Source organism: Staphylococcus sp. acrmy (assembly GCF_022690565.1).
GTDB classification, from domain to species: Bacteria; Bacillota; Bacilli; order Staphylococcales; family Staphylococcaceae; genus Staphylococcus; species Staphylococcus caledonicus.
This window is the reverse complement of record NZ_JALCVE010000004.1, coordinates 173014-230684: the sequence shown is the minus strand read 5'-3', so window position 1 is coordinate 230684 and position 57671 is coordinate 173014. Positions and strand designations below refer to the sequence as shown.

Below are 57671 nucleotides of genomic sequence, written 5' to 3'. Positions count from 1 at the left end.
CAGGAAGTAAACTTGATACTATTGCCAAGCATATTACTGTAACAGTAGAAAATATATCAATATGAAAGTGTTCGGTTGTTAATGCACCTACTAATAAGCCAGCAGATACGTGTGTTTTTCCTGTCATTTATCTTCTCCTTTATGTAGAACATATTAACATAAATCGAACAAAAACACGAACATATCTTCGGTGTTAATAGTATGTCATAAATATTTAAAAAGTATCACACAAACTCTTGAAAACGATTACACAATGATATATGATGTAACTATAACTTACATAAAGGATGTGTTCTTTAATGGCAATGACAGTTAAAAAAGATAATAATGAAGTTAGAATTCAATGGAGAGTAGCAGATATTAAAATTCCTACTAACGAAATTAAAAATATTTCTCAAGATCAAGACCTTCATGCGGTTCCAGATTTAGAGTCTAAAAATATTTCTCGTATCGGTTCTACTTTTGGTAAAACAAATCGTGTGATTATTGATACAGATGACCATGAATACATTATTTATACTCATAACGATCAAAAAGTATATAACGAACTTACTAAATAATTTTTCTTAATCGATAACTTCGCAAAGTTGATCATTTAACTGCTAGCTAATCTCAAATTAGTTAGCAGTTATTTATTTTGTAATCAATAATAGTTTTTAATTTTATTTTTTGAAAAAGTGATTATGATAGTCATAAACGTTCAAGGAGGAATTAAGATGTTTGTAGTAACGAATAGAATTACCGTCAAAAAAGGATTTGCTGAAAAGATGGCGCCTCGTTTTACAAAAGGTGGAAAAATCGAATCACTAAAAGGATTCCATAAAATTGAAGTGTGGCAAGTAGCTAATGATGATGAAAGTGAAGATATGTATGTGAATACTTGGTGGGAAACTGAAGAAGATTTTAAAGCCTGGACGCAAAGTGATGCATTTAAAGAAGCTCATAAAAACAGAGGATCATCTGATTTTAAAGAATCTCCTGTCATTAAAAGTGAAATTGTTAAAGCCAATGTATTATCTACATTAGGATAATATGAGAACACACTTATGATTATAAAATTAAGAAAGCCTGATACATACTGTCGAATGCTCATGCACTCACATATATGAATCAGGCTTTTTAATATGCTAAGTTGTTTTTTATATTTTCCCTATAATAATAGATGTGCCATAAGTGAAATAATTGGCAATGTTATCACTGTTCTAATGAGGAAAATCATAAATAACTTGCCTATACTAACAGGGATTTTCGAACCTAAAATTACTCCCCCAACTTCTGATAAATAAATAAGTTGAGAAATACTTAAAGCCCCTATGATAAAACGTGTAATATCACTGTGTACATCAGCGATTAATATAGATGGTAAGAACATATCTGCAAAACCAATCAATAATGTTTCAGAAGCTCTAGCCGCTTCAGGAATTTGAAGTAACTCAAGAATAGGTATAAATGGTTTACCTACAATTTCAAAGAGTGGCGTATAGTTTGCAATCATAGTAGCTAATGTCCCAATACTCATAACTACTGGCAGAATAACAAACCACATATCAATTACTGTTTTAAAACCAGATTGCATAAATTCTTTAAAACCTGGTGCTTTATAACCTACTTCTGTAGCTTCTTCAAAGCCATATTTTAGAGCTGATGTTCCTTCTGGGAGTTTTTCAAGTCTTTTCTCTTCAGAAACTTCTTTTGTGTATTCATCAGGAATACTACTTAATGGCCAAATTCTAGGCATAATCATTGCTGCTACAAAACAAGAAATAATAACAGTTAAATAAAATTCGAAAAGTTTATTTTGCATTCCAACTGTTTCAGCAATAACGATTGCGAATGTAATAGATACTACACTAAAAGTTGTAGAAATAACGGTAGATTCACGTCTTGAATAAATCCCACGGTCATATTGACGACTTGTAATAAGTACGCCCACTGTACCATCACCTATAAATGAAGCCAAGTTATCTACTGTAGAACGACCTGGTAACGTAAATAATGGTCTCATAACTGGTCTGAAAAGTGGTCCAAGAAATTCTAATAAGCCGTATTCCATTAAGAAAGATAAAAATAATGCTGCAAATAGAAATACAGGTACTAACGTTGGTAATAAATCGTTAAATACCAACCCACCAGTGTCTTCTGAATAAATAACTTTTGTTCCTAATTTAAAATAAGTCATCCATGCAAAGACAACGGCCAATAATCTCAATGTTAACCAAATAGGACCTACATTGAAGGCGTTATCTAGTAAACCACCTGGCTTAATCTTATTCTTTAAAAATAAGGAGCACACCACGGTGAATATTGCCGATAATGTAATAATAAATAAGATAATAATAGGCATAGCATCGCCAAGCACACTTTTTAACCAACTTGCTAAAAAGGCTACTGGTAATGTAGTTTGTTTTTGACCATCTTGTGTAACAGGTACAGGTATTAAAAATAAAATAATACCTATTATAGACATGGTTATAAATTTGGCTCGCCCTGTTATAATCTGTTTTTTTGTATACCCCTCCACCATTTATACCTTCTTTCTCTTTTTATAAATGCTTATATATTCATTAGTTGTATGTAAATAAGTAAAATTCAATTACCCAAAATATATAAATATAACTTTAAATGTATTTTTATAAACAATATGTATATTACTATATCTCATTTTCAAAAGGTACGCAATATACAAAAAGCTAATTTCTCAATGATAAAATATGAGAAATTAGCTTTTAACTATCTATTATATTCTACGTAGTAAGAACAAGAAGTAAGGAACGCCGATGATAGCTATAATGACGCCTACAGGCACATCTAATGGTGGATGTATCCCTCTTGCAAGTCCATCACTTACTAGAATTAGTATCGATCCAATTAATCCGGACATAATTACCACATGAATATAACGTTGACCTACTATAGTACGCGCAATATGAGGTGCAATAAGTCCTAAAAAACTAATGCCACCCACTACTGAAATGGATGCACCAGCTAACATTACTGATAAGATTAATAGAATCATTTTAAGTCGTTGGACTTTAGCACCTAGCGCTATGGCTATACTATCGCCCAAATTCAAGATATCTAGTTGATAACTTAAAGCTATCACTAGTGGTAACGTAATAATGAACCACGGTAAGATTGAATAAAAATTCTCAATCGTATGACCGTATAAACTACCTGTTAACCACACTAATGCATTATTAGCATCCATCGGGTTACGTATTAATAAGAATTGAACAATTGCGCTACAAATTGCCCCTATTGCCAATCCTATTAATGCTAAGGTAGAGCCTTTGACATTAAATTTTGAAATTAGAAAAGATAAAATCAAACTAATAATAAGAGCCCCAATAAACGAAGCAATTGGTAATACAATTAAAGGTGCAGTAGGAAATACCATAATCACGATGACGGCCGCTAGACTAGCACCTTTTGTAATCCCTATAACGTCTGGTGAGGCTAAAGGATTTCTTACAACTCCCTGTATAACTGCTCCGGCAATAGCTAAACTACTTCCAACTATTAAGCCTAATAACGTTCTAGGAAGACGATATTCATTGATTATAAAATCATCTAATTTAATAACACTTTTAAGCGCATGTAGAGGGTTGAACATTGTAGATCCCACGCACAAACTTATAAAAATACTTATAATTAAGCATAAAATAACTATGGAGTAACGAATCGATAGTTTACGTTTAGTCATATTCGTTTCACTCCTTTAAGCGTAATCATTAGGAAATAAATTGCTCCTACAAATGATGTAACTATACCTACAGGTGATTCGTATGGGAATGTAATTAGCCGACTAAGTGTATCAGATAGTAATAATAAATCTGCACCAATTACAAAAGTTAATGGCACCATAATAAAGTAATCTTTGCTAACGTAACGTTTAACTATATGAGGAACAATTAAACCTACAAATCCAATTGGGCCTACTATCGATACGGAAGCACCAGCTAACACAATAACTAATAAACCGATTATAATACGTAGCAATTGCGTTTTTTGGCCTAACCCTTTTGCTATATCGTCACCTAATTCCATAATAGTTAACTGGCGACCCAATAATAATGTAATTATCACTGCAAGTATAAGCCATGGCATAATCGTTAACACTGCTTCCCATTTTAGACCATTTAACGATCCTACCAACCAAAACATCACAGTTGTATTGGAATCTTCATTTAAAAGGATAATACCTTGAGTTAAACTGCTGAAAAATAAATGAATTGCCATGCCGGCTAGGGCTAATTTAACAGGGGTAATTTTTTGAGTTGAACCTGACAATACATAAACCGTCAATCCACCAATAAATGCCCCGATAAATGCAAGATATGTCGCATAATTTCCAAGAGCTGGAATTAACACCGTTACTAACACAATTACAAAAGATGCTCCTGCATTAACGCCAAAAATTTGCGGTGATGCTAATGGGTTTCTTGTAATAGCTTGCATCAATAACCCAGCTAGCGCTAATGATCCACCTATAATTAGACCGCCAATCATTCTTGGCATTCTCACATTATGAATTAAAAATGTTTGTTTTGTTTCAGTAGAAGTAAAAAAATATTTAAAGATATCATGAGTATGAACTTCGGAAGAACCAATCGCTAAATTAAAATATGCAAAAATAAAAAGAAAGCACACACTCACGATAAACGTGAGTGTAGTGCGTCTCTTATTTGCTCTTTCAATTTCTGATTGACTATTATTTAACTTCATAGTCATTGAGCATCCACCTTACTTACTTGAATCTTTTTTAGAAAGTTCAACAATTTCTTTAGCCATTTCTTCTGATGAAATTAAGCCACGTGCACGTGCCCATGTATCACGGTCTACCACTTCTACTTTATTATCTTTAACAGCGTCTAACTTTTTCCATACTGGGTCTTTTTTCAATTCTTGATATGATGGTTCATCTGAACTAGCACCATTTGTCATAATAAACATGCGGCCTGGATCAACATCCGCTAATGTCTCAGCGTTTAATTGTAGGTAAGGCCCTTTCAAGTATTTACTTAAGCCTTTAGTAACGTCTTTAGTTAACGCTTCTTTAAAACCAAGTTCACTTAGTAATTGTCCAACATATGATTCTCTTGGGTGTGCGAGTAAACCAGATTTAGACGCAACAGCTGGTAACACTTTTTCATTTTTATCAAATTGAATTTGATCTTTGTATTCTGCGATTTTTTTATCATGTTGTTCTAAACGTTTTTTACCTTCATCTTCTTTATTTAAAGCTTTAGCTACTACTTTGAATGCTTCAATATTTTGTTTATAGTCCCCATCAAAGCTTTTCAACTCAATAGTAGGAGCAATCTTACTTAATTCTTTATAAATGTTTTTATGTCTATTACTATCAGCAATAATTAAATCAGGTTTCAATTTACTGATTTCTTCTAAATTAGGTTGTTTACGTGCCCCTACTGATGTATAGTCACCAATTTTATCTCTTAAAGGTTTAATAATACGTTCTTTTTTATTATCATCAGCAATACCTACTGGTTTAATATTTAAAGCTGCTAAGGCATCTACAAATGAAAATTCTAATGCCACTACACGTTTAGCATCTTTAGGTACTTTGGTAGTGCCTAATTCATGCTTTACTTCAATCGTGTCTTTTGAAGATGACTTACTATTAGAATCTTTTGAGCCATTATTGCTTACGTTACCACAAGCAGACACTAATACTAAAACAGCTAATAATGCTATAACTCCTAAAATCTTAAAGCCTTTCATGACTTCCACTCCTTAATATGTATAAGTTTACACTTCATAGTGTATTGATAACGATTATCAATGTCAATATAATTTGAATAATTTTTTAAATTTTTTATAAAAAAGTTCCTTAATTTAAATTCTAGTTGGGATAAAACACGTTTAGGATAATTAAAAAAACCATTAATCCGATTTTAAATCTAAATTAATGGCTTTTAGTATATTTACATATTTTCAATTGTGCAAAGCATTTTATTATGCTTTATGAGGTACAAGCGCAGAGGCGTCGATATGTTTAATCAAAGACTCAATCATCTTATCCTTTTTATATCGTTTAGATAAACGTTGTTGGTACATAACTTGGGATAATGCCTCATATTCCAAACTAAATTGCATAGTATCACCAACTTGATAGAAATCTTGGTTATCTAAATCCACCATGAGATGATCACTTGTTGCCCCTATTATCTTCACTTTGTCATTGATTGGAATAATCTTCTCAATATAGATGTCTATATAACCAATGTCTAAGATAGCTTGTAGATAACATTGATTTGTGCCTATTACTCTAGGTTTTATTTCAATAATTTCCGCTTCCAACGTTATGGCATCTTGGTAAAGTCGAGGCATAGGTTGAAGAGTGGTTGTATCAATACCTCTAAACAACGTTTCTCCTATTCTCAACTCATTAATACGTCCTAAGTCGTTATACATTAACTGAGGAAGCATACTAGAATTACCGCCAGAAATCATTTTCAATCTAAAGCCCAATTCATTTTCAATAGCGCCAACAAATTGATTCATAGCATAAATATCATCTTCGGTCGGTGCCATTGATTTAAAGCACATGAAATTAAACGCAACGCCCACTAATTGAATGTGTTTCATCGCTATAATTTCTCGTATATATTCAAGGACGTCATACGTTAAGATACCTTCACGTCCGTCCTTCCAATCAATCATTAACATGACTTGATGCTTGTCATTCAAACGCGAGGCCATCTCATTTAATTGTCTAATCGTTTCAATTTCAGTTTGCATACTTATTTTAACTGTTTGGATTAACTCTTCATATTGGCCCTTGGCTGTTGGTCTTAGTAATAAATAATTAATTTTTTCGCTTGTATTAGAATTTATGTTTTCCAATCTTGAATCAGCAAAATGATTAAACCCTAATTGGATTAATGTTTCAATAATTTGAGTATCTCCGGCTACACATTTAACGACGGGTGTTAATTGAATATCTTGTTCTTCTAATAAACTGCGTAGCATTTCAGCATTATATGCAATTTTCGATAAGTTTATATCAATATGTGCCATTTAATTCACCTCTGTATTTATCGGATTATCTAAATCTATGTTCACATACTTTTTAACTTTATTTTCTATACGCATACGTAATAACGCTTTGACCGTAATTTTAGGTCCAAATAATACTTTTTTAAGAACTGTTGCGTGAGGTTTATTATCATTAATGGCATGCGCTATCTCTGTTTGAACAATATCAAACAATTCTTCTTCCTCAATATTTTCATATTTGGAAAAGTGGAAGATTAATTCCGCCAGTTGATTTTGAACCACTGCATGTTGGAATTTAGTGATGACTTCTTCAATTGAATTAGCTATCAAACTATCATTCGTTATTTCAATATCTTTCAATGATTGCGATAGCGTATTTAAATCAATACGTGAACCTCCAAGATCTCTAACTACAAATTGCATTTGATAATGTGGACCTAAGTTTACAATGGTATTTTGCATATGAGCTTCTAATGCAATTCCATAATCTTGAATTAACGTTATTAAAGGTTTAACAAGTTGACGTGTATACGTCTGAATAAATAAGTGGATACTCTTCTTATCCACTACACCTTTAACCCATTCGATATAACTATCAACTGTCACGTTATCATCTATAGGATTGCGATTCACTAAAGCGCCTGTAACAATAGTCGCTCCATTATTAGCGATATAAGGTGCTTCTCGTATAATACACGCTAATTGACGAGCGTCATCATTCCCTGTATCCGCATAGATACCATATGGCTCAATTGCCACACTTAATTGCGGATACTGATTAAGCACATTTTGTAACGATAAACTTAATTTAGGGCCGTCTACAGTAGTAACACTAGAAACCGTTCTAACTGCGCTAGTTGCTTGTACATTAACAGGCAATTTAACGTGAAACGGGCGACCGATAAGAGACATAGTTCTAAATGATAGCGTAGCTTTTGATTTCACTTCAAAAGGCGTTGTTATAAGTGTTTGAGTCTCAATCCACTTTTCGAACTTATCATAAATTATATTTTCATATTGCCAAGGATGAACAAGTAACACTTGATAATCTTCTAATGATAAGTGCAACGACTGCGCAAATTTTCTTATTTTTGCACGATATTCTGGTATAACCTTATGTAAAATAAATTGTGTGTCGCCATCAATAGTAGTTACCCTAGCGTATTTTTTATGTAATAAAACAATTTTAAGGGGAATCATTTTCTCAAATTCAGGAGAATATGCTTTTACCTCCTCCATTGTTAACGGCAATTTAGTCTTAGTAAGTGGGTGTGTAGGATGGCCTTCAATAACTAAGCTTTCTGAATACAGTAAATCATCAGTTTCATCTGAATCACTAATATGCTGTAACCATGCAAAGAAATTTAAGGTCATTGGCATACGTGAAAATTGCATACTAGCTTGAATATTATGTTTACGACTACTAAACAACTTATATATTTCTACAAAACTATCACGACTATGTAGTAATTCATTATTTAACTGCGCACTAATCTCTATATCAAAATGTTGAAATAAAATATCGATTAAGTTTTCTAATGATGTCACTTCAGTTTTACGTTTACCGCAGCTATATATAACAGGCCCTTCAAATTCATATCTACTCATCATACTTGAACGTTTAAAGTGAGTGATAAGTAGACATCCATGCAATTGAATTTCAAGTGTATGATCTTGTGAAGTGATTATTGTATTCTCAGACCAAACTTTTTCCTTAGTTAAGGCGTTTAACACTCGATATTGCATATTTTTATCTGCTAATTGCCAATCATTTTGACTCATTTTTTACTCCTCCACTTTACTAGTTCGTTGCATTAAGTATACTGTTAAGGCTACTAATGTTGTAAATAATCCCATTACTAAAAATGTTTCTAACACACCTATAAGTTGCGCTAATGCTGTCATAAGTAGACTTCCTAATGGAATCATACCTCTATCCATCATAATGACACTTAATAATTTCCCTCTATTTTCAGGAGAAACATGTTCTTGGAAATAAATGCGATTAGATGTACGTGCCCATTGGCTAAATAATCCCACTAAGGACATACTCATAAACATTAAAACTACGTTATGCATAACTACGCCTAATAATGCTATGCCGAAAAGACATGAACTTAAATAATACATATGCACAGTACTTATTTTATTCAAAATCATAGGTAATAGGATCGTCGCAATGATACCACCTATTGCACAAAAGGTCATAGACATTCCAAAAATCTCAGATTGACCTGGAAAGACATGATGAACTAATACAGGTATAAGCGTCGTATATGAGAATCCTGTGGCCATGATGATTAAAGAAGTTATAAAAATTTTCGATGCTTGCGCATTATTTTTAAAGTAACTCCAAACAAATTTTAAAGACAGTTCTTTTTTATTAGTGATTCCTTCATTATCATTTTTAAAATGAAGCGGTAAACAAAACAGAACAGCTACAAAGTAACATACACTTTGTGCTAAAAATGTTGATGGTGCATGATACGCTGCTAAGATGACCCCTGCAATAGCTGGCCCTATTGATCTACATATATTGATAATAAATGAATGATAAGAAACAGCTTGGCTAGTACTCAACCGTTTAGATAAATCAGGTAATAGTGCCTGTCTAACTGGTGTTTCAACAGCGTTTAACATCCCTCTTAAAGTAGCATAAATTAATATCACTATTATAGAAACATGGGCGATAGTATAGGTGCAAATGCATAATAGAGCGGTAACCAAGAATGAAGAAGAAATTGTAATTCTAAGTAATTTACCTCTATCATATTTGTCAGCAATTGAACCAGCCCACACACTTAGTAGCAAAATCGGTACGAGTCGGCAAAAATTTACTAATCCTAAATAAACTGCGTTATGATAACTTGTAAGTACATACCAGTTCAAACCAATTTGTCCTATCCAATTTCCTAGAAATAGCAAAAAGGAACTGGAGAAGAAAATTTTTGCCACTGTAGCTCACCTACTCCTTTATTATTGATAATGAATATCATTATCGATATTATGGATTATACAAATCATTTAGATTTTTGTAAAATAATTTTGAGGTGTTTTATGGATAAATCAATCACTATAGATCATTTAAATATACAACTTAAACAAGAAGAATACGAGGCGTATTCTTTTTTACATCAAGAATATCCGCACTTAGTAATTGCTTTTGAAGAAAATTTACTACTTGGACGAGATAAAATTTCTCAAAGGTTAATCACTTCTTTATATCGTGAAAATTTAGTTGATGCGAAAGACAATAGTCAAATACTTACATCTTCTGAACTAGAAGATATCTTCGCAGACAAACATTCTCATGTGCTATGTATACATTTTCCAAAGGCAAATAGATATTTATATGCGCAAATCGAAGGATTTCATGCGTTTGGGCGTGTAGATGTCGTGGGTCCTTTCTTCTATACTACGTCTAAAGAAGATAAAGATTATACACGAATCATGCACCCTAATGAGGTATTAGCGTTAATATTGATAGAAGCTCCGAATTTAGATAATGAAGCTAGCCAACAATTTAAAGATGATTTAGAAAATAGTGTCGTTAATATGACGTTAGCGTTGACACATCAGGCTTATACCATGAGAAATACTACTCAAACCTTATGGGAGATTATAAGTAACAATAAAGATAGTTATTTACGATCAGAACAAGCAGTTATTGAAGGACATCCGCTTCACCCTGGCGCCAAACTACGTAAGGGTCTTAGCGCTCAAGATAATATTCATTATAGTTCCGAATACGGTGAAGAAATTAAATTGAAATGTGTTTTAACGCATCATAATGTAGCACGGACTCAGTCATTACATAATAATTACAACGAAGACTTAAACAAACAATTTCCAGAGTTATATAAGAAAATTCAAGATGAACTGGCTGAAGATATTAATTTAGATGATTATCATCTTATGATTATTCACCCTTGGCAATATGAGAATATCTTACTGACTCAATATAATCAGGAAATTCAATCACAATTAATCATTCCTTTAAAAGTTGAACTATCCTATTATGCGGGGCTGTCGTTTAGAACTTTAATGCCAAAATATCCGTCCTTATCTCCACATATAAAATTATCGACCAACGTTCATATTACTGGAGAAATTAGGACACTTTCTGAGCAAACGACCCATAATGGTCCTTTAGTCACTCGTATTTTAAATGACATCTTAACTAGCGATAATGATTTCCGACCATTTAAAATAGGTATTATGGAAGAATTGGCAGGTAGTCATTTTTATAATGCCCAAGATACTGAAGCTATTCAAACTGATCGTAGTGAACAAGTGGGTACCCTTTTCAGAGAAAATATTTATACGCTTATAGACCCACAAACAATACCTATGATTCCCTCAAGTTTAGTTGCGACATATAAATATAATAAGGAAGCGCCGATTATAAGTCTTATGCACCTGTATCGACAAAATACAAAAGAAGACCAATCATTTAATACAGCGGCAAGAGCCTGGATTACGTCTTATGCGACGCACTTATTAGGTATCGTTATTCCACTATACGTTAAATATGGTATAGCGTTAGAAGCACACTTACAGAATTCAATCGCTACGTTTAATAACGATGGTTCTTTAAATAAGATATATATCCGTGATTTTGAAGGTTTGCGAATTAAGGAACAACAACTCAATTCTTGTGGTTATAGTACTGAGGATTTTCATGAAAAATCTCGAATATTAACTGATTCTCAAACAACAGTCTTTAATAAGGTATTTTATTCTACTGTGCAAAATCATTTAGGTGAATTGATTCTAACAATAGCTAACTACGTTAATGACGATGATTTTGAAAACCTAGTTTGGCAAGAAATTAGTGATATTATTAAAGATATTCTTGCAAATCTAAATAATGTCGATTCAACGCGAGTATCACATATACAATCTATTCTATTTGCTCCAGAGATTGACTATAAATGTGTAACGACGATGCGCTTAGAAGATGAAGCGCATCACTATAGCTACATTAAAGTAGATAACCCGCTTCATAAATAGTACTCTATATAAAGCTTGAACTGGTGATTTCTCATCAGTTCAAGCTTTATTTTAAAAGAACAAAAAACCTTAGAATGTCTATACATCCTAAGGTTAAAACTACAACATACTTATTATTGTAAGCCTGATCTTTCAGTGTTGTTATTGTTGTTGTTATTATTTTTTTCGTTTTTTTGTTGCCATTCTTTTTTAGTCATTACGTCGTCAACTTGCATGTTAACTTCAACAACTTGTAAACCAGTAATATATTTAACTTGTTCTTTAACTAATTCAGTTACTTTACGGAAGATTTTAGGAGCTGATTCACCGTATTCTAAGATTACTTTTAAATCTACAGCAGCTTGTTTTTCTCCAACTTCAACAGAAACACCTTGTGTTACGTTGTTATTATTGCTTGAGAATGCATTAGTGAAACTATCAGCGAAGCCGCCTTTCATGTCTAAGATACCTTTAACTTCGCGAGCTGCGATACCAGCGATTTTTTCTACAACTTCATCAGAGAAAGTTAATTTGTTTTCAAATTGTTGTTCTTCTTTTTGTTCTCTGTATTGTTCATGTTGTTTTTGTTGTTCTTCTCTTTCTTTTTCGTTAACTCCAGTTTGGTTGTTATATGCGTGTTTAGCTTTATTGTTATCTACTGTCATGATAAAGTCTCCTTTATAAATAAATTATAATTTTGAAATTTAATTTTAAGTCTTAAATATCCTAACCTAACTCCATCTATTTAAGAAATTCATAAAGTCTTGTGTACGGTCTTTAATATACCCCACACCAATTCCAATTAAACACAATACAATAATTAAAATTGTTTTCCAGAATCCTAAAGTTAGGAATAAAATTGCTATAATTAAGAATGCGAAGAAACCAATGATACGCCATTTATAAGACTTGATGAAATCAATAATTTGTTGACTAGCATCTTGTCCATTTTGATTATTATTATCAGCCATGTTATCCCTCCCTTATAGGACGCGTTGTCCAGAAGTTTTTTGATCTCGCACATTAACTTCAAGTTTTCTTACTGGAATTTCAGTAAAGTGCTCTACATTATGTTTAAGATCTGCTCTAATGCTTTCAGTTAATGATTTAACTTGAATATCATTTGGTACTAAGAAATCAGCTTTAATATCGATATAAGACTTGTTCTTCTTATTGAAAAGCTTAGTAACCACATTCGGTTGTCTTACTTGATCATATTTAGTTAATGTATCATAAGCTGATTTTTCAATTGCTTTACGTGATACATAAATATGGCCATCATCATAATCTTTATATAAACCTGGTTTTCTATATGTTGGTTTAAAGATGCTGAATACTAATATTAAACCGATTAATATGAGTAGAGCAGCCAAACCAATTAATAGTGGTTGGAACCAGTTGAATTGTAGGAAGTAGTCTTGATATTTAGAAATTCGACTATCCTTTATGTACATAAACAACAGGAACCCAACAATAGCAACTATTAATAGGCCGAGGACAAAGTTTTTTAATCTTTTCACCTTGTCATGCACCTCCTTAGGTATTGTTGAATTATTATAATTATAGAAACCAGTACCCTTTTAATGTTTTTACAAAACATTAATTTAAAATTATTTAATTAAATTCCTAAAAAATCATTAAAGTTTACTTTCTAAAATAAATATTCCCAAATTTAGCACAATAGAAACATAAATTTTATTATTATTTTTCCTCTACTTTATCTTTTGAACTTTTATATTGTAATACGTTTTTCCCCATTGTAAGCTTATTCGAATGCTTTGGATGATCTATCGCTAATGATTTAAAGAGCGACCAAATCATCATAATAATTACAATTGAAAATGGCAAAGCAGCTATAATAAGTAGATTTTGGATGGCTTGTGTACCACCTGTATAAATCATAATGATAGCAAATAGTGCTAGTATAATACCCCAACTTACTTTTACGAATGAAGCAGGATTAATATCACCTCGGCAACTTAACATACCTAATACATAAGTCGCTGAATCGGCTGATGTAACAAAGAAGATCATGATTACGACGAGTGTCACTAAACTTAAGACAAATCCTAATGGGAAATGTTCTAAGGTCGCAAACGTCGCTGTCTCTGTTGCTTCTTTCGCTATATTTGCAATACCTTTATCTTGTAAATACACCGCTGACGCGCCAAACACTGCGAAGAAGAAAAAGCATACAAGTGCTGGCACAAATAATACGCCTAAGATAAATTCTTTAATTGTTCTTCCTCTTGATACACGGGCAATAAAGATACCGACGAATGGTGCCCAAGATACCCACCATGCCCAATAGAAAATAGTCCAATTTTGTAGCCATTTAAACTTCTCGCCACCGTTCATTGGAATACGTAAACTCATATTAAAGAAATTAAAAATGTAGTTACCTAGACCGTTCGTAAAGGTGTTTAAAATATATAATGTAGGACCTACAATAAATAATCCTAATAATACGATAAAGGCTAATAACATATTGATATTACTTAATGTTTTAATCCCTTTATCGATACCAGACCATGCTGACCATGTAAATAATGCCGTAGCAATCACGATTAGAATGACTTGTGTTCCAAAGTTATTCGGTACGTTAAATAGGAAGTTGAGCCCTTCGTTAATTTGTAATGCTCCGAAGCCTAAAGTAGCGGCTACCCCTGTAACCGTTGCGATAACGGCTAACACGTCTATTGCCCCACCAATAGGACCTTTCATAGATTTTTCACCAAAAATAGGAACTAACGTAGCACTTACTAATCCTGGATATTTTTTATGGAAACTGAAATAAGCAAATACTAACGCTACAATTCCATATACCGCCCAAGCATGCACACCCCAGTGGAAGAATGCGAATTGAAACGCATCATTAATTGCTGATTGTGTTCCTGCTTTATGTATAGGTGTTAACGTAAACGCATGACTAACTGGTTCAGCAGTTGTCCAAAAGACTAACCCGATTCCCATACCTGCGCTAAATAACATCGCAAACCATGAGGGTAAAGAAAACTCAGGATCTTCTCCCTCTTCACCAAGCGTAATTGACGCATATCTTGAAAATAATAGATATACACATACAAAGAATATAAGTAATACAAGTAACAAATAATACCATGAGAAATTCATAGCTATAAATGAAGTAATGTTTTGAGTAACAGTTTCTAATTGTTTCGGAAATATAGCGCCGTAAAGTACGAATAAAGTACAAATCGTTAACGCTGTCCAAAACACTGCACTAATAGATTTATTTCGCATCTAATTCTCCTTTTCTGTGTTGCAGTTTATTGCCAATCCCCCAATTACGAAAAAAATGATGTTTATATTATTACCTATTTGAATAATAATAAACGCCATTTTATAAATAAGTTAACTTTATTTAAATACTAATTAATTTTTTCTCAGTCCAAGTTAATGACCAATTTACCAATCATCGTATTAGATTCTAATAATTGATGTGCCTCATATAGACTTTCCGGTGTTAAACCATTAACGATTTTAGTAGTGGTAGGTTGATAGATGCCTTGTTCTACCTTTTCAGAAATGTCTTTTAAATATTCATGATGTTTCACCATATCATGCGTCTGATTTAATGGTCTTGTAAACATAAATTCATGCGTAAAACTGATACTCTTTGGTTTTAAGGCATTCAAATCTTGATTCTCTTGAAAAGCTACAATCGTTGCAATATGACCACGAGGTTTCACTAGTTCAATCATCGTGTCATAATACATATCCGTATTGAATGTGCAGAAGACATAGTCAGCGCCTTCAATGTGATGTGCTTCAAACTGTTGTTTTAAATCTTCTTTATGATTCAGCACAATATCGGCGCCCATTTGTTTAGACCAGTCTACTGTTTCTGAACGTGAGGCAGTAGTGATTACCGTTAATCAATATGCTTTAGCAATTTGAGTTGCGATACTGCCAACGCCACCAGCACCATTAATAATGAGTAACGTTTTGCCGGCATTATCTTCAGGTCGAGTTGAAATACCAAAGACATCAAACAACGTTTCTGAAGCAGTTAAACCTGTTAGCGGAAGACTTGCAGCTTGTTCAGCTTTCAAATTAGACAGTGCTTTTGCTACGAGACGCTCGTCAATAAGTTGAGACGTCGCGTTTGAGCCATATTGATTAGGAGATCCGGAATAAAATACGATATCTCCTTCTTTAAACATTTCAACTTCTGGCCCTACCGCTTCAACTTTACCGACACTGTCAAACCCTAACACTCTAGGAGCGTTGTCAACGGCTGTAATTCGTTGTTTCGTATCTACAGGGTTAACACTTATACTTTGTACATTAATCAATAATTCTCGCTTTGTAGGTTGTTCAAGTTCTAAATCATATGTTTGAAAAAGATTACCTTCTTCTAATTTAAAGGGTTGTTCAAATCCAATTGCTTTCATAATTTATGGCCACCTTTAACTTTTACTTTTTGAAAATGAGGCAAGCATTGGCCGTAATAGATTTACTTAACTTATCTACCAACTTCTAGCCAACCTCACCTCATTAAGATTTTTGTCACTAAATTATTACCTTAGTCCTCTGAAACTTTAACGACTTGTTTACCAAAATTATCTCCAGTAAACAAGTTACGGAATGCTTGTGGTAATTTATCGAAACCTTCTTCGATAGACACTTTTGTTTTTATTTTACCTTCTTTAACCCATTGTGCAAGGTCTTTGCCGGCATTTTCAAAATCATCAGCAAACTCGGCCACAAGGAAACCTCGCATCATGGCTTGTTTCTTAATTAAAGTACTTTGAATACGTGGGCCTTGGTCATCTTCAGGATGGTTATAATTTGAAATTGTTCCGCAAACTGGGATACGCGCATGACGATTTAAGTGTTTAAACACTTCATCACCAATTTCGCCGCCTACATTTTCATAATAAACATCTACACCATTAGGCACTGCTTCCGCAAGTGCTTCGGCAAAATTATCTTTCTTATAATCAACGCCAGCGTCAAAGCCTAATTCATCAGTAAGATAATTCACTTTCTTATCTCCACCAGCGATACCGACTACATTCGCACCTTTAAGTTTAGCAATTTGGCCTACAACTGCACCTACTGCACCAGAAGCAGCTGATACTACAACGGTTTCTCCTTCTTGAGGGCGACCAATATCAAGTAAACCATGATAGGCCGTTTGTCCTGTTAAACCTAATGTGCCTAAATAAAGATGTAATGGTACATCTGTGCTCGCTACTTTATCAACTTCTTCTTCATTCACTGTATTAACACGTTTCCAAGGTAGACGTCCTAAGACAATATCTCCTTCTTGAAATTGAGATGATTTCGACTGAACGATTTTACCAACAATATGACTTTCTATTGGCTTACCTATTTCAAATGGTTCGACATACGAATCTGCTTGTGACATTCTTCCACGCATATATGGATCTACTGAAATATAAATAGACTCTACTTGGACTTCTTTATCTTGAGGTTCTTTTAATTCTGTTTCTTCATATTGAAAAGTATCATCTTCGGGCATACCTTCTGGATATTGCGTAAGTAACACTTGTTCATTCTTCATTATTAATAACCCCTTTCGATATTTACTACAAGTATAGTACCCTAAACAATTTAATCGCAATCAACCTGCTTTCCACCTATAATTACAATTAATCAGATACTACATATAAATTTTCAAGGAGGTCATTTACGATGAAGTTAAGTCTTCTAGATTACGTTCCTATCTTTGAAGGACACTCTGCACAAGAAGCCTTTAATCATAGTGTAGAACTTGCTCAAACTGCAGAACAATTAGGTTACGAGCGTTATTGGGTAGCTGAACACCATCATGTTCCTTCTGTCGCTTCAAGTGTGCCCGAAATGGTAATGATGGTGTTATTAGAACAAACTTCGTCTATACGTATTGGAAGTGGCGGCGTTATGTTACCGCACTATAGCGCATATAAAGTGGCTGAACAATTTAAAATCATGGAAGCACGTCATCCTCATCGCATAGATATGGCAATAGGTCGTTCACCTAGCTTTAAAAATGTAAACGAAGCACTTAATGAATTTAAAACACAACAAGCTGATCTAGACCAACAAATTGACGACTTAAACAAATATTTTACAGATGATACTCAATCACCTCATCGGTTTATGTCATTGACTGCGACACCGTTTATTCAAAGTGCTCCCTTAATGTATGTTTTAGGAATGAGTGAACATAGCGCCGAGTTAGCTGCACAAAAAGGTCTACCTTTTGTAGTAGCCCGTATGGGACAAGCACCCACTCAACTCAATAAAGTCATTCAACACTACCGTCGTCGTTTTGAAGACTATCATCCATCTAATGTTGCTCAACAGCCTATGTCATTATGGCTACATTTGTAGTTACTGCTGACCATGAAGAAATGGTTGATAATTTGCTTGATGCGCTACATTTATGGTTGATGCGTATTAATTACTTAAAGCAACCTCAAAATTATCCTTCTATTGAAACAGCACAACAACGTCGCTATAGCCAAAGAGAATTAGAGAAAATTACCAAAGATAAAAAACGTATTATTAGCGGCCTGCCAGATGATGTCGCTTAACATTTATCTACTTTACAAAAAGACTATGACGTTGATGAAATTATGATATTACCTCACGTATTTGGAGAAGAAAATCGTTTAAATTTAATTAAGTTAGTTGCTAATGCCATCCATTAAAAAAGAGCGGAGACAAAATAATTGGCTTCCAAAAAATTTGTCTTCGCTCCCTTGAATTTTGTTAATTAGTCATATTTTCTACTAAGAACCATGAGTACAGAGAAAAATAAATCCTTTTTTACAACATAAATGCCTTAATGTTCTACTCTTTTATAAATTTAAAAAAGCTAGTTTATTTATTCCATAAGAAGTTGATTATTTCATTTGCCACTTCTTTATTTTCATGTAGTTGACTATGTTGAGCTGACTTTCCAGTATATTTTGATTCTTTATATGAAGCTGGACTATTTCCTAGTAAATATTTAAGCGAACGTGCTGAGCTCATTGAAACCCTACCGTCAGAATGAGTGCCATCTTGCAAATCTCCATAAATATTTAATACATCGATATGTTTGTCTTTATAAACATTCTTTAATCCCAATAATTCTTTATAGTTATCATTCATTTTGCTAGGCTTACCATTTTTATCAACGCTAATTTCATTTACTTTTTCATTAAGATTAAGAATACCGTTATATGTGCCGGCTATATTTACTTCTTTTTGAAGTTGTGGCAATTGTTTATTATCCCCAAAGTTTTTCATAAAATAAGCAAATGACAGATTTCCCATTGAGTGCGCTACAAAATTATATTTCGTAATATTGTATTTTGTCTTCAACTGCAATAATACATTGCGAATATTAGTCGAATTTTGATCAACATTTCCATTTTTATTATCTTCAAATACAATTTTTACAATAGGATGCGTCGCATTTTGAGGGATATCTCCTTTAAAACTAATCTTGCCAAGTGAAGAGACTTTCGCAGTTACAATCGTATTCGTGACTCCTTTTTTCTTCGCTTGATTAACCATAAATTTTTCAGAGTTTTCCGTACCTCCATAGCCATGCATAAATAGTGTAGCTATTCTATCATTCTCATTTATTGCCTGAGATTTTGTAGTATTGGGCGCACTTTGACATCCCGTCAGTGCCACTAACATGATACATACAATCGTAATTATCCCAAATAATTTTCTACTAACCATAATTCGCTACCCCATTAATTAAGTTTTCTCTTATTATAAACCAAAAGTATTATGACCAACATGAAAAATTTAAATAGATAAATCTGTATTGTATGATTACTAGAAAAACCAAAAGACGTTTGGAAGTAAATATTTTGGACTAATAAAAAATTAGTAATTTCTAGTGAAATAAAACAAAATTGCTATTTCTTTGCTTTTATAAAAATCACACTAAGATATTTTATTAATTTAAATATTCAAATGTAAAATTACGCAAAACTGACGTAGTATTGTTGGCGAGACTCCTAGGGGAAAAGGGGTAGGCTAAGACCATGGCTTAGCCTACCCCCAGGAACACGAGCCAAACAATACGTAGTATTGATTAATAATTGAACCATACAAGCGATTATATTTTGGCACTATGTTCCATCCGGATTTTACCAATACACAAAAAACCTAGGACACTTGTAATAAATGTCCTAGGTCCTTCTAAAAATAATTATTTAATTTCTTTAGATTCTGCTAATTCTTTATACCAATGCGCACTTTTCTTAGGATAGCGTTCTTGAGTGTCAAAGTCGACATAGAATAGGCCGTAACGTTTTTCATAGCCATTAGACCATGAGAATACGTCCATTAATGACCAAATAAAATAACCTTTAACATTAGCACCATCACGAATGGCATCTGAAATCACTTCAAGATGTTTTTTAACATAATCAATACGTGCATCATCATCTACTGTTTTACGTTCTTCATCAAATTCGTCTTTATAACCAAGACCATTCTCAGTAACATAAATTTTATGATAATTAGGATACTCTTTTACTACACGCATAATTTGATCATATAAACCTTGAGGGTAAATCATCCAGTCCCAATCAGTACGTGGTACGTCTACATCAAATTCATGTTGTCCTACGCCTTTAAGTTGATACTTAGAACCACCTTTATCGCCAGTGGCATTATGAGTAATTTCAGATTCGCCCTCATAGCCTCTCATCCAGTCACTCATATAATAGTTAATACCTAAGAAATCATTTAAATCTTTAGCGGCATTTAAAATAATATAATCATCTTCTGGAATATCTAATTTTCCACCATTAACAGATAAAATGTGTTGAACGCCTTCCATTGTTTCACGAGAATATTTACCAAGATATGTAGCATCTAAGATAAATTTATTGTGAATAATATCTTCAAGTTCTGCTGCTCTAACATCTTCTGGATTTGATGGATCATAAGGATATTTAGTTGGTAATGCATGTACAACACCGATTTCACCACTGTATCCATTATCTTTAAATAATTTTACAGCTTTAGCATGTGCTACCATCATATTATGATGAGATTGGAACACTTTAGCGAAATCATATTTTATTCCAGGAGGGAACTTACCTACTAAGTATTGTCCATCTCCAATCGGACCAATTTCATTAAATGTCGTCCAATAATTAACCTCTGAAAATTCTTCAAAACAGAAGCTTGCATATTCTACAAAGTGATCAATTGTTGTACGATTTAAGAAATCACCATTACTATGCAGATTTTCTGGTGTATCGAAGTGATGTAATGTAACAAAAGGTTCAACGTGACGTTTATGATACTCTTTGAAAAGATTGTGATAGAATTCTACGCCTTTTGGATTCACTTCGCCAAAACCATCTGGAAAAATTCTTGACCAAGCAATAGAGATACGGATACCATTTACTCCATATTCTTCACTTAGTTTTAAGTCTACAGGATATCGATTATAGAAATCACTCGCTGGTTCAGCTGTATACCAATAATTTTCTTCTAGATAAGTGTCCCATGCTACACGACCTTTTCCATCTTTTTGAGTCGCACCTTCCGCTTGATACGCTGCTGTCGCACCACCGAAAATAAAATCTTCTGGTAATTTTTTCATTATACTTTTCTCTCCTAAATTATTTTTCAAATTGTTGTTGAACGAAGTCTAATGCTGCTTTGCCATCACGTGTTAAGTTAATATATTCAACACCTTGTGTTTTAGCTAATTTAATACCTAAACGATCTGTATCTTGCTTAATATCTTCGTAGTTTGAAGCTACTTGTGGCGCTAAAATAATTAAGTGATAATCTTTCATAATATCCATATGCGCACCATATCCACCTGCTGCCGCTTTAACTGGTACATCGTATTCTGATGCTGCTTTATTAAGTGCATTTGCTAGTAATCCACTTGTACCACCACCAGCACAAAGTACTAAGACGTTTGTTTCTTCAGTAATATGGTTGCTTGATGCTTGTTCTTGTTGTTTAGTATCATCTGATGCAGTATCATTAGTTGCTTCTTTAGCACCCGCTGAAGCTAAGATTGCATCTGCTTTTTGTGTATTGAAGTTGGCTGATACTTTATCTTGTAATTCAGTGTTAGCTTCTTTGTTACCTAATTCTTCTTCTAAAATTTGTTCGTCATATACTTTCACGAATGGATAATAAATAATAACATCGACGACTATTAATACAATCGCTAATACAAATGACCAGAATGCGAGTCCAGTACCCATCACGATACCTAATGGACCTGGAGTCGTCCATGGTAAGAAGATACTAAAACTATTCATACCGAGTACGTCTACGAAGAATTTAAAAATCCATACGTTAACGATTGGCGCTAAAATGAACGGAATAAAGAACACTGGGTTTAAGACTAATGGTGCACCGAATAAAATTGGCTCGTTTACACCGAAGAATGTTTGTACAACTGATGCTCTACCAATTGCTTTATTACGTTTTGATTTAGTTAACCACATGAACATAAATGGTACGACTAATGTTGCACCAGTACCACTCATAGTAACAACGAACATTTGAGTACCTGGAGTGATAACTTTATCAGCATGTTCACCCGCTTGAATTAAGTGTAAGTTTGTTTCTAAGTTAGCGTAAGTAATCGCTGCGATAGCTGGTTCTACGATGGATGGACCATGGATACCTACGAACCAGAAGAACGCAAAGGCACCAAAGATAATTGTTACACCAATCCAACCGTCTGCTGCAGTAAATAATGGTTCGAATAATTTCAATACTGCATTAGCAACGTTTGTATTTACTAAAGCATGAGAAAGTAAATCTAATCCATATAAAATTAAAATTGCTGCAGATAACGGGAAGATATCTTTAAATACTTGTGAAATATTTGGTGGAACTTCTTTAGGCATTTTGATTGTAATATCACGTTTAATAAAGAAGTTATAAACGATTACAGTCACAAATGCAGATAAGAATGCTGTTAATAAACCTTTAGTTCCTAGGAAGGCACTCAAAAATCCTCCCTCTTTAACTGGGTCAGCAGCTAAGAATAAGAACCCAGCCATTGCAGCCATCATTGTTGAAATAAAGTTAATTTGGTTTGTTTTGTCTAACTTCCGATTGAATGAATCGGTCAACGACTTGGCTGTAGTACCGGCAACGATCAAACCAACAATTCCCATCGTGTAATTGTATGGTTTCATCAATATACCTTCCATTGTTTTACTCCATGTAAATCCGAAAACGTTTGGCACATAAGTGATTAAAATAAATATACTTGAGAACAAGATGATTGGAATTGCTGCAATAAATCCATCACGAATTGCTCTTAAATAAATATTACGCGATATCTTTTCGAAGAACGGCTTCCCTTTTTCAATCCATTCAATTAACTTATTCATAGGTGTCAACTTCCTCTTCTATATAATTCTATTAAATGCTTCATTAAGTCTTTTAATAATAATGTTGTCATTAAATGGTCTTGACCATGCATCATTGTTACACTGTATGCAATATCATCGCCTTGTGCTTCTTTTGCCAATAAGCTTGTTTGCGCTTTATGCGCATTCGCAATACATTCATTTGCTTCTTCAGTAAGTTGTTCTGCTTTATCTAACTCACCATCTTTAGCAGCAGTTAATGCTTCTAATAATTTAGAACGTGCATCTCCTGCATAAGCTACAATTTCAAATCCAAGTAATTGAACTTCTTCTCTATTCATAACAGAGTCCTCCTCTTATAATTTATCTAGACTGCCAAGAAGTAGCAGTAGTTGTAAGCACTTTGTTTAATTCATCGATATTTTTAAAGCCTTCTTGGTGTAACCAATCACGTGCAGCTTCTTCACCTTGCTCAATATAAACTTTTACTGCACCAGACCATGTAGCACGGCCACAAAGTACACCGTTAAATTTAGCGCCAGCATCATGAGCAAATTTTAAAGTTTCTTGGAATAATTTTGCTGTTACACCAGCACTTAAGTAGATGTATGGTAAATGTGTTGCAGCATCTTGATCGCGGAAGTGTTGTGCCGCTTCTTCTTTACTGTATACAACTTCACCATCTGTAAAGCCTTCTACAAAATTCATGTTAACTGGTACTTCTACTTTAAGTACGTCAACATTAAATCTTTCTTTAGAGAATAATTTCATCGCTTCATTTACTTTATGAGGTTTTACTTTCGCAAATTCAGCGCTCTTATTATCAGGAATGTTATCATCGTAAGTTAAAACTTCTAAGAAGAATGGAATATCTTCCGCTACACATTCAGAACCAATTCTTTCAATGTACGCTTGTTTTTGAACATTGATTTCTTCAGCATCATCAACATCGTAATAAAGTAAGAATTTAACCGCATTTGCGCCTTGTTCTTTTAAGCGTTTAGCAGACCACTCAACTAAACAGTCTGGTAAACGTCCTTTTGTATTTACGTCATAGCCTGTTTTTTCATAAGCAAGTAATAAACCACAATCTTTATTACGTGCGTCAGAAGCAGGTAAACCATACTCAGGGTCTAATAAAATTGATGAAGCATATTGAGTTAGTTCTTCAGAAACTAATACTTTTAACTTTTCAATTTGTTCTACAGTTGGCTCTTCTGTTTGATGTTCAGCCATCATTCTTTTTAATGCACCACGTTGGTCGAATGCTAATGCTGAAATAATGCCATCCTTATTACTTAATTGATTTATTGATGCTACTTTTTGTTGTGATCTTGTCATGTTTTACACCTCTATAACTTCAATTTTTTGGAAAATTTCGTCAAATTTATTTACATTAATATGACCAGTTTGGCTCTCCATTGCATTAAGCATGCCAAACGTATTAGCTTTTCTTAATAAATCCTTATCAGAATCGTGATGTACCAATCCTGATGTAATACCCGCTACAGTTGAATCTCCAGAGCCTACAGGATTAACTACTTCAATACTAGGAATATTCACTTTATAATATGTCTCATTATGTTTAGCGAACGCACCATCGCCACCTAATGAAACGATAATCCATTCTATTCCTTCAAAAATAGGTTGATTAACCGCTTCTTTTAAACTTTCAATTTCTGGTGTTACTTTCGTTTGAAGTAATTGAGAAAGTTCATCGATATTAGGTTTAATAACAGTCGGTTTTGTTTCACTTAATAAGACATCCATGAGCGATTGACCAGAACTATCTAACACTGTTGGAATGTGTTTATCATTCGCTAATTGAATAATCTTTGCATAATAGTCTGTGTTTAATCCTTTTGGTAAACTACCTGACATAGCGATGGCTTGAACGTCTTTGAATAACTTGTTTAAATGAATTTCGAAGTTATGTGCTTCATCTTCTGAAATTGTTGGCCCTTGTTCCAAGATTTCAGTTTGTTGACCTTCATGTAGTACGGCTATACAGTTTCTTGTTTCACCTTCAATTTTGAAGAATGAATGTTGAATATTAGTGTTATCTAGCTGTTGCTCGATAAATTCACCTAATTTTCCACCTAAGAAACCACTAGCTACCACATCTTCGCCAAACTCTGCTAGCACACGTGTAACGTTTAAACCTTTACCGCCGGCAGTTTTACTCGTATTGGTTACTCTGTTAACCGTATCTAGTTTGAGATTATCTAACTGATAAGAAATATCTATAGACGGATTTAAAGTTAATGTTAGAATCATTGTTGAGCCACCCTTAGTCGTGATATTCACCTTTGTCCCATTTTTCTAAGAATTCATCAAAGAAATGTGGATCTGCTTGTTTATCATTGTGTGCTTCTAAATGTTCGATTTTAGCGATTAACTTTTTATTTTCTTCAGTTGGTTTATATTCAGCTTTAATAAATGCATCAACAATATCGAAGAGTAATAACTTACCGATAGTTGCTCCACCAAAGCTAACCACATTCGCATTTAATTCTTCTTTAGAATATAACGCTGAAGTCATATCTCTTACTAAAGCAGTTCTAACACCAGGTACTTTATTAGCAGCGTTACTAATACCTACGCCAGTACCACAAATACAAACACCTAAGTCTGCTTCACCACTAGTAACTGTTTCGCCTACTTTTTTACCAAAAATAGGATAGTGTGTACGTGTGAAGTCGTAAGTTCCTACGTCTATTACTTCATATCCTTCTTCTTTTAAATGTTTAGAAAGTTCCATTTTTACGTCAGTAACAATATGGTCACAACCAATTGCAATTTTCATTATTTATTCCTCCAATTAACACATTTTATTTAACATATCTACGCGAACTTGGTGGCGTCCACCATCGTAATGACCATTCACAAATTCTTTTGTTACATTTTTAGCTAATATGTCTCCTACGATTTCTGAACCCATAGTAATCATACGTGCATTATTATGACCACGTGTCATGTATGCTGAGCGTTCATCTGAAACTTCAGCAGCAATCATACCTTTTACTTTTGTAGCAACCATGAAACTACCAGCACCATATGCATCAATAGCGATGCCTAAGTTTTCATCATTTTTTTGTACTTCATTAACGACAGCTAAAGTTGAATCAACAAAATCTAATTCTTTACCTTCAGTTACGTCTAGTACATCGTGATTACTTTCTTTTAAAAAGGCTTTAACAACATCTTTGAGTCGTTTGCCAGCTTCATCTGAACCAATAATAATTGTCATAGTCATTCTCCTTTTTAGTTGGACGATTTTCACATATATTTCTTTTATATGGAAAAGCGCTTTCAAATCTTTACGCTTAAATTATAAACATAAACAAACAAATAATCAACATTAAATGTTTGAAAGTTGTTTGATAATTAGTTGTTTTAAACAAAATAATAAGATATTATGTTTAATTAAACTTTTATAAACTAAAAAAATCTCGAAATTGTTTATTTTCAAACAATCTCGAGATTCATCTATTATTTAATATATTACTTCTGTATGTAATTTTAATTTCTGCATATTCTCTTCTTCATTATTGTCGATAATAACCGCAGTTAAATCGTCTAACTTACATAGTTGGGTAAAGTCTTCTTTGCCAATTTTCGAATCATCTATTAATAAGTAAGTTTCAACAGAGCGTTCTAATGCAAGTTGTTGGGTATACGCTTCATCAATCGTTGAAGTTAATACATCAGCTTCTTTAACTCCGTTACAGCTAAAGAACATCTTACTAAAATGTTTCGTTTTAAGTAATGCATTCGCCATTTCCCCGACAAATGATTCTGTGAGTTCTCTCATTTCTCCACCTAATAGATATACTTTAAAGTCTAGTGATCTTTTCTCAAATAATATTTTAAATACTGGGAAACAGTTGGTAATAATCGTTAGCGATTTGTAGTCTATGAGTTCTGCCAAACATTCAATTGTTGTACCTGGTCCCAGAAAGAGAGTATCTCCTTCTTCGATTAGATTCACTGCTTTACGAGCAACAAGTCGTTTTTCTTCGATGTTATGGGTGTGTTTTTCTTGATGTGATTTCTCTTTAAATTGAAATACTGAGTTACTTCTAGCTCCTCCATGTATCTTAGTGAGTAAACCTTTTTCTTCTAACTCCGCTAAATCACGTCGCACTGTCATATCGGACACATTTAATTCTTCAACGATTTGATTCGTCCTCACCGTGCCTTTTTGGTTTACGAGTTTGATAATTTCATCCAAACGATCATATTTATTCACTTCAATTGTCACTCCCCTCATCTATAATCATTAATTTATTTGTTGAAAATGTCTTCGAAACTTTAATATCTCAGTTCCTAAATTTTTACGCACATATCAATTTTATACTATTAAACGATTGAACTCTAATAATTTATTAAAATAATGATATAAAGCAAGCCTAAATTGCTTATATTTTATATGAAAATCTAGTAAAAATGCTTCAATATATGTTGTAATGGAAATATACGTATAACATAGATACAATTGATTAAATTATAGATTTAAATCGTTCTGACGAGGTGTTAATTTTGGAAAATAAAATTGAACAATTAAAAGAAATTGTAGACAAATCAAATCGCATTGTCTTCTTTACAGGAGCTGGCGTTTCTGTGGCAAGTGGTATTCCGGATTTCCGTTCTATGGGAGGACTATTTGATGAAATCTCTAAAGATGGTTATTCCCCAGAATATTTATTAAGTATTGATCATTTGAATGATGACAAAGAAAGTTTTATTGATTTCTATCATAAACGTTTACTTGTAGCAGATAAAAAACCAAATGTTGTACATGAATGGATTGCTGCATTAGAAAAAGAAGGCAAATCATTAGGCGTCATTACTCAAAATATTGATGGCTTACATGAAGATGCAGGTAGTGAAAATGTTGATGAAATTCATGGTACGCTCAATCGTTTCTATTGTATTAGTTGTAACGAGCAGTATTCTAAATCATATGTGATGAAACATGAGTTAAGATATTGTGAAAAATGTGGTGACGTCATTCGACCTGATATTGTCTTATATGGAGAAATGTTAGACCAACCTACCGTGTTTAGAGCGCTTGATAAAATTCAAAAAGCAGACACAGTGATTGTCTTAGGATCATCACTAGTAGTACAACCTGCAGCCGGTTTCATCTCAAACTTTACGGGCGATAACCTAGTTATCATTAATCGCGATAGCACTCCTTACGATAGAGATGCTAGCTTAGTCATTAATGACGACATGACAGATGTAGTTCAAGAAGTCTTTAAAAATAAATAAAGATCAATAGCTAGTGGCGACGAAGCCACTAGTTATTTTTGTGTAATAAAAAAACACTTCCTGGAAAATTCCAAGAAGTATTTTAAACATATATTCGTTTGAACACAAATTGCTGACACAATCTGCAAGACTCCATCTTTAAGCGAATAAATTCGCAACAGTGGCATATTAACGTTTTGAGAATTGTGGTGAACGACGTGCTTTTTTAAGACCTGGTTTTTTACGTTCAAAAAACTTTAGGTCTTCGTACAGTTGTATAGACTATAGTACCCCTTGATATTAAAGGATTTCTAAATTTTTCGATTGCATAGAATTGCATCAAATATCACTCAGAGGTAACTAAAGGGTAACTAAATAAACTGCTGGCCGGTGGTTAATACTCTTGTATCTTGTAATTATCGTCCGGTTATCGTCCGGTCGTAAACTTATTGATTTATCAATGTTTTTATGTATATTAATAGTTTATCGTCCGGTTATCACTTAATGAATTTATTAGTCTCTAATTAAATAATATCTAGTACCTGGACCTCTACCTTCAGATCCGATAATCTCTAATTTCTTCAGTTCCGCAATTAACTCAGATGTATAACTTTTTTGAAGTCCCATTGTTTTTTGAATTTCTAGTCTACTTGCCAACTTACCATCTGATAGAAATTCTACAATCTCTGTCAACTTCTGATTAGTAGGTATTTTATTTAACTTATAATTCTTATTAAATAATACTACTGTGAACAGATTATCTGTTGCTATCAAAATAGGTTGTTTATTAAAACCTTTATATAACGAGAAGATTCTTCTTATTCCTGAACCATAGTTTTCAATATAATCCATTTTATCCATAGCATTGATTAATATTGGATTACGTTTAGCATTTGCACCTCTTTTGATATCTTCAATCGTCAATCCGTCTGGGAGAGAACCTGGTGAAGAAATCTCAATCCTATCATCGTATATTTCTATCTTAATATCTGATGTCATTGTATAGTCTCTATGCGTAAATGCATTCATCAATGCTTCACGAATTGCATCTTGAGGATAGGAGAATGATTCAACTCTTCTCCCGTTACTACCAAAAGCAATCTCATTCTTGTTAATCAAACGTAAATAGTTTAAAACTTCTTCTATTTGCTTTACAATCGAACCTGAAAACTTTTGCTTATCTTTAAAAGTAACAGTATCATTTCCATCGAAAACAGCCAATTTCGATATATATGGATTTTGATCACTTAAAATCAACCCTGCATTATTGTAATACTCATTTTCCCTTTTTCTTAAGTTCAAAGATATTTCATCAAAATTCAAGCTTAAATCTTCAAATACTGAAAGAACGGCATTAAACCTTAATTTATCATATGAGCTCATTTCTCCATCAAATGAATTTGCAAAATGTCTATTCATCATTCTTCTAACTTCTTCGTCACTCGCTTTTCTCTTAGAACTTCCTGTACGTATGTATATTCCTTTAGAATTAAATCCATCGCCGTCAGTATAGTAATATGGTTTATTTACCCCTGCACTAACTGATATTTTAAATGGAATTTCATTTGGTTCAATCATGACCAGACCAGTGACTTCGGGACGAAATGCCGTTGCAATCCAATTCATTAATATTTCTTCCCATTCTTTGTATAATGTTTTTCGTTGCATTTCACTTTCATATCTGATGGGATCACCATTATCATCCACGCCTAAATATATCGTACCACCATTATTACTGTTTAAAAATGAAACTATTTCAGCTTTCATTTGTTGTGCTTTGGGCATAGATTCCTTATATTCTGTATTATAGCTTTCCATAATTTCACCACCACTTTTTATTAATAATTGTATTATATCAATTGTTTATCATCTTTATTATACTCATATTTAATTTTTCAATTAACTTTTTTTACAGCTTTCGGTTTAATATCAATTATATTCAAGCTCTCTTGATATATTAAAGGAAACAATATATCTTTATGCCTAACTTTTGAGTATGTTGAACAAACTAAAAAAGTATACAATCATTTAGTGTCATTAGATGCTGAAATTTTAAAAGAATTTAGTCCAGAATTCTATACTGATGGTTATGGCTATGTTAGAGATCAATTTGGAATCGCTTATCATTTATTTACTAAAAGAAAATAAAATTAAATAGGCACTTCAAAAGGACATATTATTATCGATATGTCCTTTTTTACATATGAATCTAAGAGAAAAATCAGGTCATTTCATATCGTTTCATACAGTTTCCTATCATTGAATTATAGGCTGTTTTCAAACAAAATAGTTCCTCTACGGGTAACTAAAGGATATCTAAATACCTCTATAAAAATACAAAAAAACACCTCTCGAGTATTTTCGAGAAGTGTTGTAAACGTATTTTTAGTTGAACACAAATTGCTGACGCAATCTGCAAAATTCCATCTGTAAGCGAATAAATTCGCAACAGTGGCATATTAACGTTTTGAGAATTGTGGTGAACGACGTGCTTTTTTAAGACCTGGTTTTTTACGTTCTTTCATACGTGGGTCACGAGTTAATAAACCTGCGCGTTTTAAAGAACCTCTGTATTCAGGATCAGCTTCTAATAATGCACGAGCGATACCATGACGGATAGCTTGAGCTTGTCCAGTGAAACCGCCACCGTGTACATTTACTAATACATCGTAGTTACCTTTAGTTTCTGTAACATCGAATGGTTGGTTTAAGTCTAAGATTAATGATTCAAATGGTAAGTAGTCACGTACGTCACGTTCGTTAACAGTGATATTACCTTCGCCTGGTACTAAACGTACACGTGCTACTGAGTTTTTACGACGGCCTGTGCCTCTATATTCAACTTGTGCCAATGTAATTTCCTCCTTCTAATTAACCACGTAACTCGTAGTTTTCTGGTTGTTGTGCAGCGTGTGGATGTTCAGCGCCACCGTATACAAATAATTTTTTACCTTGTTTTTCACCTAAACGTGAGCTTGGTAACATTCCTTTGATAGAAGTTTCAAGTAAACGTTCTGGGTTATTACGTTTTAATTCACCAGCAGTTACTGATTTGATACCGCCTGGGTGATTTGAGTGACGATAGTAAATTTTATCTGATTCTTTTTTACCAGTTAATTCGATTTTTGAAGCGTTGATGATGATTACATAGTCACCAGTGTCAACGTGTGGTGTATAAGTTACTTTATTTTTACCGCGTAAGATAGATGCTACTTCTGATGATAAACGACCTAATGTTTGGCCTTCAGCATCAATAACATACCATTTGCGCTCAATGTTTGATTCATTTGCCATAAATGTTTGACGCATAATAATTGTCCTCCTAAAAATAAATGCTTCGTCTTAGATTGTAGATGTTCATTGCAGTCGAACCTACAGATGAAATCTACAATCCGGTATTTCTGTTACGATTTCAAAGCGTAAATGTTCATTTATTTTATTCCTGTATAATCTGCTTATATATCTTGTAACATAATAAGTTTCCGGGGCTTATCATGGGGTGATATAAAACAATACCGTTAACTATGTTATATTTTATCAAGGGTTTTGTCAATGCAAATCAGTCATTTTGTAATGATTTTTTACGATGAATTTTTATATCGCTTCCAAAGTCTTGAACTAAAGCCTTTGGGTCTAAATAAATATTTTCTAAATAAAGTCCTTCAGCCGGTGCTGTAAAGGGAACATTGTCTCGATTTTTCTCTACTAGAAGTTGCTGTACTTCCTCTGGTTGACGCTTCCCTTTTCCAACTTCAATTAAAAATGCCACGAGTACACGAACCATGTTATATAAAAATCCAGAGCCTGTGACTATATAATCAAAGCCTTCTGCCGTTTTAACAATCTCACTTTGATACAATGTACGTTCCTTACTTTCGACTTCTGTTTTCTGAGAACAGAATCCAGTAAAATCATGTGTGCCGATAAAGTATTGCGCTGCTTGGTTCATTCGATCTAAATCTAAATCTTCCTTAATAAATGTCTTTAAGCCACTTTCAAAAGGATTGCGATGTTCAGATTGATAAACTTTGTAACGGTATCTTTTACCTACGCAATCATAGCGACAATGAAAATCATCGCTAACTTCTTGCACATCGTTAACATAGATGTCATCAGGTAACGCACTATTCATTGCATACTTCCATTGCTTAGGGGCAATGTTCAAGTCAGTATCAAAGTGAAAGTATTGTTCATACGCATGTACACCTCGATCAGTACGACTTGATGGATGAATGCGTACATGTCGTCGATGCATACGCTTCAGAATTTTCTCGAATTGTTGTTGTATGGTACGTCCTTGTTGTTGAATTTGAAAACCAAGGAATTGATTACCTTGATATGAAATATTAACTAGTATACGCACTCTATTACACTCCAATATATTTTAGTACAAATAGCACGATAGCTATAGGTATGATGCTTAATAAGCACATTGTGTCATTTAAACGCCATTCTAGCTTTCTATAACTTGTTCTTTGGGTATCTGCATCATAACCTCTAACTTCCATCGCAATTGCTAATTCCTCTGCTCTCTGAAAAGCAGAAATAAACAATGGAATCATAAGTGGCACAAATGCTTTAATACGGGTCATTAAACTTCCAGAACTAATTTCAGAACCACGTGACTTTTGAGCCAAGATAATTTTGTCTAGTTCATCCATCAATGTTGGGATAAATCTTAACGCGATTGACATAATCATACTTAATTGATGAACAGGAACTTTAACCCATTTAAGTGGGGTCATAAGTTTCTCAAATGCATCAGTTAAGTCTATAGGGCTTGTTGAGAGCGTCATAATCGTAGCTATCATTACTATCGTGATTAATCTTAATGAAATAAAGATACCTTCTAATATACCAACACTATCTATTTTAATAAAACCGAATTCTACTAATCTCGTTCCACCATGCGTGAAAAATACGTGCATTAAAAAGGTAAAAATTAAAAAGATAAAGATTGGCGTTAATCCTTTAATTAAAAACCAAAATTTAATTTTGGCTAGCATCATGAATGACAGAATAAGTAATAGAATCCAACCGAATGTTGCAAATGAATGAGCAAAGAATATAAGAATAATAAATAGAAACACAAATATCACTTTGCCACGAGGGTCTAAATTGTGTATGACTGAATCATTAGGTAAATAACGACCAATAATGAGTTTATTCTTCATGATGTTGCCACTCCCGATACATGCTTACAAATTCCTCTTCAGTTAAAGCTATATCTTTTAACTTAGTATGATATTTATTTTCAAAATCACGTTGTAATTGAACAATGTCTGGTAAAGTAATATGCCATTCTTCTAACTGGCTGGCCTGTTTAAATAATTGTTTAGGAGAAACTTGTCCTAAAACACTTCCTTCTTTCATAACAATAATTTCTTCAGCATAATTAGCGACATCGTTCATATCATGTGACACTAAGATAATGGTTTTATGATGTTCTTTTTGAATTTTTTTAAATAATTTCATTACTTGTTGACGGCTTTTTGGATCTAGACCTGCAGTTGGTTCATCTAAAATGATAACATCTGGATCCATTGCAAGTATTGAGACAATAGCTATTTTACGCATTTGACCACCAGACATTTGAAACGGTGACAATGACATAATATTCTTAGAGAAACCTAGTTCTAAAAATAAGTCCAATGCTCGCGCTTTTACTTTCTCAACATCCATACCAAAGTTCTTAGGCCCAAATTCAATTTCTCTTTCAATATTATCTTCGAATAATTGAGACTCTGGAAACTGAAATACTAAGCCAACATTTTGGCGCATAGCACGTATATACTTATCTTTAGTTTTAGCTACAATTGTTATATCGTCATGCTCAATACTACCTTGTGTAGGTTTTAATAACCCATTCAGATGTTGTATTAACGTAGACTTCCCACTACCAGTCTGTCCCACAATCGCATAATACTTCCCCTGTTCTAACGTAAGGTCGATATGTTTTAAAGCTTCATATTCGTAAGGCGTGCCTTTTTGATAGGTATAAGAAACATCTTTAAAAGTAATAGTCATAGTTTATCTACCAACCTTTCATAGGTAGTATACTGGTCATCAAAACCTAAGAGTTGGTTCATTTTCATAGAGAAAGGTAAGTCTAACCCTATATTGTTCAAACTATCAATATCTTTAAAAATCGTTTCAGGTTTACCTTCTTTAAAGACTTTCCCTTGGTTCATCACTATGATATGGTCGCCTTCCATAGCTTCGGTTAAGTCATGCGTGATAGAAATAATCGTAACATCTTTATATTTTTTCACTTTACGTATTAATTCAAGCAACGATTGTTTAGCTTGAGGGTCAAGCATCGATGTCGCTTCATCTAAGATGATCACAGAAGGACTTAGTGCTAAGACGCCTGCAATCGCTACACGCTGTTTCTGACCACCTGAGAGCGACTGTGGCTCATATTCAGCATAATCAGTCATTCCTACGTCTTTTAATGACTGAGCCACAATTTCTTGCATTTCTTCATGTGGGACTAAGTGGTTTTCTAGACCAAATGCCACATCATATTTGACGATCGAACCCACGAACTGATTCTCAGGGTTTTGAAAAACAATACCTATATGATTACGAATTGTTTTAAGGTTGTCTTGCGTAATTGACGTGTTATCAAAGAATATTTGCCCTTTAGTAGCAGCCTCAATTCCAACGATGAGTTTCGCAATGGTAGATTTGCCTGAACCATTATGACCAACAATAGAGGTCCATTGATTTTTAGGTATTTTAAAAGAAACATCTTCAAGCGTGAAGGCTGCATCTCCTTGGTACTGAAAATCAATATTCTGTAATTCTATAATAGTTGAATGATTAGCCTCCACGATGTTCCCTCCTAAAATAATTTACTTATATATTTTACATGATAATTAACATTCTGTATATCTATGTTAAAGGATTGCACTTTAAACAATGACTTTGTACATATACATAGAGACATAATATGAAACGTTTATATAAAATGAGGCGTAGAGAGTATTCGCATTGAATCTTCTCTACGCCTATGGTTTAGGATTTATATCCTAAAATTTATAATCCGCTTTAAAGTAAGTCGTTAAACGCGTAAGTTACTTTAAAACTAAAAAAGCGCGCACCCCATCATATTTTAGTTGAGTTCACGCTTTTTGATAATATTTAATTGATGGGGCACTCTGAGCTAGACAATATCTGTATGTGGCAAACATTATCGTTGCACTCATTTGCTTTAGATATAAGTAGTAAGTGTATTTATAAGTTGAATTAATCTACTAATTCGATGATAACTGATTCAGCACCGTCTCCGCGACGAGGACCTACTTTAAGAATACGAGTGTAACCACCTTGACGTTCTGTATAACGTTCAGCAATTTCACCGAATAATTTTTGAAGTGCAGTTTGTGTAGTTTCGTCTTCATTTAAAATTTCAACGTTACGTAATGTTTTAGCAGCATTACGGCGAGAAGCTAAATCTCCTTTTTTACCTAAAGTGATTAATTTCTCAACAACACTACGAACTTCTTTCGCACGAGCTTCTGTAGTTTCAATGCGTTCACTAACGATAAGTGAAGTAGCTAAGTCACGTAACATAGCTTTACGTTGATCAGAAGTACGACCTAATTTTCTGTAACCCATGAGTTGACCTCCTTTAACTTATTAATCTTCTTTTCTTAAACCTAATCCTAAATCTTCTAATTTATATTTAACTTCTTCAAGAGATTTACGACCTAAATTACGCACTTTCATCATATCAGCTTCAGATTTATCAGCTAATTCTTGAACAGAATTGATTCCTGCGCGTTTTAAACAGTTGTATGAACGTACTGATAAGTCTAATTCTTCAATAGACATTTCAAGTACTTTTTCTTTTTGGTCTTCTTCTTTTTCAATCATGATTTCAGCATTTTGTGCTTCATCAGTAAGACCTACGAAAATATTTAAATGTTCAGTTATGATTTTAGCAGCTAATGATACAGACTCTTGTGGAGTAATTGAACCATTAGTCCAAACATCTAAAGTTAATTTATCAAAATCACTACTTTGACCTACACGTGTATTTTCAACTGTATAGTTGACACGTTCTACAGGTGAATATAATGAATCAACAGGAATTACACCAATTGGTAAATCACTAGTATTATTTTGTTCTGCTAGTGCGTAACCTCTACCCTTATTAGCAACTAGACGAATTTTTAAATGTCCACCTTTAGACACTGTTGCGATTTTAAGTTCTGGATTTAGAACTTCAACATCACTATCATGAGTAATGTCACTTGCAGTTACTTCGCCTTCATCTCGAACATCGATTTCTAATATTTTATCTTCTTCAGAATAGATTTTAAGCGCTAATTTTTTGATGTTCATAATAATTGTAGAAACATCTTCAACAACGTTATCTATAGCTGAGAATTCGTGTAAAACACCTTCGATTTCAATGTACTTAACGGCTGCACCTGGTAATGAAGATAGTAGGATACGACGTAAGGAGTTTCCTAGTGTAGTACCGTAGCCACGCTCAAGTGGTTCAACAACGAACTTACCGAATTTAGCATCTTCACTAATTTCAATTGTCTCAATTCTAGGTTTTTCAATTTCTATCATTTGCAAAAATCCTCCTTAATTACGTCGACTTAATTTTAAACTGTTTCGCTCAGTGACCTGTAACAATAACAAACTTAAAAAATTAGACGCGACGACGTTTTGGTGGACGACAACCGTTATGTGGTACTGGAGTAACGTCTCTGATTGCAGTTACTTCTAAACCAGCTGATTGTAAAGCACGAATAGCTGATTCACGACCAGGTCCAGGTCCTTTAACTGTTACTTCTACAGTTTTTAATCCATGTTCCATTGCTGTTTTTGAAGCAGTTTCAGAAGCCATTTGCGCTGCGAATGGTGTTGATTTTTTAGAACCTTTAAAACCTAATGCACCTGCTGATGACCAAGATAAAGCATTACCAAATTCATCAGTGATAGTTACGATTGTATTGTTGAATGTTGAACGGATGTGAGCTACACCATTTTCAATATTCTTTTTAACTCTACGTTTACGAGATACTTGTTTACGAGCCATTTATATTTTGCCTCCTTTACCTATTATTTTTTCTTGTTAGCTACAGTTTTAACTGGGCCTTTACGAGTACGTGCGTTGTTTTTAGTTTTTTGACCGCGAACTGGTAAGCCACGACGGTGACGGATACCACGGTATGATGAAATTTCCATTAAACGTTTGATGTTTAAGTTTTGTTCACGACGTAAGTCACCTTCAACTTTGTAACTGTCTACAACTTCACGGATACGACCTAATTCGTCATCTGTTAAATCTTTTACACGAGTATCAGCTGCAACGTTAGCTTCTTCAACGATTTTCTTAGCTGTTGAAGTACCGATACCGTATACGTATGTTAATGAAATAACAACGCGTTTTTCACGTGGAATATCTACTCCTGCAATACGTGCCATATATTTACACCTCTCTTTTATTATCCTTGTCTTTGTTTGTGCTTAGGATTGTCACAAATTACCATTACTTTACCTTTACGTTTAATGACTTTACATTTTTCGCAAATTGGTTTAACTGATGGTCTTACTTTCATTTTTATACCTCCCTATATTATGGAGTGACGATTATTTATAACGATAAGTAATTCTACCGCGTGATAAATCATACGGAGACATTTCTACAGTTACTTTGTCGCCAGGTAGAATTCGAATATAGTTCATTCTGATCTTACCACTTACGTGAGCTAAAATTTCATGACCATTTTCTAATTCTACTTTAAACATAGCATTTGGTAAAGTATCTAATACTGTACCTTCTAATTCAATTACATCTTGTTTCGCCATTGATTAACTTCCCCCTTTTTACAATAGTAAGGTAATCGTCAATAGACAACTTCAACGATACGAATCTAATATAGTGACTAGTTATTATAAGTTTAACAAAATGCGGGAATTATTTATCGTTATTCGGCACTCAGAAAATTAATTCTTGCCAGAGAAACCTAGTTAAAATTCACTTTTTCATAGACCGTATAAAGTTGATCTATTTTAAATGATTTAAGATATCAATGACATCTTTGGTTACTTCGTCAATATCTTTTGCGCCATCAATGTTATTCAATACGCCTTTATTGTCGTAATATTCTAATATAGGCTTAGATTGTTTAACATTTACACTTAAACGGTTAGATACTGTTTCTGGATTATCATCTTCACGTTGATAAAGTTTTCCACCATCGATATCACAAATACCATCAACCTTTGGAGGATTAAATACAAGATGATAAGTCGTACCACATTTTTCACAAATACGACGACCTGTAAGACGATTCATTAATTCTTCCTCAGGAACTTCAATGTTGATAACAGCATCAATGTTTCTGCCAAGCTCAGACATAATTTCATTTAATGCCTCAGCTTGATCGATAGTTCTAGGGAAACCGTCTAATAAGAATCCTTTTTTTGCATCGTCTTCAGAAATTCTTTCTTTAACGATACCTACAGTAACTTCATCAGGGACTAATTCTCCACGATCCATGTAAGATTTAGCTTCTTTTCCTAAATCTGTTTCATCTTTAATCGCTTTTCTGAACATGTCACCAGTAGATATATGTGGTATTGGGAATTTCTTAACAATTTCACTCGCTTGAGTTCCTTTACCTGCGCCAGGTAAACCCATTAAAATGATATTCATAAATTGCCCTCCTACAAATTATCTACCACCAAAGCCTTTATATTCTTTCTGACTCACTTGAGCTTCAAGTGATTTCATAGTTTCGATTGCTACACCTATTACGATTAATAAGCTAGTACCACCAATCTGAATTGATTGAGGTAAACTCATAAACTTAGTAGCCAATATAGGTAATATAGCAATAACGGCTAAGAAAATAGAGCCTACAAAAGTTAAGCGATAAAGTACTTTAGTAATATATTTTTTTGTTTGATCTCCAGGTCTGATACCTGGTACATAACTACCTTGTTTCTTCAAGTTATCTGCCATTTTTTCAGGGTTAACTTGAACAAAGGCATAGAAATATGTGAATGCAATAATTAGAATTACATAAACTATCATGCCGTAAGTGTTTGAAGGGTTAGCATATTCAGAAATTGTTTGCGCCCGATCAGCTTTCGGGAAGAACAATGTTAATGTTCTTGGCAATAAGAAGAATGCCATCGCAAAGATTACTGGAATAACCCCTGCTGAGTTTACTTTTAAAGGTAGATAAGTTGCTTGTGAACCTAATCTTTGGGCAGATTGTTTCTTCGCATATTGAATAGGAATCTTACGTTTAGCTTCAAGTACATAGATAGCACCAACAGTAAGTAAAATTAAACCTACTATTAAGCCTATAACTTTAAGCCATGCTAACGTTGTATCATCATTACCAACGAACGCTTGTTGTACAAACTGTCCGATAGATGATGGTAACGTAGATAAGATACCTGCAAAGATAATGATAGAAATACCATTACCTACACCAAATTGAGTGATTTGGTCACCAAGCCAAATTAGAAATGCTGTTCCAGCTGTTAAAACAACGGCTATCAATAAATAACTCATGATAGATTGATTAACAATCAATTTACCACCTAGATAATTATTGAATTGAAAAGCCATACCAATTGACTGTATAAAAGCCAAAATGATAGCGAAATAACGTGTTACATTGCTAAGTTTTCTTTTACCTACTTCACCTTGTTTCGCCCATTCTGAGAATTTCGGAACAATATCCATCTGTAATAATTGCATTACGATAGATGCGGTGATATAAGGCATAATGCCCATTGCAAATATAGAAAAGTTCTTTAAGGCTCCGCCACCAAACGTATTAAGAAGAGCAGCGACACCTTGATCAGAACTTTGTTGTTCAAAAGGCTCTGGGTTTACACCAGGAGCCGGAATATAAGTCCCTATTTTGAATATTACTAACATTGCTAAAGTAAAGAAAATCTTGTTACGAACTTCTTTAGTTTTAAAGAAGCTCACAAGCGTTTGAAACATTAGATCACCTCGTGTGCTCCACCTTTAGCATCAATTGCTTCTACTGCTGAAGCTGAGAATTTATGAGCTTTCACTGTCAATTTTTTATCAAGTGAACCGTTACCTAGTACTTTAATACCAGATTTTTCATTCTTAACTACACCAGTTTCAACTAATAAAACTGGAGTTACTTCAGTACCATCTTCAAATTTATTAAGTTGGTCTAAGTTAACAATAGCATATTCTTTACGGTTGATGTTAGTGAAACCTCGTTTTGGTAAACGACGGAATAAAGGTAATTGTCCACCTTCAAAACCTGGTCTTACGCCACCACCTGAACGTGCTTTTTGACCTTTTTGACCACGGCCACTAGTTTTACCGTTACCAGTACCAGCGCCACGACCAACACGGTTACGTACTTTACGTGAACCTTCAGCTGCTTTTAACTCATGTAATTTCATTTTATAGGCACCTCCTTAATTATTTTTCTTCAACTGTTAATAAATGTTTAACTTTGTTGATTTGCCCACGGATTGCAGGGTTATCTTCAACAACTACTGAACTGTTAGTCTTTTTAAGACCTAAAGCTTCAACAGTTTTACGTTGTGTTTCAGGACGACCAATAACACTACGAGTGAGGGTAATTTGTAATTTAGCCATTATTTATTTTCCCTCCTTAATTATATAATTCTTCTACTGATTTGCCACGTAATTTAGCAACTTCTTCAGCGTTTTTAAGGTTTTGTAAACCATTTAGTGTAGCACGTACCATGTTAATAGGTGTGTTTGAACCTAATGATTTACTTAAGATATCAGTGATACCTGCTAATTCTAATACGGCACGTACTGGGCCACCAGCGATAACTCCTGTACCAGGTGCAGCTGGTTTCATGAATACGCTACCTGAACCATAACGACCAGTGATAATGTGTGGAGTAGTTCCTTCAACACGTGGAACGACTACTAAATCTTTTTTAGCTGCTTCAACAGCTTTTTTGATAGCTTCTGGTACCTCTTGAGCTTTACCAGTACCGAAACCTACACGACCATTTTTGTCTCCAACTACTACTAATGCAGTGAAACGGAAACGACGTCCACCTTTTACAACTTTCGCAACACGATTGATTGTAACAACGCGTTCTTCAAATTCTTTCGTTTCTTCTTCTCTACGAGCCATGTATTTGTCCCTCCTTTAAATTAAAATTCTAATCCGCTTTCTCTAGCAGCTTCTGCTAATGCTTTAACACGACCATGATATAAGTAACCGCCACGATCAAATACGATTTCTTTAATACCTTTGTCAGTTGCTTTTTTAGCAATTGTTTCGCCAACTTTTGTAGATAAATCAACTTTTGTAGTAGATTCGCTAGCGATATCTTTATCTTTAGATGATGCTTGAACTAAAGTTTCGCCTTTAACATCATCGATGATTTGAGCATAAATATGTTTGTTTGAACGATAAACATTTAAACGTGGTTTTTCAGCTGTACCTGATAATTTAGTACGCACACGAGCATGTCTTTTCAAACGCACTTTGTTTTTATCAATTTTACTGATCATTTTATTACTCCTTTCTTAAGAGAGTTATCTATTATTTACCAGTTTTACCTTCTTTACGGCGAACGTATTCACCTTGGTAACGGATACCTTTTCCTTTATAAGGTTCTGGAGGTCTTACTGAACGGATGTTTGAAGCAATAGCTCCAACTTGTTCTTTAGAAACGCCAGATACTCTTACAGTTGTGTTTTTCTCTACTGCGAAAGTAATGCCATCTTCAGCTTTAATTTCAACAGGATGAGAATAACCAACGTTTAATACTAAGTCATTACCTTGCATTTGAGCACGGTAACCTACACCTACAAGTTCAAGAGTTTTTTCGAAACCTTGAGAAACACCTTGTACCATATTATTTAATAAAGCACGAGTTGTACCATGAACTGTTCTATCATCTTTAGAATCAGTAGGTCTTACAACTTCAATTGTGTTTTCTTCTTGTTTGAAAGTCATTCTTTCATTAAAAGTTCTAGTTAATTCACCTTTAGGACCTTTTACAGTAGCTGTTTGACCATCAAAAGTTACTGTAACGTCGCTAGGGATGTCAATAATTTTCTTACCAACACGACTCATGTTATGGCACCTCCTTATTTATTATTACCAAACGTATGCGATAATTTCTCCGCCAACGTTACGTTTTCTAGCTTCTTTGTCAGTGATGACACCTTCAGAAGTTGAAACTAATGCAATACCTAAACCATTTAATACTTTAGGTACTTCGTTTGCTTTAGCATAAACACGTAAACCTGGTTTAGAGATACGTTTTAATCCTGTGATAACACGTTCATTGTTTTGACCATATTTTAAGAATAAACGAATAACACCTTGTTTATCGTCTTCAACGAATTCTACGTTTTTAATGAAACCTTCATTTTTTAAGATTTCAGCAATTTGTTTTTTAATGTTAGATGCAGGTAATTCTAACTTTTCGTGACGCACCATGTTTGCGTTTCTTACACGAGTAAGCATATCTGCGATTGGATCTGTCATTGTCATTGATTGTTGCCTCCTTTCAGACTCTTATATATTACCAGCTAGCTTTACGTACGCCAGGGATTTGGCCTTTGTAAGCTAATTCACGGAAACAAATACGGCATAATTTAAATTTACGATATACAGAATGTGGACGACCACAACGTTCACAACGAGTATATTCACGTACTGCATATTTTTGTTTTTTCTGTTGCTTAGCAACCATAGAAGTTTTAGCCACTTAATTAGCCTCCTTTTAGAGATTATTTACGAAATGGCATACCGAAGTTTGTTAACAATTCACGAGCTTCCTCGTCAGTGTTAGCAGTTGTTACGATAACAATATCCATTCCTCTTACTTTACTTACTTTATCATAATCGATTTCTGGGAAAATTAATTGTTCTTTGATTCCTAGAGTATAGTTACCGCGACCATCAAATGCTTTTTTAGAAACACCTTGGAAGTCACGTACACGAGGTAATGAAACTGCGATTAATTTGTCTAAGAATTCATACATTCTTTCTCCGCGAAGTGTAACTTTCGCACCGATTGGCATACCTTCACGTAAACGGAATGTTGCAACTGATTTTTTAGCTTTTGTTACTAATGGTTTTTGACCAGTGATAAGTTCTAATTCTTCTACAGCATTATCTAATACTTTAGAGTTTTGAACTGCGTCACCTACACCCATATTCACAACGATTTTTTCGATTTTTGGAACTTCCATTACAGAACTATAGTTGAATTTTTTCACTAAGTTTTCAGTAACTTCAGTATTGTATCTTTCTTTTAAACGGTTCAAAGTGGATCCTCCTTTCGACTAATTATTAATTATTAGATTTAATTTCTTCGCCAGATTTTTTAGCGATACGAACTTTTTTGCCGTCTACAAATTTGTATCCAACACGTGTAGGTTCATTTGTTTTAGGGTCTAATAATTGTACGTTAGAAACATGGATTGCTGCCTCTGTTTCTAAGATTCCACCTTCAGGATTTAATTGAGTTGGTTTTTGGTGTTTTTTAATAACGTTAACACCTTCCACAACGACACGGTCTTTTTTAGGTTCAGTAGCAACTACTTTACCTTCTTTACCTTTGTCTTTACCTGCGATAACTTTTACGTTGTCACCTTTTTTGATATGCATGTGGGCACCTCCTTAAATGATATGGTTTTTATAAATTATAGTACTTCTGGTGCTAATGATACGATTTTCATGAAGTTACCATCACGTAATTCACGAGCAACAGGACCAAAGATACGAGTACCACGTGGGCCTTTGTCATCACGAATAATGACACATGCATTTTCATCAAATTTGATATAAGAACCATCATTACGGCGAACGCCTGATTTAGTTCTAACAACAACAGCTTTGACTACATCGCCTTTTTTAACAACGCCACCTGGTGTTGCATTTTTAACAGTACATACAATAATGTCACCAATGTTCGCTGTTTTGCGTCCAGATCCACCTAATACTTTAATTGTAAGAACTTCACGAGCACCAGAGTTGTCCGCTACTTTTAAACGAGTTTCTTGTTGGATCATTAGTTAAACCTCCCTTATCTCTAATCTTGTATTAAATAATAACTGACTCTTCAACAATTTCTACTAAACGAAAACGTTTTGTTGCTGATAAAGGACGAGTTTCTTGAATTTTAACTGTGTCTCCTAATTTAGCTGAATTGTTTTCATCATGAGTTTTGTATTTTTTAGAGTATTTTACACGTTTACCGTATAATTTGTGTGTTTTGTAAGTTTCAACTAATACAGTAATAGTTTTGTCCATTTTATCTGAAACAACTTTACCTACATAAACTTTACGATCGTTTCTTTCACTCACTTTTGTAACCTCCTCTTTCAAATGGATTATTGATTAGCTTTGCTTTGTTCGATTTCTCTTTCACGAGCAACAGTTTTTAGACGTGCAATCGTTTTTCTAACTGTACGAATACGTGCAGTTTCCTCTAATTGACCTGTAGCTAACTGAAAGCGTAGGTTAAAAAGCTCTTCTTTTGAAGATTTGATTTGTTCTTCGATTTCTGAAGTGGTTAAGTCTCTAATTTCCTTAGCTTTCATTTGTTTCACCACCCAATTCTTCACGTTTTACAAACTTAGTTTTTACTGGAAGTTTGTGACTTGCTAAACGTAATGCTTCACGAGCTACTTCTTCAGATACACCAGCAACTTCGAATAAAATTCTACCTGGTTTCACAACTGCGATCCAGCCTTCAACGGCACCTTTACCAGCACCCATACGTACTTCTAAAGGTTTTTTAGTGTATGGTGTATGAGGGAAGATTTTAATCCAAACTTTCCCGCCACGTTTCATGTAACGTGTCATAGCAATACGAGCAGATTCGATTTGACGAGATGTGATCCAAGAAGTTGTTGTAGCTTGTAATCCATACTCACCAAATGTTACATAGTTACCGCCTTTAGAACGACCAGTTGTTTTAGGACGATGTTGACGACGATATTTAACACGTTTTGGTAGTAACATTCTTATTTTCCTCCTTCACTAGTATTCTTAGTAGGAAGAACTTCACCACGATAGATCCATACTTTAACACCTAATTTACCATAAGTAGTGTCAGCTTCAGCATGTGCATAGTCGATGTCTGCACGTAAAGTATGAAGTGGAACAGTTCCTTCTGAATATTGTTCAGCACGAGCGATGTCAGCTCCGCCTAAACGTCCTGATACTTGAGTTTTAATACCTTTAGCACCAAGTTTCATAGCTCTTGTAATAGCTTGTTTTTGTACACGACGGAATGAAGCACGGTTTTCTAATTGACGTGCAATATTCTCAGCAACTAAACGAGCGTCAATATCAACTTTTTTGATTTCCACAACATTGATGTGTACTTTTTTATCAGTTAAGTTGTTTAATTTGTTACGAAGTTTTTCAATTTCTGATCCGCCTTTACCAATTACCATACCTGGTTTACCAGTGTGAATAGCAATATTAATACGGTTCGCAGCACGTTCAATATCAACGTGAGAAACTGATGCTTCTTTTAATTCGTTATCAATAAATTTACGGATTCTTAAATCTTCGTGTAATAGAGAAGCGAAATCTTTTTCAGCATACCATTTAGCTTCCCAATCACGGATAATTCCGACACGAAGTCCGATTGGATTAATTTTTTGACCCACAGTATTCCCTCCTTAAGTAATTATTAAGCTTCTTTAGCTTCTTCTTTACCGTCACTTACGACGATTGTAATGTGGCTTGTACGTTTGTTAATTGCACTTGCACGGCCTTGTGCACGTGGACGGAAACGTTTTAAAGTTGGTCCTTCATTTGCATATGCTTCTTTAACAACTAATTCATCAGTGTTCATGTCATAGTTATGTTCAGCATTTGCTAAAGCGGACATTAATACTTTTTCAATTACTGGTGATGAAGCTTTGTTAGTTAATTTTAAAATAGCAATAGCTTCTCCAGCATTTTTACCTCTAATTAAGTCAAGAACTAATCTTACTTTACGAGGTGCGATTCTGATTGTTCTAGCAACCGCTTTTGCTTCCATTAGGATTTCCTCCTCTACTTCTATTTATTATCTTCTAGTTTTTTTATCGTCAGCAGCATGTCCTTTAAATGTACGAGTTGGAGCAAATTCACCTAATTTGTGACCTACCATATCCTCAGTTACATAAACAGGTACATGTTTACGACCATCGTATACTGCGAAAGTATGACCGATGAAGTTTGGGAAAATTGTAGAACGACGTGACCATGTTTTGATTACTTGTTTCTTTTCACTTCCGTCTTGAGCTTCTACTTTTTTCATTAAATGATCATCGACGAAAGGTCCTTTTTTAATACTACGAGCCATTTGGGCGCCTCCCTTCTTATTATGTGCGTGCAGCTTTTACGCCGCACACCCAAATAAGTTATTATTATTTTTTCTTACGTCCACGAACGATAAGTTTATCTGATGATTTTTTACCGCGACGTGTTTTCTTACCAAGAGTTGGTTTACCCCATGGAGACATTGGAGAAGGTCTACCGATTGGAGCACGTCCTTCACCACCACCGTGTGGGTGATCGTTAGGGTTCATTACAGAACCACGGACTGTTGGACGGATACCTTTCCATCTAGAACGTCCGGCTTTACCAACGTTAACTAATTCATGTTGTAAGTTACCTACTTGACCGATTGTAGCACGGCAAGTTGATAAGATCATACGAACTTCACCAGAACGTAATCTGATTAATACGTATTTACCTTCTTTACCAAGTACTTGTGAACTTGCACCCGCTGAACGAGCTAATTGTCCACCTTTACCAGGTTTTAATTCGATATTGTGAATTACAGTACCAACTGGAATGTTTTGTAATGGTAATGCATTACCAACTTTGATATCTGCATCAGCACCACTTTCAACTGTTTGGCCTACTTGTAATCCTTTTGGTGCGATAATGTAGCGTTTTTCACCGTCTGCATATACTAATAATGCAATGTTTGCTGAACGGTTTGGATCATATTGAATTGAATCAACTTTAGCAGTGATTCCATCTTTATTACGTTTGAAATCGATAACACGGTATTGACGTTTATGTCCTCCACCATGATGACGAACAGTCAATTTACCTTGGTTGTTACGACCCGCTTTTTTCGGTAGCGGTTGTAATAATGACTTTTCAGGCGTTGTTTTCGTAATTTCTGCGAAATCCAAAGTAGTCATATTACGACGACCATTTGTAATTGGCTTATACTTTTTAAGAGCCATTGTCGCTTACCTCCTTAATGGTAATTTATTATATTTTATTTTTTAGTTGAATAAGTCGATTGAACCTTCTTTAAGTTTAACAATCGCTTTTCTTCTTTTGTTTGTATAGCCTTGGTAACGGCCCATACGTTTTTTCTTAGGTTTGTAGTTGATGATGTTAACATTTTCAACTTTAACGTCAAAAATTTCTTCAACCGCAATTTTAACTTGTGTTTTGTTAGCACGAGTATCTACGTCAAAAGTGTATTTGTCTTCAGCCATAGCTTCAGAAGATTTTTCAGTGATTACGGGGCGCTTAAGAACATCTCTTGCTTCCATTATCCGAGCACCTCCTCAACTTTTTTCGCAGCTGATTCAGTAATAATAACACTGTCAGCGCTAGTGATATCTAACACGTTTAAGCCTTGAGCAGTACTTACTTGTACACCAGGGATGTTACGTGCTGATAATTCAACATTTACATCTTCGTTTTCAGTAACTACTAATACTTTTTTAGGTTGTTCAAGTGTAGTTAATACGTTTTTGAATTCTTTTGTTTTTGGAGCATCAAAACCAAAAGCATCAACAACTGTAAAACTATTTTCTTGAACTTTGAAAGATAATGCAGAACGTAATGCTAAACGACGCATTTTCTTAGGCATTTTATATGCATAGCTTCTTGGTGTTGGTCCGAATACGATACCACCACCACGCCATTGTGGAGCACGGATAGTACCTTGACGCGCACGTCCTGTACCTTTTTGTCTCCATGGTTTACGTCCGCCACCACGTACAGCTGAACGATTTTTAACTGCGTGAGTTCCTTGGCGTAATGAAGCACGTTGTAAATTGATTGCTTCAAAAAGAACACTGTTATTTGGTTCAATAGCGAATACTGAATCGCTTAATTCAACAGAACCTGATTTAGATCCGTCTACTTTTAATACATCATAATTAGCCATTATGCTTTTTCCTCCTTTCGCTACTTATTATTTATTACCTTTTTTAATTGAAGTTTGGATTTCTACGAAACCTTTTTTAGGTCCAGGTACATTACCTTTTACTAAAATAACATTGTTATCTGTATCAACTTGAACTACTTCTAAGTTTTGAACAGTAACTGTGTTACCACCCATACGTCCAGGCATTTTTTGGCCTTTAAATACTCTAGAAGCATCTGAAGCCATACCTACTGAACCTGGTGCTCTATGGAAATGAGAACCGTGGGCCATTGGTCCGCGTGCTTGGCCATGACGTTTAATTGCACCTTGGAAACCTTTACCTTTTGAAGTTCCTGTTACATCAATGATGTCTCCAGCTTCAAAAGTATCTACTGAGACTTCTTGACCTACTTCGTATTCATCAACATTAACGTTTCTGAATTCACGAATGAAGCGCTTAGGTGTTGCGCCAGCCTTTTTAGCGTGACCTTCTGCTGGTTTGTTAGCATATTTATTTGATTTAGCATCTTTTTTATATGCTTTTTTATCATCAAAACCTACTTGGATAGCGTTATAGCCATCAACTTCTTCAGTTTTCTTTTGTAATACTACGTTTTGACTTGCTTCTACTACTGTAACTGGGATTAATTCACCGTTTTCTCCGAATACTTGTGTCATCCCAATTTTTCTTCCTAAGATTCCTTTGGTCATCGAAAGTCCACCTCCTAAAATTTTCTATTATAATTTAATTTCGATGTCTACACCAGATGGTAAGTTTAAGCCCATTAAAGCATCAACTGTTTTTGGTGTTGGGTTAACAATGTCGATTAAACGTTTATGTGTACGTTGTTCGAATTGTTCACGTGAATCTTTGTACTTATGAACCGCACGGATAATTGTATAAACTGATTTTTCAGTTGGTAACGGAATTGGTCCAGAAACATCTGCACCAGAACGTTTAGCAGTTTCAACAATTTTCTCTGCTGATTGATCAATTACACGGTGATCATAAGCTTTTAATCTGATTCTGATTTTTTGTTTTGCCATAATTTTCCCTCCTTATTCGTCTACATTTAAGTGATAGACTTCTCCACGAAAACTATCTTACACAGCGCCATGGCAAAGCGGCCGGGTGTGTCAGTAACCTTTCGCTTCATCGCTTTCTTCAAGTCCAACATTAGATATGTTACATGAAAAACATTGATAAATCAAGGTTTTTCTTTAACTTTTTCTGTTCTTGTCTAACACATACTTTAGTATTGTACTGGAAATATTTTGGTACTTCAACCATTTTAGGTAAATTTTTTCCCTTTTTTCTTTTTTCTATTATAATAGAGATATGTCTTAACAGTAATTTACACGATTGTTATCTATTTAATAGTAATTAATATATGGATAGATTACTTTGTACAATTGATTAATATTAGATTAACTTCTTATTTTAATGAAGTTATCGGAGGCGAATATATTTTGAAAAAAAGCATTAAATTAACATTAGCAATTATAAGTTTCTTTTTATTAGCTACAGAATTTTTCTACGGCATCCCATTTTTAGGTGGTAGCGTCGTCTTAAGTTTTGCATGGCAACCATTATTATTAAATGCGCTACTCTATTTAATAGTAGGAATTATTTTACTCGTTGATAGTCAAAATACGATTAAACCTATGGCTGTTATTCCGTTAATAGGTGTGATTGGTTCATTTATTGCGTTTATTCCTGTAGTTGGGATGTTTACGCATTGGGTACTATTCTTCTTGATGGTATTCTTCGTATTTATTATCTTAAATGCCCCAACCTATCTTCCTAATAGAGATGCTAAAGTCATTTACACACAATATAAAGATGAAGATCATCATCGACGCTAATCATTGCTAAATATATACAAATAATAAAAGAACTGCGTATTCTAAATTCACGAATACGCAGTTCTTTTTATGTTTAGCCGTGTACAAAAACAAAGTACAAGATAAATAAAATCATTAGGAAATACATAATAGGATGTACTTCTTTGTGTTTTTTCGTAATTAGCATTGTAATTGGATAGAAAATAAATCCACATGCGATACCTGTAGCAATTGAATATGATAAAGGCATCATAATAATTGTAATAAATGAAGGTACGGCTACTTCGAATTTTTTCCAATCAATTTCAGCAAAGTTAGCTGCCATTAATATACCTACTACTACTAACGCTGGTGTAGTAACGGCGCTTGTAACTATTTCAATAAGTGGACTAAAGAATAACGCAAGTAAGAAACAGAGCCCTGTGACTATACTAGCAAATCCTGTACGTGCCCCAACCGCTACACCTGACGTTGATTCTATGTATGAAGTAGTTGTTGTCGTACCAAATACAGCACCTACAATTGTTGCAAGAGAATCTGCAAATAATGCTCTACCCGCTCTAGGTAATTTATTATCTTTCATCATACCCGCTTGAGTAGCTACTGCTACTAGAGTTCCTGCCGTATCAAAAAAGTCGATAAAGAAGAACGTTAAAATAACGATTAAAAATTGTATTGTAAATAATTGAGCTGGATCTTTAAATGCTTCAAATGCTGCGCCAAACGTTGGCGTGATGCTAGGAATTTTTCCTACGATACCTGATGGCGTATGAATTAGACCAGTAATCATACCTACAATAGCAGTAATAATCATACCGATGAAGATTGAACCTGGTACTTTTCGTGCATATAGAATGATTGTAATAACAATACCAAATATTGCTAACAGTACTGGTCCGTCGGTTAAATGACCTAGTGTAACTAAAGTTGAATCATTCTTAACGATAATTCCGGCACTTTGTAGTCCTACGAATGTAATGAACAAACCTATACCTGCTGATACAGCCATCTTCATTTGATAAGGAATCGAATTAATAATGGTTTCCCTTAATCCGGTGGCGGTTAATATCGCGAAGAATATTCCTGAGAATAGCACACCTGTTAAGCCAATTTGCCACGGAATGCCCATGGTTAACACTACAGTAAATGCGAAGAATGCATTTAATCCCATTCCCGGTGCTAAAGCAATAGGATATTTAGCGATAAGTCCCATGAATAAAGAGCCTACAAATGCAGCTAAAGCTGTCGCTACAAATATAGCACCTTGATCCATTTTCATATCGCCTGAAACACCTTTAACGCCTGCTAAACTTAAAACTTGTGGGTTAACAGCTAAAATATAAGCCATTGATAGAAAAGTAGTGATACCACCGATAATCTCTTTCTTATAGTTTGTACCATACTTATCGAATTGAAAGTATTTTTTCACGGCTTTAAACTCCTTTGTTTGAAATACTTTAATATTTTAATATTACTTATTAAAAAATACAATAGTAAAAACGAACTTTTCTACAAATATATGGAATTTAGTTCGATTTTGACTAAAGTTTTAAGTTTTTAAGTGCATCTTTGAACGGATTATTATCAAGCGTTTCTTCTTTTTTCATATATTTATTCATTTCTTTTTTAGAAATCTTGCCACTAGATTTATTTTTAAATCTTTTATCCATTTGTTCTTGAGTCTCAGTATGACCACATGTGCAACGATACACTGCGTCCTTACCTCTACCGAACAATGTCCTTTTCTTCTTACAATTTGGACAACGTGCATTAGTCTTACGCTGTACATTCTTCTTAGTTTTACATGCTGGATCTTGGCATACTAACATCTGTCCATTTTTAGTTTTAACTTTAATCATAAATTTGCCACATGTCGGACATTCAGTAGTCGTTAGATTATCATGTTTATATTTTTGTTCACTATTCTTGATATTATTAACAACCGTTGTCGTAAATTCTTTCATTTCATTAATAAAACGTTGTTGATTGTATTTACCTTTTTCAATAAGTAGTAACTTTTCTTCCCATTCTGCCGTCAATAACGGAGATGTTAACTCTTGAGGAGCTAAATCTAATATTTGCTTACCTTTAGTTGTCACTTTAATTTTACCATCTCGAGACTCTATCGCATTGATGTTAAATAGCTTTTCAATAATATCAGCTCTTGTAGCTACCGTTCCTATGCCGCCTGTTTGTTTTAATGTATTCGCATATTTCTTATCTTTTAATGGAATATAATTTTGTGGATTCTCCATCGCTTTTAATAACGAGCCTTCATTAAAGTATTCTGGTGGCGTAGTTTCATGTTCGTTCACTTTAATATTTTGAAGCGTATAGGTTTCTCCCTTTTCAAAATGAGACCCTACTACCGCTTCATCTTTTTTAGACTTCAATGCCTTAAATCCTAAACGACGTGTAATCTTTTCATTTAATACAAAGGTATGTTTCCCGACATTTAAATCGACTTTAATAGCATCAAACTCATGTGGCTGCATTAATGTTTCTAAAAATCTTTCAGCTACCATTTGATAGATTTTAAATTCTCTATTACTTAAATTTGGGATGTCGGGGCGTACTTCGGTAGGAATAATGGCATGGTGATCAGAAACTTTATTATTATTGAAAATGCGCATCTTAGGCGAATATGATTGACCTATTAATGGACGCACGTGTTCTTTATATTCGGTAGCTAACAACGCTTGTAATCGTTCTTTAATTGTATCTACCATATCATCTGTTAAATAATTAGAATCTGTTCGTGGATACGTTAAAATCTTGTGACGTTCGTATAAGGTTTGAATAGTATTTAATGTTTCTTTTGGCCCCATTTTATAGCGTTGATAAGCTTCTTGTTGTAAGTCAGTTAAATTATATAAAGGCTTTGGATAGCTTTTCTTAATCTTAGAATCAACATAGCCAATTGTTCCCTCACTATTTTTAACTTCACTAGCGATGTTGTCGATCTCTTCTTTCGTCATATAACGTTTATCCATTTTCAGTTGGAATGTTAATCCTTTAATATCTATGGATAAGGTATAATATTTTTGAGGCTTAAAGTGATTAATTTCTTGTTGTCTAGCGTTAACGAGTTGTATTGTAGGTGTTTGTACTCTACCTAATGATAATTGAGCATCGTATTTTGTTGTTAGTGCACGTGTAGCATTAATACCTACAATCCAATCCGCTTCACTTCGTGCTAATGCAGCTTCATAAAGATGGTTATAAGCGCGACCGTCTTTGAGTTGCTTAAAGCCTTGTTGAATTGCTTTTTTAGTAACCGAACTAATCCATAATCGCTTAATAGGTTTTTTATTCTTTACTTTATCTAAAATAAGACGTGCAACAAGTTCCCCTTCTCTACCAGCATCCGTTGCAATAACGATGTCTTTGACTTCGTTTTTTAAAATTAAGGATTTTACCGTTTTGAATTGTTTACTTGTTTTTCCAATAACGATAGTTTGCATTTTATTAGGAATAATTGGTAAATCTTCAAGTTTCCATTCTTTAAATGCTTTATCATAATGTTCTGGTTGAGCATTTGTAACTAAATGACCTAATGCCCAAGTGACAATATAACGGTCATTTTCAATATATCCGTTACGTTTACCTTTTATATTTAAAGCTTCAGCAATATCTCGTGCGACTGAAGGTTTTTCAGCTAAAATTAATGTTTTCATACTACTTTCCTTTCACAATAACTATATTTACAGACGTGCAATCATCCAATACTTACAATTGTAACACGATAGACAATAATCCAAACTTTCAATTACATTTAAATACCAATATAATTAATGTAATAGATTGATATTGAACTGGAGGTGCGCTATGAATATCGTTAAAGTAAGTGACCTAAATCAAATCGTATCATTTATTCAAACGTCTTCTAATGAATTTGCGTCTTATATATATAAACTATCTATCTCTCGAGAAGACGTTGAACGTTTATTAACTTCTACACTCAAGTCTTCTGGAGTATTTTGCCTAATAGAAGATGATGAAATCAAAAGTCTACTGACCGCTATTAAATATGAAGACAATAAGTTTAAAGTTGTCGGCCCTTATGTTAGTAAAGATTTCAACTTCACAGTAGATCATTTCGATGAATTGTTTACTGCTTTACGTAAGTCATTACCTAATGAATCTATATTTAATTTCTCTTACAATGAATGTACTCAAGATTCTAAAACACTTACGAAACATCTTGGAGCAAACTACAATTTTACCGATTATTATTTAAATGCGTATTCAACCTTAAATAAGTCAGGATTAGCACAAAATATTATTGAATATCAACCTGGTTTTCAACGGGCTTTTAGTAAACTACATGAACAAACTTTCAAACATAATGTCTTGACGCCACGTGAAATTGTCGAATCGTTGGACCATAATAATCGATTGTTTCTATTTGTAAGTGAAGGATTGCTTAAAGGATATTTATATTTACAAATCAATCCAACTGAATCAATAGGAGAAATACGTTACTTTAGTTCTCATAGTGACTATAGGTTAAAAGGGATTGCCTTTGATTTATTATCTTACGCCATTAATTTTGCATTTAACCATTATCAACTTGATAAAGTTTATTTTAAAATTCGTAGTAAAAACTCCGCCCTTGTAGAACGTTTTAATGAACTTGGATTTGAAATTGAAACAGAATATAAGAAGTATAAGTTTGAAGCTACACATGCCCGTCTTTAATGCCTAACTGCTTTAACTAAATATTGATACTCAGAGTCTTAGAGACTTGAGACAATCATCATTTATGCTTTGGAAACCAATTAACGGTGTCTGAAAGCTAGATTTTGTCCTCATCTCTAGACTCTTTTATTTTTATTAAAATAAATATGTAATGAGCAATTACGTTTGAACTTATGAATATTTCCGATAAAATACATCACGGGTGTTAGAAGAAAGGAAAGCACTTTTAGTAATTAAATAAGGAGAGTGGAATTGAATGCAATTCGTTGATATTTTAATAGCGTTATTACCTGCTCTATTCTGGGGTAGTGTTGTTTTAATTAATGTGTTCGTCGGTGGCGGACCGTATAACCAGATTAGAGGTACGACGCTAGGCGCACTTATCGTCGGTATCGTTTTACTATTAATGGGACGAGCTGAATTTGATAACTTAACAGTTATTATTGTTGGTTTAATTTCTGGTGCATTATGGGCATTTGGTCAAGGTAACCAATTGCGTTCGGTTAATTTAATTGGTGTATCTAAAACAATGCCTATTTCTACAGGTATGCAACTGGTAGGTACAACATTATTTAGTGCCATTTTCTTAGGAGAATGGAGTACAGGTGTTCAAGTCACTATGGGTATCGTTGCAATGATTCTCTTAGTTACTGGTATCGCACTTACTTCATTACGCGCTAAAAATGAAGGTACATCTAATGATCCAGAATTCAAGAAAGCAATGTTAATTTTACTTATCTCTACAGTTGGCTATGTAGGTTATGTAGTCATCGGGGATATCTTTGGTGTTAGCGGTACAGACGCTTTATTCTTCCAATCAGTTGGTATGGCCATTGGTGGTTTCTTACTATCAATGAAACACGAAACAAACATCAAGTCTACTGCTTTAAACTTGATTCCAGGTATTGTATGGGCAATTGGTAACTTGTTTATGTTCTATTCTCAACCTAAAGTGGGTGTAGCAACTAGCTTCTCACTTTCACAATTACTTGTTATCGTGTCAACACTTGGCGGTATCTTCCTATTAGGCGAGAAGAAAGACAAACGCCAAATGATTGGTATATGGTCAGGTATTGTATTAATTATTATCGCTGCATTTATTTTAGGTAATTTAAAATAATTGAATAATGCTAAGGAGGAGTTATAATGTTTCCCGAATTAGAAAACAAAGTAGTCGTCATTACTGGCGCTGGTAGTGGTATAGGAAAATCATTTGCTGAAAACTTTGGAAAAGCCAAGTCAAAAGTAGTTTTAAACTATCATTCTGATAAACATTTAGACGAAATTGATGAAATAAAAACGACAATTACTAACGCTGGAGGACAAGCTATCGCTGTTCAAGGTGATGTTGCCGTTGAATCAGATGTGAAGAACTTAGTTCAATCTGCTGTGAATGAATTTGGTACATTAGATATCATGATTAATAATGCTGGGTTTGAAAAGCCAATCCCTACTCATGAAATGTCCATCGATGAATGGCAAAAAGTGATTGATATTAATTTGACTGGTGCTTTTATCGGTTCACGTGAAGCGGTTAATCAATTTTTAAAAGAAGATAAAAAAGGTGTTATTATTAATACTTCAAGTGTGCATGATGTCATTCCTTGGCCAAACTATGTTAATTACGCTGCTAGTAAAGGTGGCTTAAAATTAATGATGGAAACAATGTCAATGGAATATGCACAATATGGTATCCGCATTAATAATATTTCTCCGGGTGCCGTTGTGACTGAACACACAAGAGAAAAATTCTCGGATCCAGATACACGTGCTGAAACGATTGAAATGATTCCAGCTAGAGAAATTGGCGAAGCACAAGATGTTGCTAATGCTGCGTTATTCTTAGCTTCAGATTTAGCAAGCTATATCCATGGCACTACAATCTATGTAGATGGTGGTATGACTAACTACCCTGCATTTATGGGCGGTAAAGGATAAAGTTTGTAAATATCCATGCAAGATGCTTTGATTATTTAAGTATTTATATATATATAAATAGGCTAGAACATTTATAGTTGAAAATGTTCTAGCCTTTATTATGGCAATAAACGACTAAAATGAATGAAGCCTAAACACCTACGTTAGTTATTCTCCCCCATTTTGTCATTATGCTAATAATAAATACATATTTATTTTTTAGATAAATATAGCTTGATATACATATAAGATGACGATACTAATTACAATAGATATATTTGTCACCATACCTATTAAAGGTAATGTTTTGTATTTAAATTGAATTGAATATGGAATAATAGCTACTCCTACTGGTAGTAACCATGTAATTAATAATGTGGTTTTAATCATATCATCTGAAACAGGTAAGAAATAATGTACTAATAAACCTGC

At 34.0% G+C, this 57671-nt stretch carries 70 protein-coding genes and 3 pseudogenes (2 of these 73 only partly in view); 10 read left to right on the top strand and 63 right to left on the bottom strand.

Going from position 1 to position 57671, the window contains the following annotated elements:
* Window positions 1–127 carry the 5' portion of a metal-dependent hydrolase gene (locus FH144_RS06185; protein ID WP_198612157.1) on the bottom strand. It extends 392 nt beyond the left edge of the window, so only the first 127 of its 519 coding nucleotides appear in the window; the start codon lies at window positions 125–127; its stop codon lies beyond the left edge, outside the window.
* Window positions 128–299: 172 nt separating this feature from the next.
* Here FH144_RS06185 and FH144_RS06180 point away from each other — a divergent pair, with 172 nt between their 5' ends.
* Together FH144_RS06180 and FH144_RS06175 are read left to right on the top strand one after the other, a co-directional pair.
* Window positions 300–560 (top strand): SunI/YnzG family protein, encoded by a 261-nt coding sequence (locus tag FH144_RS06180; RefSeq protein WP_107508400.1) that lies wholly within the window; start codon window positions 300–302, stop codon window positions 558–560.
* A 156-nt stretch (window positions 561–716) separates the two neighbouring features.
* Window positions 717–1031, top strand: coding sequence for a heme oxygenase (locus FH144_RS06175; RefSeq protein WP_242314414.1), 315 nt, complete (start codon window positions 717–719; stop codon window positions 1029–1031).
* Between the two features lie 119 nt (window positions 1032–1150).
* Here the strand turns inward: FH144_RS06175 and FH144_RS06170 are convergent, their stop codons facing one another.
* The 7 genes from FH144_RS06170 to FH144_RS06140 all read right to left on the bottom strand — a co-directional run bounded on the left by FH144_RS06170 (window position 1151) and on the right by FH144_RS06140 (window position 9975).
* The gene (locus tag FH144_RS06170; protein WP_277953142.1) at window positions 1151–2524 is read right to left on the bottom strand and encodes a YjiH family protein; all 1374 of its coding nucleotides are present in this window, start codon (window positions 2522–2524) and stop codon (window positions 1151–1153) included.
* 213 nt (window positions 2525–2737) lie between these two features.
* The gene (locus FH144_RS06165) at window positions 2738–3703 is read right to left on the bottom strand and encodes a FecCD family ABC transporter permease (protein WP_198612155.1); all 966 of its coding nucleotides are present in this window, start codon (window positions 3701–3703) and stop codon (window positions 2738–2740) included.
* Window positions 3700–4731, bottom strand: coding sequence for a FecCD family ABC transporter permease (locus tag FH144_RS06160; RefSeq protein ID WP_242314411.1), 1032 nt, complete (start codon window positions 4729–4731; stop codon window positions 3700–3702). Before FH144_RS06160 ends, FH144_RS06165 begins: the two co-directional genes overlap by 4 nt.
* Before the next feature lie 12 nt (window positions 4732–4743).
* On the bottom strand, window positions 4744–5742 hold the full coding sequence (locus FH144_RS06155; RefSeq protein WP_107508396.1) for an ABC transporter substrate-binding protein: 999 nt from the start codon (window positions 5740–5742) through the stop codon (window positions 4744–4746).
* A 234-nt stretch (window positions 5743–5976) separates the two neighbouring features.
* On the bottom strand, window positions 5977–7041 hold the full coding sequence (locus FH144_RS06150; RefSeq protein ID WP_242314409.1) for an alanine racemase: 1065 nt from the start codon (window positions 7039–7041) through the stop codon (window positions 5977–5979).
* Complete coding sequence (locus tag FH144_RS06145) at window positions 7042–8802, bottom strand: IucA/IucC family protein (protein WP_242314407.1); 1761 nt, start codon at window positions 8800–8802, stop codon at window positions 7042–7044. It lies immediately after the preceding gene.
* Window positions 8803–8805: 3 nt separating this feature from the next.
* Window positions 8806–9975, bottom strand: coding sequence for an MFS transporter (locus FH144_RS06140; protein ID WP_242314405.1), 1170 nt, complete (start codon window positions 9973–9975; stop codon window positions 8806–8808).
* Window positions 9976–10077: 102 nt separating this feature from the next.
* Here FH144_RS06140 and FH144_RS06135 point away from each other — a divergent pair, with 102 nt between their 5' ends.
* Window positions 10078–12033, top strand: a complete 1956-nt coding sequence (locus FH144_RS06135; protein ID WP_242314403.1) for an IucA/IucC family protein — start codon at window positions 10078–10080, stop codon at window positions 12031–12033.
* 113 nt (window positions 12034–12146) lie between these two features.
* On the opposite strand, the gene FH144_RS06130 is transcribed toward FH144_RS06135, so the two are convergent.
* The 6 genes and pseudogenes from FH144_RS06130 to FH144_RS06105 form a co-directional block, all read right to left on the bottom strand.
* Window positions 12147–12677 (bottom strand): Asp23/Gls24 family envelope stress response protein, encoded by a 531-nt coding sequence (locus FH144_RS06130; RefSeq protein ID WP_242314400.1) that lies wholly within the window; start codon window positions 12675–12677, stop codon window positions 12147–12149.
* 66 nt (window positions 12678–12743) lie between these two features.
* Entirely contained in the window at window positions 12744–12983 is a 240-nt protein-coding gene (locus tag FH144_RS06125; protein WP_103166903.1) for a DUF2273 domain-containing protein, read from the bottom strand.
* Between the two features lie 12 nt (window positions 12984–12995).
* Window positions 12996–13532: an alkaline shock response membrane anchor protein AmaP gene (gene amaP / locus FH144_RS06120; protein ID WP_107508391.1), complete on the bottom strand. Its 537-nt coding sequence runs from the start codon at window positions 13530–13532 to the stop codon at window positions 12996–12998.
* Between the two features lie 181 nt (window positions 13533–13713).
* The gene (locus FH144_RS06115) at window positions 13714–15273 is read right to left on the bottom strand and encodes a BCCT family transporter (RefSeq protein WP_242314399.1); all 1560 of its coding nucleotides are present in this window, start codon (window positions 15271–15273) and stop codon (window positions 13714–13716) included.
* A gap of 143 nt (window positions 15274–15416) precedes the next feature.
* A pseudogene (locus FH144_RS06110) lies at window positions 15417–16427 on the bottom strand (zinc-binding alcohol dehydrogenase family protein).
* 131 nt (window positions 16428–16558) lie between these two features.
* A complete protein-coding gene (locus FH144_RS06105; RefSeq protein ID WP_107508388.1) occupies window positions 16559–17563 on the bottom strand; it encodes an NADP-dependent oxidoreductase in 1005 nt (334 codons plus the stop codon).
* 131 nt (window positions 17564–17694) lie between these two features.
* Here FH144_RS06105 and FH144_RS06100 point away from each other — a divergent pair.
* Window positions 17695–18695 (top strand): annotated as a pseudogene (locus FH144_RS06100) (LLM class flavin-dependent oxidoreductase).
* Window positions 18696–18867: 172 nt separating this feature from the next.
* Here the strand turns inward: FH144_RS06100 and FH144_RS06095 are convergent.
* The 9 genes from FH144_RS06095 to FH144_RS06055 form a co-directional block, all read right to left on the bottom strand.
* Entirely contained in the window at window positions 18868–19722 is an 855-nt protein-coding gene (locus tag FH144_RS06095; protein WP_242314397.1) for an alpha/beta hydrolase, read from the bottom strand.
* A 478-nt stretch (window positions 19723–20200) separates the two neighbouring features.
* A complete protein-coding gene (gene lacG, locus FH144_RS06090; protein WP_242314438.1) occupies window positions 20201–21613 on the bottom strand; it encodes a 6-phospho-beta-galactosidase in 1413 nt (470 codons plus the stop codon).
* Between the two features lie 16 nt (window positions 21614–21629).
* The gene (locus FH144_RS06085) at window positions 21630–23378 is read right to left on the bottom strand and encodes a lactose-specific PTS transporter subunit EIIC (RefSeq protein WP_242314395.1); all 1749 of its coding nucleotides are present in this window, start codon (window positions 23376–23378) and stop codon (window positions 21630–21632) included.
* Between the two features lie 5 nt (window positions 23379–23383).
* Entirely contained in the window at window positions 23384–23698 is a 315-nt protein-coding gene (gene lacF / locus FH144_RS06080) for a PTS lactose transporter subunit IIA (RefSeq protein ID WP_107508664.1), read from the bottom strand.
* A 22-nt stretch (window positions 23699–23720) separates the two neighbouring features.
* The gene (gene lacD / locus FH144_RS06075; RefSeq protein WP_242314392.1) at window positions 23721–24698 is read right to left on the bottom strand and encodes a tagatose-bisphosphate aldolase; all 978 of its coding nucleotides are present in this window, start codon (window positions 24696–24698) and stop codon (window positions 23721–23723) included.
* Window positions 24699–24701: 3 nt separating this feature from the next.
* The gene (locus FH144_RS06070; protein ID WP_107508665.1) at window positions 24702–25634 is read right to left on the bottom strand and encodes a tagatose-6-phosphate kinase; all 933 of its coding nucleotides are present in this window, start codon (window positions 25632–25634) and stop codon (window positions 24702–24704) included.
* 13 nt (window positions 25635–25647) lie between these two features.
* Window positions 25648–26163 carry a galactose-6-phosphate isomerase subunit LacB gene (gene lacB / locus FH144_RS06065; RefSeq protein ID WP_242314390.1) on the bottom strand — a complete coding sequence of 172 codons (516 nt, stop codon included), beginning with the start codon at window positions 26161–26163 and terminating at the stop codon, window positions 25648–25650.
* A gap of 15 nt (window positions 26164–26178) precedes the next feature.
* Window positions 26179–26607, bottom strand: coding sequence for a galactose-6-phosphate isomerase subunit LacA (gene lacA, locus FH144_RS06060; protein WP_242314383.1), 429 nt, complete (start codon window positions 26605–26607; stop codon window positions 26179–26181).
* 246 nt (window positions 26608–26853) lie between these two features.
* A complete protein-coding gene (locus FH144_RS06055; protein WP_107506613.1) occupies window positions 26854–27609 on the bottom strand; it encodes a DeoR/GlpR family DNA-binding transcription regulator in 756 nt (251 codons plus the stop codon).
* Between the two features lie 290 nt (window positions 27610–27899).
* Here FH144_RS06055 and FH144_RS06050 point away from each other — a divergent pair, with 290 nt between their 5' ends.
* Entirely contained in the window at window positions 27900–28634 is a 735-nt protein-coding gene (locus FH144_RS06050; protein WP_277953139.1) for an NAD-dependent protein deacylase, read from the top strand.
* Window positions 28635–28802: 168 nt separating this feature from the next.
* On the opposite strand, the gene rpsI (FH144_RS12105) is transcribed toward FH144_RS06050, so the two are convergent.
* Together rpsI (FH144_RS12105) and FH144_RS06045 are read right to left on the bottom strand one after the other, a co-directional pair.
* Window positions 28803–28886 carry a 30S ribosomal protein S9 gene (gene rpsI / locus FH144_RS12105; RefSeq protein WP_458383363.1) on the bottom strand — a complete coding sequence of 28 codons (84 nt, stop codon included), beginning with the start codon at window positions 28884–28886 and terminating at the stop codon, window positions 28803–28805.
* Window positions 28887–29126: 240 nt separating this feature from the next.
* The gene (locus tag FH144_RS06045) at window positions 29127–30431 is read right to left on the bottom strand and encodes an ATP-binding protein (RefSeq protein WP_242314378.1); all 1305 of its coding nucleotides are present in this window, start codon (window positions 30429–30431) and stop codon (window positions 29127–29129) included.
* Window positions 30432–30572: 141 nt separating this feature from the next.
* Here FH144_RS06045 and FH144_RS12080 point away from each other — a divergent pair.
* Window positions 30573–30761, top strand: a pseudogene (locus FH144_RS12080) (VOC family protein); the annotation flags it as partial.
* A 311-nt stretch (window positions 30762–31072) separates the two neighbouring features.
* On the opposite strand, the gene rpsI (FH144_RS06040) reads toward FH144_RS12080, so the two are convergent.
* The 35 genes from rpsI (FH144_RS06040) to rpsJ form a co-directional block, all read right to left on the bottom strand.
* Window positions 31073–31465 carry a 30S ribosomal protein S9 gene (gene rpsI / locus FH144_RS06040; RefSeq protein WP_216081180.1) on the bottom strand — a complete coding sequence of 131 codons (393 nt, stop codon included), beginning with the start codon at window positions 31463–31465 and terminating at the stop codon, window positions 31073–31075.
* 19 nt (window positions 31466–31484) lie between these two features.
* Complete coding sequence (rplM, locus tag FH144_RS06035; protein ID WP_070442762.1) at window positions 31485–31922, bottom strand: 50S ribosomal protein L13; 438 nt, start codon at window positions 31920–31922, stop codon at window positions 31485–31487.
* A gap of 250 nt (window positions 31923–32172) precedes the next feature.
* Window positions 32173–32976, bottom strand: coding sequence for a tRNA pseudouridine(38-40) synthase TruA (truA, locus tag FH144_RS06030; RefSeq protein ID WP_242314376.1), 804 nt, complete (start codon window positions 32974–32976; stop codon window positions 32173–32175).
* Between the two features lie 4 nt (window positions 32977–32980).
* The gene (locus FH144_RS06025; protein ID WP_242314374.1) at window positions 32981–33787 is read right to left on the bottom strand and encodes an energy-coupling factor transporter transmembrane component T family protein; all 807 of its coding nucleotides are present in this window, start codon (window positions 33785–33787) and stop codon (window positions 32981–32983) included.
* A complete protein-coding gene (locus FH144_RS06020; protein ID WP_242314372.1) occupies window positions 33777–34640 on the bottom strand; it encodes an energy-coupling factor transporter ATPase in 864 nt (287 codons plus the stop codon). The genes FH144_RS06025 and FH144_RS06020 overlap by 11 nt, the downstream gene beginning before the upstream one ends.
* A complete protein-coding gene (locus FH144_RS06015; protein ID WP_242314370.1) occupies window positions 34637–35449 on the bottom strand; it encodes an energy-coupling factor transporter ATPase in 813 nt (270 codons plus the stop codon). The genes FH144_RS06020 and FH144_RS06015 overlap by 4 nt, the downstream gene beginning before the upstream one ends.
* A 415-nt stretch (window positions 35450–35864) precedes the next feature.
* The gene (rplQ, locus tag FH144_RS06010) at window positions 35865–36236 is read right to left on the bottom strand and encodes a 50S ribosomal protein L17 (RefSeq protein WP_011275144.1); all 372 of its coding nucleotides are present in this window, start codon (window positions 36234–36236) and stop codon (window positions 35865–35867) included.
* 21 nt (window positions 36237–36257) lie between these two features.
* Window positions 36258–37202, bottom strand: coding sequence for a DNA-directed RNA polymerase subunit alpha (locus FH144_RS06005; RefSeq protein ID WP_107506618.1), 945 nt, complete (start codon window positions 37200–37202; stop codon window positions 36258–36260).
* An 82-nt stretch (window positions 37203–37284) separates the two neighbouring features.
* Complete coding sequence (gene rpsK / locus FH144_RS06000; RefSeq protein ID WP_001829725.1) at window positions 37285–37674, bottom strand: 30S ribosomal protein S11; 390 nt, start codon at window positions 37672–37674, stop codon at window positions 37285–37287.
* 23 nt (window positions 37675–37697) lie between these two features.
* A complete protein-coding gene (gene rpsM / locus FH144_RS05995; RefSeq protein ID WP_103166922.1) occupies window positions 37698–38063 on the bottom strand; it encodes a 30S ribosomal protein S13 in 366 nt (121 codons plus the stop codon).
* A 20-nt stretch (window positions 38064–38083) separates the two neighbouring features.
* Window positions 38084–38197: a 50S ribosomal protein L36 gene (gene rpmJ, locus FH144_RS05990; RefSeq protein WP_001829709.1), complete on the bottom strand. Its 114-nt coding sequence runs from the start codon at window positions 38195–38197 to the stop codon at window positions 38084–38086.
* A 31-nt stretch (window positions 38198–38228) separates the two neighbouring features.
* Window positions 38229–38447, bottom strand: a complete 219-nt coding sequence (infA, locus tag FH144_RS05985) for a translation initiation factor IF-1 (RefSeq protein WP_001829792.1) — start codon at window positions 38445–38447, stop codon at window positions 38229–38231.
* 199 nt (window positions 38448–38646) lie between these two features.
* Window positions 38647–39297: an adenylate kinase gene (locus FH144_RS05980; protein ID WP_107505551.1), complete on the bottom strand. Its 651-nt coding sequence runs from the start codon at window positions 39295–39297 to the stop codon at window positions 38647–38649.
* 18 nt (window positions 39298–39315) lie between these two features.
* The gene (gene secY / locus FH144_RS05975) at window positions 39316–40608 is read right to left on the bottom strand and encodes a preprotein translocase subunit SecY (RefSeq protein WP_242314368.1); all 1293 of its coding nucleotides are present in this window, start codon (window positions 40606–40608) and stop codon (window positions 39316–39318) included.
* Window positions 40608–41048 carry a 50S ribosomal protein L15 gene (rplO, locus tag FH144_RS05970; RefSeq protein WP_242314366.1) on the bottom strand — a complete coding sequence of 147 codons (441 nt, stop codon included), beginning with the start codon at window positions 41046–41048 and terminating at the stop codon, window positions 40608–40610. The genes secY and rplO overlap by 1 nt, the downstream gene beginning before the upstream one ends.
* A gap of 19 nt (window positions 41049–41067) precedes the next feature.
* A complete protein-coding gene (rpmD, locus tag FH144_RS05965) occupies window positions 41068–41247 on the bottom strand; it encodes a 50S ribosomal protein L30 (protein WP_001096576.1) in 180 nt (59 codons plus the stop codon).
* 16 nt (window positions 41248–41263) lie between these two features.
* Window positions 41264–41764 carry a 30S ribosomal protein S5 gene (gene rpsE / locus FH144_RS05960; RefSeq protein ID WP_103166926.1) on the bottom strand — a complete coding sequence of 167 codons (501 nt, stop codon included), beginning with the start codon at window positions 41762–41764 and terminating at the stop codon, window positions 41264–41266.
* Between the two features lie 20 nt (window positions 41765–41784).
* Window positions 41785–42147 (bottom strand): 50S ribosomal protein L18, encoded by a 363-nt coding sequence (rplR, locus tag FH144_RS05955; protein ID WP_103166927.1) that lies wholly within the window; start codon window positions 42145–42147, stop codon window positions 41785–41787.
* 31 nt (window positions 42148–42178) lie between these two features.
* Window positions 42179–42715, bottom strand: a complete 537-nt coding sequence (rplF, locus tag FH144_RS05950; protein ID WP_103166928.1) for a 50S ribosomal protein L6 — start codon at window positions 42713–42715, stop codon at window positions 42179–42181.
* Window positions 42716–42739: 24 nt separating this feature from the next.
* Window positions 42740–43138, bottom strand: a complete 399-nt coding sequence (gene rpsH, locus FH144_RS05945) for a 30S ribosomal protein S8 (protein ID WP_103166929.1) — start codon at window positions 43136–43138, stop codon at window positions 42740–42742.
* A 31-nt stretch (window positions 43139–43169) separates the two neighbouring features.
* Window positions 43170–43355 (bottom strand): type Z 30S ribosomal protein S14, encoded by a 186-nt coding sequence (locus FH144_RS05940; protein WP_001140799.1) that lies wholly within the window; start codon window positions 43353–43355, stop codon window positions 43170–43172.
* Between the two features lie 22 nt (window positions 43356–43377).
* Window positions 43378–43917 carry a 50S ribosomal protein L5 gene (gene rplE / locus FH144_RS05935; protein ID WP_103166930.1) on the bottom strand — a complete coding sequence of 180 codons (540 nt, stop codon included), beginning with the start codon at window positions 43915–43917 and terminating at the stop codon, window positions 43378–43380.
* Window positions 43918–43942: 25 nt separating this feature from the next.
* Entirely contained in the window at window positions 43943–44260 is a 318-nt protein-coding gene (gene rplX, locus FH144_RS05930) for a 50S ribosomal protein L24 (RefSeq protein ID WP_103166931.1), read from the bottom strand.
* Window positions 44261–44295: 35 nt separating this feature from the next.
* On the bottom strand, window positions 44296–44664 hold the full coding sequence (rplN, locus tag FH144_RS05925; RefSeq protein WP_103166932.1) for a 50S ribosomal protein L14: 369 nt from the start codon (window positions 44662–44664) through the stop codon (window positions 44296–44298).
* Window positions 44665–44695: 31 nt separating this feature from the next.
* Window positions 44696–44959, bottom strand: coding sequence for a 30S ribosomal protein S17 (gene rpsQ, locus FH144_RS05920; RefSeq protein ID WP_103166933.1), 264 nt, complete (start codon window positions 44957–44959; stop codon window positions 44696–44698).
* Window positions 44960–44985: 26 nt separating this feature from the next.
* The gene (gene rpmC / locus FH144_RS05915; protein WP_000644737.1) at window positions 44986–45195 is read right to left on the bottom strand and encodes a 50S ribosomal protein L29; all 210 of its coding nucleotides are present in this window, start codon (window positions 45193–45195) and stop codon (window positions 44986–44988) included.
* Complete coding sequence (gene rplP / locus FH144_RS05910; RefSeq protein ID WP_002432945.1) at window positions 45185–45619, bottom strand: 50S ribosomal protein L16; 435 nt, start codon at window positions 45617–45619, stop codon at window positions 45185–45187. Before rplP ends, rpmC begins: the two co-directional genes overlap by 11 nt.
* A 2-nt stretch (window positions 45620–45621) precedes the next feature.
* Window positions 45622–46275, bottom strand: coding sequence for a 30S ribosomal protein S3 (gene rpsC, locus FH144_RS05905; protein ID WP_103166934.1), 654 nt, complete (start codon window positions 46273–46275; stop codon window positions 45622–45624).
* 23 nt (window positions 46276–46298) lie between these two features.
* Window positions 46299–46652: a 50S ribosomal protein L22 gene (gene rplV, locus FH144_RS05900; RefSeq protein WP_001829734.1), complete on the bottom strand. Its 354-nt coding sequence runs from the start codon at window positions 46650–46652 to the stop codon at window positions 46299–46301.
* A 27-nt stretch (window positions 46653–46679) separates the two neighbouring features.
* The gene (gene rpsS, locus FH144_RS05895; RefSeq protein WP_001829710.1) at window positions 46680–46958 is read right to left on the bottom strand and encodes a 30S ribosomal protein S19; all 279 of its coding nucleotides are present in this window, start codon (window positions 46956–46958) and stop codon (window positions 46680–46682) included.
* A gap of 64 nt (window positions 46959–47022) precedes the next feature.
* Entirely contained in the window at window positions 47023–47856 is an 834-nt protein-coding gene (gene rplB, locus FH144_RS05890) for a 50S ribosomal protein L2 (protein WP_107506621.1), read from the bottom strand.
* Window positions 47857–47898: 42 nt separating this feature from the next.
* Window positions 47899–48174 (bottom strand): 50S ribosomal protein L23, encoded by a 276-nt coding sequence (gene rplW / locus FH144_RS05885; RefSeq protein ID WP_103166936.1) that lies wholly within the window; start codon window positions 48172–48174, stop codon window positions 47899–47901.
* Complete coding sequence (gene rplD, locus FH144_RS05880) at window positions 48174–48797, bottom strand: 50S ribosomal protein L4 (RefSeq protein ID WP_103166937.1); 624 nt, start codon at window positions 48795–48797, stop codon at window positions 48174–48176. Before rplD ends, rplW begins: the two co-directional genes overlap by 1 nt.
* A 27-nt stretch (window positions 48798–48824) precedes the next feature.
* Window positions 48825–49487 carry a 50S ribosomal protein L3 gene (gene rplC / locus FH144_RS05875; RefSeq protein ID WP_103166938.1) on the bottom strand — a complete coding sequence of 221 codons (663 nt, stop codon included), beginning with the start codon at window positions 49485–49487 and terminating at the stop codon, window positions 48825–48827.
* A gap of 27 nt (window positions 49488–49514) precedes the next feature.
* On the bottom strand, window positions 49515–49823 hold the full coding sequence (gene rpsJ / locus FH144_RS05870; RefSeq protein ID WP_001118667.1) for a 30S ribosomal protein S10: 309 nt from the start codon (window positions 49821–49823) through the stop codon (window positions 49515–49517).
* Window positions 49824–50246: 423 nt separating this feature from the next.
* Here rpsJ and FH144_RS05865 point away from each other — a divergent pair, with 423 nt between their 5' ends.
* The gene (locus tag FH144_RS05865) at window positions 50247–50642 is read left to right on the top strand and encodes a hypothetical protein (protein WP_242314364.1); all 396 of its coding nucleotides are present in this window, start codon (window positions 50247–50249) and stop codon (window positions 50640–50642) included.
* 73 nt (window positions 50643–50715) lie between these two features.
* Here FH144_RS05865 and FH144_RS05860 read toward each other — a convergent pair whose 3' ends face one another.
* Both FH144_RS05860 and FH144_RS05855 read right to left on the bottom strand, forming a co-directional pair.
* Complete coding sequence (locus FH144_RS05860) at window positions 50716–52050, bottom strand: NCS2 family permease (protein ID WP_242314361.1); 1335 nt, start codon at window positions 52048–52050, stop codon at window positions 50716–50718.
* Between the two features lie 112 nt (window positions 52051–52162).
* The gene (locus FH144_RS05855) at window positions 52163–54298 is read right to left on the bottom strand and encodes a DNA topoisomerase III (RefSeq protein WP_242314359.1); all 2136 of its coding nucleotides are present in this window, start codon (window positions 54296–54298) and stop codon (window positions 52163–52165) included.
* A gap of 151 nt (window positions 54299–54449) precedes the next feature.
* Between FH144_RS05855 and FH144_RS05850 the strand changes: the two genes are divergently transcribed.
* The 3 genes from FH144_RS05850 to FH144_RS05840 all read left to right on the top strand — a co-directional run bounded on the left by FH144_RS05850 (window position 54450) and on the right by FH144_RS05840 (window position 57260).
* On the top strand, window positions 54450–55322 hold the full coding sequence (locus tag FH144_RS05850; RefSeq protein WP_242314357.1) for a GNAT family N-acetyltransferase: 873 nt from the start codon (window positions 54450–54452) through the stop codon (window positions 55320–55322).
* Window positions 55323–55578: 256 nt separating this feature from the next.
* Window positions 55579–56442, top strand: coding sequence for a GRP family sugar transporter (locus FH144_RS05845; RefSeq protein WP_242314355.1), 864 nt, complete (start codon window positions 55579–55581; stop codon window positions 56440–56442).
* 26 nt (window positions 56443–56468) lie between these two features.
* Window positions 56469–57260 (top strand): glucose 1-dehydrogenase, encoded by a 792-nt coding sequence (locus FH144_RS05840; RefSeq protein WP_242314353.1) that lies wholly within the window; start codon window positions 56469–56471, stop codon window positions 57258–57260.
* 198 nt (window positions 57261–57458) lie between these two features.
* Here FH144_RS05840 and FH144_RS05835 read toward each other — a convergent pair whose 3' ends face one another.
* Window positions 57459–57671: the end of an AEC family transporter gene (locus FH144_RS05835; protein WP_107506628.1), read on the bottom strand. 696 nt of this gene lie beyond the right edge of the window; the window shows 213 of its 909 coding nt (coding positions 697–909); its start codon lies off the right edge, out of view; the stop codon is at window positions 57459–57461.

Coding starts and splice junctions, on each gene's coding strand:
- FH144_RS06180 (WP_107508400.1), top strand. CDS start 300: ATGGCAATGACAGTTAAAAAAGATAATAATGAAGTTAGAATTCAATGG.
- FH144_RS06175 (WP_242314414.1), top strand. CDS start 717: ATGTTTGTAGTAACGAATAGAATTACCGTCAAAAAAGGATTTGCTGAA.
- FH144_RS06170 (WP_277953142.1), bottom strand. CDS start 2,524: ATGGTGGAGGGGTATACAAAAAAACAGATTATAACAGGGCGAGCCAAA.
- FH144_RS06165 (WP_198612155.1), bottom strand. CDS start 3,703: ATGACTAAACGTAAACTATCGATTCGTTACTCCATAGTTATTTTATGC.
- FH144_RS06160 (WP_242314411.1), bottom strand. CDS start 4,731: ATGACTATGAAGTTAAATAATAGTCAATCAGAAATTGAAAGAGCAAAT.
- FH144_RS06155 (WP_107508396.1), bottom strand. CDS start 5,742: ATGAAAGGCTTTAAGATTTTAGGAGTTATAGCATTATTAGCTGTTTTA.
- FH144_RS06150 (WP_242314409.1), bottom strand. CDS start 7,041: ATGGCACATATTGATATAAACTTATCGAAAATTGCATATAATGCTGAA.
- FH144_RS06145 (WP_242314407.1), bottom strand. CDS start 8,802: ATGAGTCAAAATGATTGGCAATTAGCAGATAAAAATATGCAATATCGA.
- FH144_RS06135 (WP_242314403.1), top strand. CDS start 10,078: ATGGATAAATCAATCACTATAGATCATTTAAATATACAACTTAAACAA.
- FH144_RS06130 (WP_242314400.1), bottom strand. CDS start 12,677: ATGACAGTAGATAACAATAAAGCTAAACACGCATATAACAACCAAACT.
- FH144_RS06125 (WP_103166903.1), bottom strand. CDS start 12,983: ATGGCTGATAATAATAATCAAAATGGACAAGATGCTAGTCAACAAATT.
- FH144_RS06115 (WP_242314399.1), bottom strand. CDS start 15,273: ATGCGAAATAAATCTATTAGTGCAGTGTTTTGGACAGCGTTAACGATT.
- FH144_RS06105 (WP_107508388.1), bottom strand. CDS start 17,563: ATGAAGAATGAACAAGTGTTACTTACGCAATATCCAGAAGGTATGCCC.
- FH144_RS06095 (WP_242314397.1), bottom strand. CDS start 19,722: ATGGTTAGTAGAAAATTATTTGGGATAATTACGATTGTATGTATCATG.
- FH144_RS06085 (WP_242314395.1), bottom strand. CDS start 23,378: ATGAATAAGTTAATTGAATGGATTGAAAAAGGGAAGCCGTTCTTCGAA.
- lacF (WP_107508664.1), bottom strand. CDS start 23,698: ATGAATAGAGAAGAAGTTCAATTACTTGGATTTGAAATTGTAGCTTAT.
- lacD (WP_242314392.1), bottom strand. CDS start 24,698: ATGACAAGATCACAACAAAAAGTAGCATCAATAAATCAATTAAGTAAT.
- FH144_RS06070 (WP_107508665.1), bottom strand. CDS start 25,634: ATGATTCTAACATTAACTTTAAATCCGTCTATAGATATTTCTTATCAG.
- lacB (WP_242314390.1), bottom strand. CDS start 26,163: ATGAAAATTGCAATTGGTTGTGACCATATTGTTACTGACGTAAAAATG.
- lacA (WP_242314383.1), bottom strand. CDS start 26,607: ATGACAATTATTATTGGTTCAGATGAAGCTGGCAAACGACTCAAAGAT.
- FH144_RS06045 (WP_242314378.1), bottom strand. CDS start 30,431: ATGGAAAGCTATAATACAGAATATAAGGAATCTATGCCCAAAGCACAA.
- rplM (WP_070442762.1), bottom strand. CDS start 31,922: ATGCGTCAAACATTTATGGCAAATGAATCAAACATTGAGCGCAAATGG.
- FH144_RS06025 (WP_242314374.1), bottom strand. CDS start 33,787: ATGAAGAATAAACTCATTATTGGTCGTTATTTACCTAATGATTCAGTC.
- FH144_RS06020 (WP_242314372.1), bottom strand. CDS start 34,640: ATGACTATTACTTTTAAAGATGTTTCTTATACCTATCAAAAAGGCACG.
- rplQ (WP_011275144.1), bottom strand. CDS start 36,236: ATGGGTTACAGAAAATTAGGTCGTACTTCTGATCAACGTAAAGCTATG.
- FH144_RS06005 (WP_107506618.1), bottom strand. CDS start 37,202: ATGATAGAAATTGAAAAACCTAGAATTGAGACAATTGAAATTAGTGAA.
- rpsK (WP_001829725.1), bottom strand. CDS start 37,674: ATGGCTCGTAAACAAGTATCTCGTAAACGTAGAGTTAAAAAGAATATT.
- rpsM (WP_103166922.1), bottom strand. CDS start 38,063: ATGGCACGTATTGCAGGAGTAGATATTCCACGTGAAAAACGCGTTGTT.
- rpmJ (WP_001829709.1), bottom strand. CDS start 38,197: ATGAAAGTAAGACCATCAGTTAAACCAATTTGCGAAAAATGTAAAGTC.
- infA (WP_001829792.1), bottom strand. CDS start 38,447: ATGGCGAAACAAGATGTAATTGAATTAGAAGGTACAGTATTAGATACT.
- FH144_RS05980 (WP_107505551.1), bottom strand. CDS start 39,297: ATGAATATCATTTTAATGGGTTTACCTGGCGCAGGTAAAGGAACTCAA.
- secY (WP_242314368.1), bottom strand. CDS start 40,608: ATGTTTCAAACGCTTGTGAGCTTCTTTAAAACTAAAGAAGTTCGTAAC.
- rplO (WP_242314366.1), bottom strand. CDS start 41,048: ATGAAATTACATGAGTTAAAAGCAGCTGAAGGTTCACGTAAAGTACGT.
- rpmD (WP_001096576.1), bottom strand. CDS start 41,247: ATGGCTAAATTACAAATTACCCTCACTCGTAGTGTTATTGGTCGTCCT.
- rpsE (WP_103166926.1), bottom strand. CDS start 41,764: ATGGCTCGTAGAGAAGAAGAAACGAAAGAATTTGAAGAACGCGTTGTT.
- rplR (WP_103166927.1), bottom strand. CDS start 42,147: ATGATCAGTAAAATTGATAAAAACAAAGTGCGTTTGAAAAGACATGCT.
- rplF (WP_103166928.1), bottom strand. CDS start 42,715: ATGAGTCGTGTTGGTAAGAAAATTATTGACATCCCTAGCGACGTTACA.
- rpsH (WP_103166929.1), bottom strand. CDS start 43,138: ATGACAATGACAGATCCAATCGCAGATATGCTTACTCGTGTAAGAAAC.
- rplX (WP_103166931.1), bottom strand. CDS start 44,260: ATGCATATCAAAAAAGGTGACAACGTAAAAGTTATCGCAGGTAAAGAC.
- rplN (WP_103166932.1), bottom strand. CDS start 44,664: ATGATCCAACAAGAAACTCGTTTAAAAGTAGCGGACAACTCTGGTGCT.
- rpmC (WP_000644737.1), bottom strand. CDS start 45,195: ATGAAAGCTAAGGAAATTAGAGACTTAACCACTTCAGAAATCGAAGAA.
- rplP (WP_002432945.1), bottom strand. CDS start 45,619: ATGTTACTACCAAAACGTGTTAAATATCGTCGTCAACATCGTCCTAAA.
- rplV (WP_001829734.1), bottom strand. CDS start 46,652: ATGGAAGCAAAAGCGGTTGCTAGAACAATCAGAATCGCACCTCGTAAA.
- rpsS (WP_001829710.1), bottom strand. CDS start 46,958: ATGGCTCGTAGTATTAAAAAAGGACCTTTCGTCGATGATCATTTAATG.
- rplB (WP_107506621.1), bottom strand. CDS start 47,856: ATGGCTCTTAAAAAGTATAAGCCAATTACAAATGGTCGTCGTAATATG.
- rplW (WP_103166936.1), bottom strand. CDS start 48,174: ATGGAAGCAAGAGATGTTCTTAAGCGCCCCGTAATCACTGAAAAATCT.
- rplD (WP_103166937.1), bottom strand. CDS start 48,797: ATGGCTAATTATGATGTATTAAAAGTAGACGGATCTAAATCAGGTTCT.
- rplC (WP_103166938.1), bottom strand. CDS start 49,487: ATGACCAAAGGAATCTTAGGAAGAAAAATTGGGATGACACAAGTATTC.
- rpsJ (WP_001118667.1), bottom strand. CDS start 49,823: ATGGCAAAACAAAAAATCAGAATCAGATTAAAAGCTTATGATCACCGT.
- FH144_RS05855 (WP_242314359.1), bottom strand. CDS start 54,298: ATGAAAACATTAATTTTAGCTGAAAAACCTTCAGTCGCACGAGATATT.
- FH144_RS05850 (WP_242314357.1), top strand. CDS start 54,450: ATGAATATCGTTAAAGTAAGTGACCTAAATCAAATCGTATCATTTATT.
- FH144_RS05845 (WP_242314355.1), top strand. CDS start 55,579: ATGCAATTCGTTGATATTTTAATAGCGTTATTACCTGCTCTATTCTGG.
- FH144_RS05840 (WP_242314353.1), top strand. CDS start 56,469: ATGTTTCCCGAATTAGAAAACAAAGTAGTCGTCATTACTGGCGCTGGT.